At 70.5% G+C, this 56881-nt stretch carries 49 protein-coding genes and 1 pseudogene (1 of these 50 cut by a window edge); 20 read left to right on the top strand and 30 right to left on the bottom strand.

Features of this window, described 5'->3' with window-relative positions; all coding sequences use genetic code 11:
- Together JR064_RS17665 and bioC are read left to right on the top strand one after the other, a co-directional pair.
- On the top strand, positions 1-734 hold the 3' portion of the coding sequence (locus JR064_RS17665; protein ID WP_206230606.1) for an SDR family oxidoreductase. It extends 49 nt beyond the left edge of the window; the window shows 734 of its 783 coding nt (coding positions 50-783); its start codon lies beyond the left edge, outside the window; the stop codon is at positions 732-734.
- A 392-nt stretch (positions 735-1126) separates the two neighbouring features.
- Positions 1127-2017, top strand: coding sequence for a malonyl-ACP O-methyltransferase BioC (gene bioC, locus JR064_RS17660; RefSeq protein ID WP_179570925.1), 891 nt, complete (start codon positions 1127-1129; stop codon positions 2015-2017).
- A gap of 199 nt (positions 2018-2216) precedes the next feature.
- Here bioC and JR064_RS17655 read toward each other — a convergent pair whose 3' ends face one another.
- The 3 genes from JR064_RS17655 to JR064_RS17645 are packed head-to-tail and all read right to left on the bottom strand — an operon-like array spanning position 2217 to position 4259.
- Positions 2217-2645, bottom strand: a complete 429-nt coding sequence (locus JR064_RS17655; RefSeq protein WP_179570926.1) for a ketosteroid isomerase-related protein — start codon at positions 2643-2645, stop codon at positions 2217-2219.
- A 52-nt stretch (positions 2646-2697) separates the two neighbouring features.
- The gene (locus JR064_RS17650) at positions 2698-3315 is read right to left on the bottom strand and encodes a YdcF family protein (protein ID WP_179570927.1); all 618 of its coding nucleotides are present in this window, start codon (positions 3313-3315) and stop codon (positions 2698-2700) included.
- Complete coding sequence (locus JR064_RS17645; protein ID WP_206230605.1) at positions 3300-4259, bottom strand: pyridoxal-phosphate dependent enzyme; 960 nt, start codon at positions 4257-4259, stop codon at positions 3300-3302. The genes JR064_RS17650 and JR064_RS17645 overlap by 16 nt, the downstream gene beginning before the upstream one ends.
- Before the next feature lie 165 nt (positions 4260-4424).
- On the opposite strand from JR064_RS17645, the gene JR064_RS17640 reads away from it, so the two are divergent.
- From JR064_RS17640 to JR064_RS17625, 4 genes are all read left to right on the top strand, one after another.
- Positions 4425-4979, top strand: a complete 555-nt coding sequence (locus JR064_RS17640) for a hypothetical protein (RefSeq protein WP_179570929.1) — start codon at positions 4425-4427, stop codon at positions 4977-4979.
- Between the two features lie 500 nt (positions 4980-5479).
- Positions 5480-7369, top strand: coding sequence for a tRNA uridine-5-carboxymethylaminomethyl(34) synthesis enzyme MnmG (gene mnmG, locus JR064_RS17635; protein WP_206230604.1), 1890 nt, complete (start codon positions 5480-5482; stop codon positions 7367-7369).
- Between the two features lie 49 nt (positions 7370-7418).
- Positions 7419-8231: a nucleotidyltransferase domain-containing protein gene (locus JR064_RS17630; RefSeq protein WP_206230603.1), complete on the top strand. Its 813-nt coding sequence runs from the start codon at positions 7419-7421 to the stop codon at positions 8229-8231.
- A gap of 364 nt (positions 8232-8595) precedes the next feature.
- The gene (locus JR064_RS17625) at positions 8596-10008 is read left to right on the top strand and encodes a putative bifunctional diguanylate cyclase/phosphodiesterase (RefSeq protein ID WP_241093148.1); all 1413 of its coding nucleotides are present in this window, start codon (positions 8596-8598) and stop codon (positions 10006-10008) included.
- A 153-nt stretch (positions 10009-10161) separates the two neighbouring features.
- On the opposite strand, the gene JR064_RS17620 is transcribed toward JR064_RS17625, so the two are convergent.
- The 4 genes from JR064_RS17620 to JR064_RS17605 form a co-directional block, all read right to left on the bottom strand.
- Positions 10162-11604 carry an efflux transporter outer membrane subunit gene (locus JR064_RS17620; RefSeq protein ID WP_206230602.1) on the bottom strand — a complete coding sequence of 481 codons (1443 nt, stop codon included), beginning with the start codon at positions 11602-11604 and terminating at the stop codon, positions 10162-10164.
- Positions 11601-14729 (bottom strand): efflux RND transporter permease subunit, encoded by a 3129-nt coding sequence (locus JR064_RS17615; RefSeq protein WP_206230601.1) that lies wholly within the window; start codon positions 14727-14729, stop codon positions 11601-11603. Before JR064_RS17615 ends, JR064_RS17620 begins: the two co-directional genes overlap by 4 nt.
- Positions 14730-14738: 9 nt before the next feature.
- The gene (locus JR064_RS17610) at positions 14739-15923 is read right to left on the bottom strand and encodes an efflux RND transporter periplasmic adaptor subunit (RefSeq protein WP_179570935.1); all 1185 of its coding nucleotides are present in this window, start codon (positions 15921-15923) and stop codon (positions 14739-14741) included.
- Between the two features lie 586 nt (positions 15924-16509).
- Positions 16510-17367: a PA4780 family RIO1-like protein kinase gene (locus JR064_RS17605; RefSeq protein ID WP_179570936.1), complete on the bottom strand. Its 858-nt coding sequence runs from the start codon at positions 17365-17367 to the stop codon at positions 16510-16512.
- A gap of 52 nt (positions 17368-17419) precedes the next feature.
- Between JR064_RS17605 and JR064_RS17600 the strand changes: the two genes are divergently transcribed.
- The 3 genes from JR064_RS17600 to JR064_RS17590 all read left to right on the top strand — a co-directional run bounded on the left by JR064_RS17600 (position 17420) and on the right by JR064_RS17590 (position 21633).
- Complete coding sequence (locus JR064_RS17600) at positions 17420-17629, top strand: hypothetical protein (protein WP_179570893.1); 210 nt, start codon at positions 17420-17422, stop codon at positions 17627-17629.
- Between the two features lie 593 nt (positions 17630-18222).
- Positions 18223-20652 (top strand): membrane-bound PQQ-dependent dehydrogenase, glucose/quinate/shikimate family, encoded by a 2430-nt coding sequence (locus tag JR064_RS17595; protein ID WP_206230600.1) that lies wholly within the window; start codon positions 18223-18225, stop codon positions 20650-20652.
- Positions 20653-20772: 120 nt separating this feature from the next.
- Positions 20773-21633 (top strand): IclR family transcriptional regulator domain-containing protein, encoded by an 861-nt coding sequence (locus JR064_RS17590; RefSeq protein WP_179570938.1) that lies wholly within the window; start codon positions 20773-20775, stop codon positions 21631-21633.
- A gap of 94 nt (positions 21634-21727) precedes the next feature.
- Here JR064_RS17590 and JR064_RS17585 read toward each other — a convergent pair.
- The 9 genes and pseudogenes from JR064_RS17585 to JR064_RS17545 form a co-directional block, all read right to left on the bottom strand.
- Positions 21728-21859, bottom strand: a pseudogene (locus JR064_RS17585) (alpha/beta hydrolase); the annotation flags it as partial.
- Positions 21860-21953: 94 nt separating this feature from the next.
- Positions 21954-22340 (bottom strand): 4-carboxymuconolactone decarboxylase, encoded by a 387-nt coding sequence (gene pcaC, locus JR064_RS17580; protein WP_191825831.1) that lies wholly within the window; start codon positions 22338-22340, stop codon positions 21954-21956.
- Between the two features lie 81 nt (positions 22341-22421).
- On the bottom strand, positions 22422-23204 hold the full coding sequence (gene pcaD / locus JR064_RS17575) for a 3-oxoadipate enol-lactonase (protein ID WP_206230599.1): 783 nt from the start codon (positions 23202-23204) through the stop codon (positions 22422-22424).
- A 30-nt stretch (positions 23205-23234) separates the two neighbouring features.
- The gene (locus JR064_RS17570) at positions 23235-24578 is read right to left on the bottom strand and encodes a 3-carboxy-cis,cis-muconate cycloisomerase (protein ID WP_206230598.1); all 1344 of its coding nucleotides are present in this window, start codon (positions 24576-24578) and stop codon (positions 23235-23237) included.
- 187 nt (positions 24579-24765) lie between these two features.
- Positions 24766-25329 carry a protocatechuate 3,4-dioxygenase subunit alpha gene (gene pcaG / locus JR064_RS17565; RefSeq protein ID WP_206230597.1) on the bottom strand — a complete coding sequence of 188 codons (564 nt, stop codon included), beginning with the start codon at positions 25327-25329 and terminating at the stop codon, positions 24766-24768.
- A 4-nt stretch (positions 25330-25333) separates the two neighbouring features.
- A complete protein-coding gene (gene pcaH / locus JR064_RS17560) occupies positions 25334-26050 on the bottom strand; it encodes a protocatechuate 3,4-dioxygenase subunit beta (protein WP_191825834.1) in 717 nt (238 codons plus the stop codon).
- Between the two features lie 99 nt (positions 26051-26149).
- Complete coding sequence (gene pcaF / locus JR064_RS17555) at positions 26150-27358, bottom strand: 3-oxoadipyl-CoA thiolase (RefSeq protein ID WP_206230596.1); 1209 nt, start codon at positions 27356-27358, stop codon at positions 26150-26152.
- On the bottom strand, positions 27355-28002 hold the full coding sequence (locus tag JR064_RS17550) for a 3-oxoacid CoA-transferase subunit B (RefSeq protein ID WP_206230595.1): 648 nt from the start codon (positions 28000-28002) through the stop codon (positions 27355-27357). Before JR064_RS17550 ends, pcaF begins: the two co-directional genes overlap by 4 nt.
- Positions 27999-28670 (bottom strand): 3-oxoacid CoA-transferase subunit A, encoded by a 672-nt coding sequence (locus JR064_RS17545; protein ID WP_191825837.1) that lies wholly within the window; start codon positions 28668-28670, stop codon positions 27999-28001. Before JR064_RS17545 ends, JR064_RS17550 begins: the two co-directional genes overlap by 4 nt.
- A 409-nt stretch (positions 28671-29079) precedes the next feature.
- On the opposite strand from JR064_RS17545, the gene JR064_RS17540 reads away from it, so the two are divergent.
- The 3 genes from JR064_RS17540 to JR064_RS17530 all read left to right on the top strand — a co-directional run bounded on the left by JR064_RS17540 (position 29080) and on the right by JR064_RS17530 (position 32030).
- Positions 29080-30156, top strand: coding sequence for an aromatic ring-hydroxylating dioxygenase subunit alpha (locus tag JR064_RS17540; RefSeq protein WP_206230594.1), 1077 nt, complete (start codon positions 29080-29082; stop codon positions 30154-30156).
- A gap of 25 nt (positions 30157-30181) precedes the next feature.
- Positions 30182-30964, top strand: a complete 783-nt coding sequence (locus tag JR064_RS17535) for a GntR family transcriptional regulator (RefSeq protein WP_206230593.1) — start codon at positions 30182-30184, stop codon at positions 30962-30964.
- A gap of 82 nt (positions 30965-31046) precedes the next feature.
- Entirely contained in the window at positions 31047-32030 is a 984-nt protein-coding gene (locus JR064_RS17530) for a PDR/VanB family oxidoreductase (protein WP_206230592.1), read from the top strand.
- A gap of 114 nt (positions 32031-32144) precedes the next feature.
- On the opposite strand, the gene JR064_RS17525 is transcribed toward JR064_RS17530, so the two are convergent.
- Positions 32145-32516, bottom strand: coding sequence for a hypothetical protein (locus JR064_RS17525; protein ID WP_206230591.1), 372 nt, complete (start codon positions 32514-32516; stop codon positions 32145-32147).
- A gap of 392 nt (positions 32517-32908) precedes the next feature.
- Positions 32909-34102: a 4-hydroxybenzoate 3-monooxygenase gene (pobA, locus tag JR064_RS17520; protein WP_206230590.1), complete on the bottom strand. Its 1194-nt coding sequence runs from the start codon at positions 34100-34102 to the stop codon at positions 32909-32911.
- A 100-nt stretch (positions 34103-34202) separates the two neighbouring features.
- On the opposite strand from pobA, the gene JR064_RS17515 reads away from it, so the two are divergent.
- Positions 34203-35126 carry a helix-turn-helix domain-containing protein gene (locus JR064_RS17515; RefSeq protein ID WP_206230589.1) on the top strand — a complete coding sequence of 308 codons (924 nt, stop codon included), beginning with the start codon at positions 34203-34205 and terminating at the stop codon, positions 35124-35126.
- A gap of 60 nt (positions 35127-35186) precedes the next feature.
- On the opposite strand, the gene JR064_RS17510 is transcribed toward JR064_RS17515, so the two are convergent.
- The 11 genes from JR064_RS17510 to JR064_RS17460 all read right to left on the bottom strand — a co-directional run bounded on the left by JR064_RS17510 (position 35187) and on the right by JR064_RS17460 (position 48918).
- The gene (locus JR064_RS17510) at positions 35187-36158 is read right to left on the bottom strand and encodes an alpha/beta hydrolase (RefSeq protein ID WP_206230588.1); all 972 of its coding nucleotides are present in this window, start codon (positions 36156-36158) and stop codon (positions 35187-35189) included.
- A gap of 50 nt (positions 36159-36208) precedes the next feature.
- Positions 36209-38356 carry an acetate--CoA ligase family protein gene (locus JR064_RS17505; RefSeq protein ID WP_206230587.1) on the bottom strand — a complete coding sequence of 716 codons (2148 nt, stop codon included), beginning with the start codon at positions 38354-38356 and terminating at the stop codon, positions 36209-36211.
- A 22-nt stretch (positions 38357-38378) separates the two neighbouring features.
- Positions 38379-39218, bottom strand: a complete 840-nt coding sequence (locus tag JR064_RS17500; RefSeq protein ID WP_206230586.1) for a p-hydroxycinnamoyl CoA hydratase/lyase — start codon at positions 39216-39218, stop codon at positions 38379-38381.
- A gap of 275 nt (positions 39219-39493) precedes the next feature.
- Positions 39494-40963: a benzaldehyde dehydrogenase gene (locus JR064_RS17495; protein ID WP_191825844.1), complete on the bottom strand. Its 1470-nt coding sequence runs from the start codon at positions 40961-40963 to the stop codon at positions 39494-39496.
- 38 nt (positions 40964-41001) lie between these two features.
- Entirely contained in the window at positions 41002-41769 is a 768-nt protein-coding gene (locus JR064_RS17490) for a coniferyl-alcohol dehydrogenase (RefSeq protein WP_191825845.1), read from the bottom strand.
- A gap of 16 nt (positions 41770-41785) precedes the next feature.
- A complete protein-coding gene (locus tag JR064_RS17485; protein WP_206230629.1) occupies positions 41786-42784 on the bottom strand; it encodes a SphA family protein in 999 nt (332 codons plus the stop codon).
- Positions 42785-42930: 146 nt separating this feature from the next.
- On the bottom strand, positions 42931-43449 hold the full coding sequence (locus tag JR064_RS17480) for a MarR family winged helix-turn-helix transcriptional regulator (protein ID WP_179570957.1): 519 nt from the start codon (positions 43447-43449) through the stop codon (positions 42931-42933).
- A gap of 349 nt (positions 43450-43798) precedes the next feature.
- Positions 43799-45109 (bottom strand): MFS transporter, encoded by a 1311-nt coding sequence (locus JR064_RS17475; RefSeq protein ID WP_206230585.1) that lies wholly within the window; start codon positions 45107-45109, stop codon positions 43799-43801.
- A 28-nt stretch (positions 45110-45137) separates the two neighbouring features.
- Entirely contained in the window at positions 45138-46022 is an 885-nt protein-coding gene (gene aroD / locus JR064_RS17470) for a type I 3-dehydroquinate dehydratase (RefSeq protein WP_241093147.1), read from the bottom strand.
- A 62-nt stretch (positions 46023-46084) separates the two neighbouring features.
- On the bottom strand, positions 46085-47380 hold the full coding sequence (locus JR064_RS17465) for a carbohydrate porin (protein ID WP_206230584.1): 1296 nt from the start codon (positions 47378-47380) through the stop codon (positions 46085-46087).
- Positions 47381-47418: 38 nt separating this feature from the next.
- Entirely contained in the window at positions 47419-48918 is a 1500-nt protein-coding gene (locus JR064_RS17460; RefSeq protein ID WP_206230583.1) for a right-handed parallel beta-helix repeat-containing protein, read from the bottom strand.
- Positions 48919-49300: 382 nt separating this feature from the next.
- On the opposite strand from JR064_RS17460, the gene JR064_RS17455 reads away from it, so the two are divergent.
- The gene (locus tag JR064_RS17455) at positions 49301-49852 is read left to right on the top strand and encodes a gamma carbonic anhydrase family protein (RefSeq protein ID WP_191825849.1); all 552 of its coding nucleotides are present in this window, start codon (positions 49301-49303) and stop codon (positions 49850-49852) included.
- A gap of 27 nt (positions 49853-49879) precedes the next feature.
- Here JR064_RS17455 and JR064_RS17450 read toward each other — a convergent pair whose 3' ends face one another.
- Positions 49880-50353: an Lrp/AsnC family transcriptional regulator gene (locus JR064_RS17450; RefSeq protein WP_179570962.1), complete on the bottom strand. Its 474-nt coding sequence runs from the start codon at positions 50351-50353 to the stop codon at positions 49880-49882.
- A gap of 125 nt (positions 50354-50478) precedes the next feature.
- Between JR064_RS17450 and JR064_RS17445 the strand changes: the two genes are divergently transcribed.
- The 6 genes from JR064_RS17445 to JR064_RS17420 all read left to right on the top strand — a co-directional run bounded on the left by JR064_RS17445 (position 50479) and on the right by JR064_RS17420 (position 56846).
- Positions 50479-51039, top strand: coding sequence for an RBBP9/YdeN family alpha/beta hydrolase (locus JR064_RS17445; protein WP_206230582.1), 561 nt, complete (start codon positions 50479-50481; stop codon positions 51037-51039).
- Between the two features lie 83 nt (positions 51040-51122).
- Complete coding sequence (locus JR064_RS17440) at positions 51123-52043, top strand: DUF2167 domain-containing protein (protein ID WP_206230581.1); 921 nt, start codon at positions 51123-51125, stop codon at positions 52041-52043.
- A 232-nt stretch (positions 52044-52275) separates the two neighbouring features.
- A complete protein-coding gene (locus JR064_RS17435) occupies positions 52276-52953 on the top strand; it encodes an RDD family protein (RefSeq protein WP_206230580.1) in 678 nt (225 codons plus the stop codon).
- Entirely contained in the window at positions 52950-53975 is a 1026-nt protein-coding gene (locus JR064_RS17430) for a stage II sporulation protein M (RefSeq protein WP_179570966.1), read from the top strand. The genes JR064_RS17435 and JR064_RS17430 overlap by 4 nt, the downstream gene beginning before the upstream one ends.
- Entirely contained in the window at positions 53965-55662 is a 1698-nt protein-coding gene (locus JR064_RS17425; protein WP_206230579.1) for a DUF4129 domain-containing protein, read from the top strand. The genes JR064_RS17430 and JR064_RS17425 overlap by 11 nt, the downstream gene beginning before the upstream one ends.
- On the top strand, positions 55659-56846 hold the full coding sequence (locus tag JR064_RS17420) for a DUF4350 domain-containing protein (RefSeq protein ID WP_206230578.1): 1188 nt from the start codon (positions 55659-55661) through the stop codon (positions 56844-56846). Before JR064_RS17425 ends, JR064_RS17420 begins: the two co-directional genes overlap by 4 nt.
- Positions 56847-56881: the final 35 nt, after the last annotated feature.

The raw sequence follows: 56881 nt of genomic DNA, 5'->3' as shown, positions 1-56881 counted from the left end.
AGGGCCTGGGCCTGGGGTGCGCGCGGGCGCTGGCCGGCGAAGGCGTCAACGTGGTGATCGTGGCGCGCGGCCAGGACGCGCTGGATGCGGCGGCGGACGGCCTGCGCGCGCTGCCCGGCGCCGGCGCGGTGATCGCGGTGGCCGCCGACATCGCCACCGAGGCCGGACGCGCCGCCGCACTGGCGGCATGCCCGCAGGTCGACATCTTGGTCAACAACGCCGGCGGCCCGCCGCCGGGCGACTTCCGCGACTGGGAGCGCGAAGACTGGCTGCGCGCACTGGACGCCAACATGCTGGCGCCGATCGCGCTGATCCGCGCCACCGTCGATGCGATGCAGGCGCGCGGCTTCGGCCGCATCGTCAACATCACCTCGGCAGCGGTGAAGGCGCCGATCGACAGCCTGGGCCTGTCCAACGGCGCGCGCGCCGGCCTGACCGGCTTCGTCGCCGGGCTGGCGCGGCGCACCGTCGCGCACAACGTCACCATCAACAATCTGCTGCCCGGCCAGTTCGACACCGACCGGCTGCGCGGCAACTTCGCCCATGCCGCGCAGCGCAGCGGCACCGACGTGGAGACAGTGGCGGCGCAGAAGCGCGGGCAGATCCCGGCCGGGCGTTTCGGCACGGCGGAGGAATTCGGCGCGGCCTGCGCATTCCTGTGCAGCGCGCAGGCCGGCTACCTCAGCGGGCAGAACCTGTTGCTCGATGGCGGGGCCTATCCAGGGACGTTCTGAAGAGCCGGGAGTGGGGATTCGGGAGTGGGGATGGGGGACTGCGCGCCGTGGCTTCCGATGTTTGACGTTTGTAGTGCGGATGCGTTCGGTGCGGCCTGCGCGCCTGCGTGCAATGCACAGGCCATTGCGTCAGTGGGCAGATCCTGTTGCTCGGTGCGCGGCCCATCCTGGAAAGGGACAGGGTTCGAGACGGAGTGAATGGCTGCGTGCGGTCCGCGCGGTGTCCGCTGATGCGCTCGGACTGATGCGATGGGAATTGAGGAATGGAGAGACGGGAATGGGTAAGCCAGGCGACCGCCTCGCCGCCGCAGCCGTTTCGATTCCCCACTCCCGATTCCCCATTCCCGGCTTTTCGCTGGCCGCTGCGCGCCGCGGCCGGCGATAATGCGCCGATGGATCCTTCTTCGTTCGATGCCAACCACATCCGCCGCGCGTTCTCGCGCGCGGCCGCCAGCTACGATGCCGCCGCCGCCCTGCAGCACGAGGTCGAGAAGCGCCTGCTGGAATCGCTGGACTATCTCGGCGACCGCGTGCCGCAGGTGGTGCTGGACGTGGGCAGCGGCCCCGCGCACGCCGCGGCGACGATGAAGAAGCGCTGGCCGCGCGCGCAGGTGATCGCGCTCGACCAGGCGCTGCCGATGCTGCAGCAGGCCAAGCGCCAGGCCGGCTGGTGGAAGCCGTTCGGCCGCGTCTGCGCCGACGCGCGCGCGCTGCCGCTGGCCGAGCACAGCGTCGATGTGATCTTCAGCAACCTGTGCCTGCAGTGGGTCGAGGACCTGCCGGCGGTGTTCGCCGGTTTCCGCCGCGTGCTCAAGCCCGGCGGCCTGCTGCTGTGCTCCAGCTTCGGCCCGGACACGCTGGTGGAACTGCGCGAGGCATTCGCGCACGCCGACCGCGAGGCGCCGCACGTGAGCCGCTTCGCGCCGATCGCGCAGTTCGGCGATGCGCTGATGCTGTCCGGCTTCCGCGACCCGGTGCTGGACCGCGACCTGTTCACCCTCACCTATCCCGACCTGGCCGCGCTGATGCGCGAATTGCGCGCGATCGGCGCGACCAACGCGCTGCACGCGCGCCGCCATACGCTGACCGGACGCGGCCGTTTCGCCGCCGCCAGCGCCGCCTACGAGCCGCTGCGCAACGCCGACGGCACGCTGCCGAGCAGTTGGGAAGTGATCTATGCGCACGCCTGGGCACCGCCGCCGGGCGCGCCGATCCGCGAAGGCGGCAGCGAGATCGCCGCGGTGCCGGTGTCGGCGATCCCGATCCGCCGCCGCGGCGATTGAGGCGACGCGCTTCGCTCCGGGAATCGGGAATCGGGAATCGGGAATCGTAAGAGCCCAGAACCGGATGCACTACCTGTAGGAGCGGCTTCAGCCGCGACAGGCGTTACCGGTAACGCCTGTCGCGGCTGAAGCCGCTCCTACACGGCAGCCCAGGCCGCCGCAGTTCCAGCGCGGCACACCCGACTGCGCTGGACAGCGCTCAGGCTGACACCTGGTCGATCCAGTCCTGCAGGTTGTAGTAGTTGCTGACCCGGGCGATCTTGCCGTCGCGGATGTCGAAGAACGCCCCGCCCGGCAGCACGTAGGTCTGCCCGCGCGCCGGCGGCAGGCCTTCGTCGGTGTGATGGTATTCGCCGTGCACCACGTACTCGGCGGCGGCGCGGCGGCCGTCCTGCCCGCCCAGCACCACGATGTCGCGCAGCTGTTCGCGGTAGCTGGCGTTCATCCGCTGCAGGAACGCGGCGAAGGTGTCCTTGCCGGTCTCGCGCGCGCCCTGGTTGAGGTCGTGCGCCACGTCGTCGGTCAGCTTGTCGAGCATCGCCGCCCAGTCGCCGCGGTTGAACGCGTCGTAATAGGACAGCACCAGTTCGATGGCGCGGTCCTGCTCGCGGGTTCCGTCGATCTTCATCGCCACCACCTCATGCCATGCCGGGCGCCCATGATACGGCGGCCGGGCCCGCTCAGGCGCCCGGCACCAGCAGGTCGCGGTGAAAGAAGTAGACCTCCTGCAGCAGGAAGCGCCAGCGGGTCTGGAAGCTGCGGAAGCGGGTGCTCGGGGTCGAGGACGCCAGCGCGTCGATCTGCAGCTCGCGGCACAGCCGCAGCGCCCGCGCCATGTGCAGCGGATCGCTGACGACGATCGCCCGGTGCAGGCCGTGGCTGCGCATCAACCCGCGCGCCTCGAGCAGGTTCTGGCGGGTGGTACGCGAGACGGTCTCGATCAGGATCGCGTCGGCCGGCACGTCGTGGCGCAGCGCGTAGCGGCGCGCCACCTGCGATTCGGCGAAACGCGCGCCGTTGCCGCCGAAGCCGCCGGTGAAGATCAGGGTCGGCGCATAGCCGCGCTGGTACAGGTCCAGGCCGTGGCGGATGCGTTCCTCGAACACCGGCGAGGGCTTGGCGTCGTAGGCGGCCGCGCCGAGCACGATGATCGCGTCGGCCGGCGCCGCCTGGTCGCGGTCGCCGACCCAGACGATGTAGATCGCCACGCCCAGCAGCCACAGGCCCAGCACCGCGGCCAGCCGACCGAGCCAGCCCAGCCAGCCGCGCCGCCGCCGCGGCTTCAAGCCGCGCCCCACGGCAGGGTGTCGAGGTCGACGTTGCCGCCGGACAGGATCAGCCCGACCCGGCGCCCGGCGAAGCGCTCGGGCTGCGCCAGCACCGCCGCCAGCGCGATCGCCGACGAGGGTTCCACCACCTGCTTGAGCACCTGCCACAGCAACCGCATCGCCGCCACGGTGGCGGCGTCCTCGACCACGATCGTCTCCGCCTGGCCATGCAGCAGCGCGAAGTTGGGCGCGCCGAGAGTGCCGCGCAGGCCGTCGCAGACCGTGTCCGGAACGAAGTCCACGCGCAGCGCGCCGGCCGCCAGCGAGCGCGCGGTGTCGGCGGCGCCGGCCGGCTCGGCCAGCAGCAGGCGTGCCTGCGGCGCCAGCGCCGACAGCGCCAGGCGGCTGCCGGCGGCCAGGCCGCCGCCGCCGACCGGCACCACCAGCAGGTCGAGCGGGCCGCTGGCGCCGAGCAATTCCAGGGTCGCGGTGCCCTGGCCGGCGATCACCGCCGGATCGGTATACGGATGCACCAGGGTCGCGCCGGTCTGCTGCTGCACCTGCGCGCACATCGCCTCGCGCGCTGCGATGCCGGCTTCGCAGCGCCACAGGGTGGCGCCGTCGCGGGCGATGTTGGCCAGCTTGGCCGCCACCGCGCCCTCCGGCACCACCACGTGGCAGCCGATGCCGCGGCTACGCGCGGCCTGCGCCAGGGCCGCACCGTGGTTGCCCGAGGAATGGGTGACCACGCCGCGCGCGGCCTGCGCCTCGCTCAGCGCCCACACCGCATTGCAGGCGCCGCGGAACTTGAACGCGCCGCTGCGCTGCAGGTGCTCGGCCTTGAAGAACAGTGTCGCGCCGGTCGACGCGTCCAGCGCCCGCGAGCGCAGGACCGGCGTCACCTGGGCATGCGGCGCGATCCGCGCGGCGGCGGCGGTCACATCCGCGAAAACGGGCAGTGAAGATGAGAACATGCGTGAAAGGTTAGCGTATCGTCCCAAGTTCGCGGTGTCGCGGGCTGCCAAGGCAACACAGCCGTTGCACGCGACTTAAGCGTTCAATCAACGACGAAGCGGGTTAAGGGGGCATTCAATGCAACACGCCGAACCTGTCTGTCAGCCTCAGGGAGAGGATTCGCCATGAACATGCGCCTGATCTTGGCCGCTGGATTGCTGGCCACGCTGAGCGGCTGCGCCACCTACGACTACGCCGACAGCGGTGGCGGCTATTACCGCGGTGCCCCCTCGGTCGAATACCGCTATCCGGACGGCTATTCCGACGGCTACTACGCGCCTTATGGTGCCGTGCCCTATGGCTATGGCGCCGGTTATTACGGCTATGGCTACTACGGCTACGGCGGCCCTTACTACTACCGCGACTACTACGGTCCGCCGCGGCACCGTCCGCCGCCGCGCCCGCGGCCCGACGACAACGGCCGCCCGCCGGACCGACCGCCGCCGGTCATCGGCGGTGGCGGCGGCCGGGTCAAGTCGCCGTGGCGCGACCTGGACCGGCTGCGCCGTCCCGATGCCGCCAACGCCGGCCCACGCCCTCAGGCGATGCAGCCGCGTCCGCAGTCGATGCAGCCACGTCCGGCCAGCGCGCCGCGGCCGGCCGCCCAGCCGCGTCCGGCCGCGCCCCGGCCTGGCAATCTGGGTCGTAGCAATGGGACGAAGCGCACACTAGAGCCCTAAGAAAAGGCTTGATTTCACGCAGGCACAAGACGCACTCTACGTCGTACGGGGTGACCGCCTGCGTCGCTTTATGACCCGAAGCGATCGCCCCACCGTCTATGTCGATGTCCGACAGGGAAATCTGGATCCCCCCTGTTCCGGCCCTGTCGGGCGTCGGCGCCTAAAACGAAAAGCCCCGGTTCGCCGGGGCTTTTCGCGTTCGGGCCTTGCGGTTGCTGGCATCGGACCCGAATCGCAGACATAAAAAAGGGCCGGCAGTCCCCCGACTACCGGCCCCCAGCTCCCCCAACGTGCGCGTGACTGGCCCCTGTTCCAATTCCAGTCGTACGCCCCTGACGCAATGCCACGTTGGGTGCAGTAGGGATATCTGCAGACTACGTGCCAACTTTAGGGCCGAATCCGTAAACTGTGATGCGAACTCCAAAAATTCCGTTTTTCGGCGCGCGCCGTCCCGCGCACGCCCCCATCCCGGTCCGCGCGACCGGGCGGACGAATACCCGATGAGCGATTCCTTCTACCGCTACGACGTCATCGTGATCGGCGGCGGCCATGCCGGCACCGAAGCGGCGCTGGCCTCCGCGCGCGCTGGCGCGCGCACCCTGCTGCTGACCCACAACGTGGAGACGGTGGGCGCGATGAGCTGCAACCCGGCCATCGGCGGCATCGGCAAGGGCCATCTGGTCAAGGAGATCGATGCGCTGGGCGGGGCGATGGCGCATGCCGCCGACCTGGCCGGCATCCAGTGGCGCACGCTCAATGCCTCCAAGGGCCCGGCGGTGCGCGCCACCCGCTGCCAGGCCGACCGCAACCTGTATCGCGGCGCGGTCCGGCGCCTGGTCGAGGCGCAGCCCGACCTGACCCTGTTCCAGGCCGCGGTGGACGCGCTGATCGTGGAGGGCGAGCGCGTGCGCGGCGCCGTCACCCAGACCGGCCTGCGCTTCGAGGCGGCGGCGGTGGTGCTGACCGCCGGTACCTTCCTGGCCGGCAAGATCCACATCGGCCAGACCCAGTACGCCGGCGGCCGCGCCGGCGACCCGCCGGCCACCGCGCTGGCGCAGACGCTGCGCGACGGCCGCTTCGGCGTGGACCGGCTCAAGACCGGTACCCCGCCGCGCATCGACGGGCGCAGCCTGGACTACGCGGCGATGGAGGAGCAGCCCGGCGACGATCCGCTGCCGGTGATGTCGTTCATGGGCGAGCTCGCCCAGCATCCGCGGCAGGTCTCGTGCTGGATCACCCATACCACCGAGCGCACCCATGACATCATCCGCGGCGCGCTGGACCGCTCGCCGCTGTACACCGGCCAGATCGAGGGCATCGGCCCGCGCTACTGCCCGTCGATCGAGGACAAGGTGGTGCGCTTCGCCGAGAAGGCCAGCCACCAGATCTTCGTCGAGCCGGAAGGCCTGGACGTGGCCGAGATCTATCCCAACGGCATCTCCACCTCGCTGCCGTTCGACGTGCAGCTGGAGCTGGCGCGCTCGATCCGCGGCTTCGAGCGCGCGCACATCACCCGTCCCGGCTACGCGATCGAATACGACTTCTTCGACCCGCGCGGGCTGAAGGCCTCGCTGGAGACCAAGGCGATGCCCGGGCTGTTCTTCGCCGGCCAGATCAACGGCACCACTGGCTACGAGGAAGCGGCCGCGCAGGGTCTGATCGCCGGGCTCAATGCCGCGCGCCAGGTGCGCGGGCTGGAGCCGTGGACGCCGCGCCGCGACCAGGCCTACATCGGCGTGCTGATCGACGACCTGATCACCCACGGCACCACCGAGCCGTACCGCATGTTCACCAGCCGCGCCGAATACCGGCTGCAGCTGCGCGAGGACAACGCGGATGCACGCCTGACCGGCATCGGCCACGACCTGGGCCTGGTCGGCGAGGCGCGCTGGGCGCGCTTCCAGGCCAAGCAGGAGGCGGTGGCGCGGGAGAACGAGCGGCTGCGCGCGCTGTGGGCCACGCCCGGCAATGCGCTGGGCCGCGAGGTCGCCGCGACGCTGGGCGTGGCGGTGAGCCGCGAGACCACCGTGCTCGACCTGATCAAGCGCCCGGAGCTGGACTACGCCGCGCTGATGCGGGTGCCGTCGCTGGGCCCGGGCGTGGACGACGCGCAGGTCGCCGAGCAGGTCGAGATCGGCATCAAGTACGCCGGCTACCTGGACCGCCAGCGCGACGAGATCGCGCGCCAGCAGCGCCACGAGGACACGCCGATCGCCGAGGCGTTCGACTACGCGCAGGTGCGCGGGCTGTCGGCCGAGGTACAGCAGAAGCTGCAGCGCGTGCGCCCGCAGACCGTGGGCCAGGCGCAGCGCATTCCCGGCATGACCCCGGCGGCGATCTCGCTGCTGCTGGTGCACCTGGAGCGCGCGCGGCGCAGCCGGGTGGCGTAAGCGGCGCCGCTGCGGCACTCTGCCCTGCCCCGCAGCAGGACGACAGGCCATGGACATCCACCCGATCGCGCCGGACAAGCGCGCCGCCGTACTGGCCGCGCTCGGCGACATCGAGCGCAGCCACGACGTGCGCATCCTGCTGGCCTGCGAGTCCGGCAGCCGCGGCTGGGGATTTTCCTCGCCCGACAGCGACTACGACGCGCGCTTCGTCTATGTCCATCGGCCGGATTGGTATCTGACCGTCAACGAACGCACCGGACCGGGCGAGGCGCAGCGCGACGTGATCGAACTGCCGATCGCCGACGACCTGGACGTCAGCGGCTGGGACCTGCGCAAGGCGCTGCGCCTCGTGTCCAAGTCCAATCCGACGCTGCTGGAATGGCTGCAGTCGCCACTGGTCTATCGCCAGGATCCCGCCGCCGTCGCCGGGCTGCTGCAGATGGCGGACGCGTTCTACTCGCCGCTGGGCACCTGGTGGCACTACTTCAACATGGCCAAGAGCAACTACCGCGGCTATCTTCGCGGCGAACGCATCCGCACCAAGAAGTACCTGTACGTGCTGCGCCCGGTGCTGGCCTGCCAGTGGATCGAACGCGAGCAGGGAATGCCGCCGATGGCGTTCGAGCTGCTGCTGGAGGCGCTGCTGCCGTCGGGACCGCTGCGCGACGCGATCGATGCCTTGCTGGAGAAGAAACGCGCCGCCGCGGAAATCGAGGACGGTCCGCGGGTCCCGGCGATCAGCGACTTCCTGGACGCCGAACTGGGGCGCATGGGCGCCGCCGCGCCGCGCCTGGCTACCGGCAGCGGCCATCCGCGGGCGCTGGATGCGTTGTTCCGGCAGTTGATCCGCGCCGAAGCCTAGGCGTCGGCGACGCGTCTGCGCGCGTCGTGGGAGCGGGTTCGCTCGCGACAGATCCAGCGACGCAGCCGGTCGCGACCGAAGTCGCGTTTGCGCATGGCACCGGCAACATTCGACCAACGCGGCAGGCGGCGCGCTGTCTTGCATCAGGCGCTTGCAGGTCGTCGTCCACGCCGGCTTCGATGCTGTGCCCCACTCCCCGGCCGCAGCGCGCAGCCCGGATCGCGTGGAGCCGCTGCCGCGTTCCTGCCTTGCAACCGGCCCGCTTCTTCGTCACCTTGTCCACGCGGGACTTTCGCTATTGAAGGGCGTGTGCAGGTGCCGACCGAGCCGACGCAGATCACATGACGATGCGCAGAAGAACGGGATGCATGTGAAAAAAACCGGCTTGGGGGCTGGCGGCGACGACTGGGTGGCGCGAAACCTCCCCGACCAGGCGCAGTGGCCGCGGGTCCAACGCCTGCTGCGGTTCGGCGGGCTCGCCTGCATGGCGCACGGCCTGGCATGGACGGCGTACTACATCACGCATGGCATGAGCGCACTGGCGCTCGTTCTCTTTTCGGTCATGCTGATGGGCACGGCCTGCCTGTACATGTCGCGCAGGCTCGATCGCGGTTCCCTCGTCGCCATCGCGCATCTGCTGCTGATCATGACGGTATTCGCCAGCCTGGCCGATACGCCGACCGCGGCGGCGGCGCGATCGACGCATCTGTTCCTTCTGCCGATCGGTGCAGCCGCCTTTTTCCTGTTCCGCAGCGAAGGGGTCTACCTGCGCTGGGCATTCCCGGCGTTGTGCTTTGCGTTGCTGATCGCGCTGGCCATCATCCCTGGCAGCCTCGGCGTTGCGCTGAGGCTGATGCCGGAGGAGATCCGCCGGATCGGCCATGCCCTGAACACCGCGACCGCGATGATCCTGACCGCCGGGGTGTTGGCCATCTTCAGCGAGGACATCAAGGTGCGGCTGGACCAGCATGCGGCGCTGGTCCGCGCGCTCGCGCACGATGAGTTGTGCGCCCACCTGCAGCCACAGGTGTCGGCGCGCGGACGGCTGGTCGGCGCGGAAGTGCTGCTGCGCTGGAATCGACCGGGCTATGGATTGCAGCCGCCGGCAGAGTTCATTCCGCTGGCCGAAAGTACCGGGCTGATCCATCAGATCGGCATGTGGGTGCTGGAACAGGCCTGCCTGCAGCTGAAAGCCTGGTCGCGGCATCCCGGCACCGCGGATCTGGTGCTGTCGGTCAACGTCAGCCCCTTGCAACTGGTGTCGGCGAGCTTCGTCGAAGACGTGCGCGACGTGGTCGGCCGGATCGGCGCTCCGGCGAACAGACTCCGCTTCGAGATCACCGAGTCGGCGCTGGCGAGCGACCTGCCCTTGGTCACCGCGAGGATGAACGCGCTGCGCGAGGACGGGATATCGTGGTCGCTGGACGACTTCGGCACGGGTTTCTCTTCGCTGTCGCTGCTGCAGGCGCTGCCGCTGGACGAACTGAAGATCGACCGGTCGTTCGTCCGTGGAATGACCGCAGACGGCAACCAACGCGAGCTGGTGCGCAAGATCATCGAGATCGCGGGCATCCTGGGTATCTCCACGGTCGCCGAAGGCGTGGAGACGGAGCAGCAGCATGCATGGCTGGGCGAGATGGGATGCACGGCGTACCAGGGCTATCTGTTCGGCCGCCCGGTCGCCGCGGATACGTTTGCGCAGGCCCATCTGGGCACGCTGGTTTCGCCACCGGGCGTTTCGCACGGGGACGCCGACCGCGGTCCATTCCGCGAGTAGCAAGCTGCGCAAGCCTGCGCTCCCGTCAGCGCGTTACGCGTCTGTGGGAGCGACTTCAGTCGCGACGGCCTTCCCGGTAACGCCCGTCGCGACTGAAGTCGCTCCCACATCGCGCATCCGCGTGAACTGACTCGAACTTGCGCGGCCCCGCGCTCAGCGGCTCGCCGCGGCAGGGGCTGTCGCGCTCGCATCCGCGCCGCCGCCCAGCACGGTGTACAGCGCGACCCGGTTGCTGTCGTCCTGCAGGCGCAGGGCGATCAGATCCTGCTGTGCGGCGTACAGCGAACGCTGCGCGTCCAGCACCTGCAGGTAGTCGTCCACGCCGGCGCGGTAGCGCGCCTCGGCCAGCGTGTGGCTGCGGCGCACCGCGTCCACCAGCGCCTGTTGCGCGCTCAGCTGCGCCGCGAGGTGGTCGCGCTGCGCCAGCGCATCGGCGACGTCGCTGAAGGCGCTCTGGATGGCCTTCTCGTATTGCGCCACGGCGATGTTCTTGCCGATCTTCGATACGTCCAAGGAAGCCTTCAGCGCGCCGGCGTGGAAGATCGGCAGGGCGATGCTGGGCACGAACGACCAGGTCCGCGAGCCCGCCGCGAACAGCGTGGACAGCGCGTCGCTGCTGCGGCCGGTGGAGGCGGTCAGCGAGACGGTCGGGAAGAACGCCGCGCGGGCGGCGCCGATGTCGGCGTTGGCCGCCTTCAGCGCATGCTCGGCAGCGAGCACGTCGGGACGCTGCAGCAGCACCGTGGCATCCAGTCCCGCCGGCAGCGGAGCCAGGGCCACGCTGCCGTCGAACGCATCGGGCCCGGCGAGCAACGCGGCGTCCACCGGCGCGCCGACCACCAGTTGCAAGGCATCGCGGGCCTGGGCGAGCTGGGTGGCATCGCGCGCCACATCGACGCGGGCCGCTTCCACGCTGCTCTGGATCTGCGCCAGGTCCAGCCCGGAGCCGATGCCGTTGTCGTGCTGGGCGCGGCTGCGCCTGAGCGTCTGCTCCTGGCTGTCCAGGGTCTGCTGCGCCAGGGCCAGCAGTTGCCGGTCGGCACCGACCGCGAGCCAGTCGTCGGCGATCTGGCCGATCAGGCTCAGGCGCACGCTGCGTTGCGTTTCGGCACTGGCCAGCCAGGTTTCCAGGGCCTCGTCCTTCAGGCTGCGCACGCGGCCGAACAGGTCCAGTTCCCAGCTGCTGATGCCGACCTGCAGCGTGTCGCTGCTGTCGATCTGCGCCTGCCCGGTGTCGCTGGCGCTGGCGCTGGTCCGCTGGCGGCTGTTGCTGGCATTGGCATCCAGCGAAGGCGCCAGCGCGGCGCGCTGGATCCGGTACTGCGCGCGCGCCTTGTCGATGTCGAGCATGGCCACACGCAGGTCGCGGTTGTTGTCCAGGCCCAGGGCGATGACCTGGCGCAGGCGCGGATCGAGGAACACCGCGCGCCAGTCCGGCATCGCCAGCGCGGCGCCGGCACCGGGCGTGGCGCTGTCCGCGGTGTCGAACTGCAGCGGCACCGGCGGCGCCGGGCGCGTGTAGTGCGGGGCCATGCTGCACGCGGCCAGCGCCGCGCAGCAGGCCACGGCCAGCAAGCGGAACGACCGGGTGCTCATGGCGCGGCCTCCAGCGGCGGATGCTTGCTGCCGGGGAACACGCTGCGCACGATGACGTAGAACAAGGGCACGAAGAACAGGCCCAGGGTGATCGAGGCCAGCGTGCCGCCGGTCACGCCGGTGCCCAGCGAATGGCGCGCGGCCGAGCCGGCGCCGTGACTGAACACCAGCGGCAGCACGCCGAGCAGGAACGCCAGCGAGGTCATCAGGATCGGCCGCAGGCGCATCTGCACCGCGTGCAGGGTGGCCGCCAGCAGGCTTTCGCCGCGCTGTTCCAGCTCGCGCGCGAACTCGACGATCAGGATGCCGTTCTTGGCCGCCAGGCCGACCGTGGTCAGCAGGCCGACCTGGAAGTACACGTCGTTCTGCAGGCCGCGCACGGTCATCAACAGCGCCGCGCCGAACACGCCCACCGGCACCGCCAGCATCACCGCGAACGGGATCGTCCAGCTTTCGTACAGCGCCACCAGGCACAGGAACACGAACAGCAGCGAGATCGCGTACAGCGCCGGCGCCTGGTTGGCCGACAGCTTCTCCTGGTAGGCCATGTCCGACCACGCATAGCCGAAGCCGTGCGGCAGCTGCTTGCTCAGTGCGGCCATCGCGTCCATCGCCGCGCCGGAGCTGACGCCCGCCACCGCCTGGCCGGTGAGTTCCATCGCCGACACGCCGTTGTAGCGCTCCAGCGCGGCCGGCGCGCTGGTCCAGTGCGAGGTGGTGAAGGCGGACATCGGCACCATGTCGCCGCTGGCGTTGCGCACCGTCCAGCGCTGCAGATCCTGCGGTGCCATGCGCGCCTCGGCGTCGCCCTGCACGAACACCTTCTTGATGCGGCCCTTGTAGATGAAGTTGTTGACGAAGTCGCCGCCGAGCGCGCTGTTGAGCGTGGCGTTGATGTCGCCCGGGTCCACGCCCTGCGCCTGCGCCTTATCGTCGTCGATCTTGACCGCATAGACCGGCGCGTCCTCCAGGCTGGCGTAGCGCACGTCGCGCAGCTTGGGATCCTGCCCGGCCAGGCGCAGCAGCTTGTCGCGCGCGTTCACCAGGGCGGCGTGGCCGGCGCCTTCGTAGTCCATCAGTTCGAAGGTGAAGCCGGAGGCGTCGCCGAGCCCGCTGATGGCCGGCGGCGAGGTCACGAACAGCTCCGCGTCGGGCACGTCGGCCAGGGCCTTGTTGAGATGCGCGGCGATGGTGTCGGCGTCGTCCTCGCGGTCGTCCCAGTCCTTGAGGCGGACGAAGGCCATGCCGACGTTCTGGCCGGCGCCGGTCACGCTGAAGCCGGCCGAGGACAGCACCGAGCGCACGCCCGGCTCGTGCAGCGCGGCCTTGGTCAGGCGGTCGGTCACCGCCAGGGTCTGCTCCAGGGTGGAGCCGGCCGGCAGCTTGACCAGCACGTTGAGCATGCCCTCGTCCTCGTCGGGCAGGAACGCGCCGGGCAGGCGCCACAGCAGCACGCCGGTGACGCCCAGCAGCAGCGCGTAGGCGAGCAGGCCCAGCGCGCGCCGGCCCAGCACCCGCTCGACCAGCGCACGGTAGCGCTCGGACAGCGCACGGAAGCGCGTGTTGAACCAGGCGAAGAACCGGCCGAGGCGGCCGTGCGAACCGATCGGTTCCTCGCCCTGGTGCAGCGGTTTGAGAATGGTCACGCACAGCGCCGGGGTCAGGGTCATCGCCACCAGCACCGACAGGATCATCGAGGCGGCGATGGTGATCGAGAACTGCCGGTAGATGACCCCGGTGACGCCGTTGAAGAAGGCCATCGGCACGAACACCGCGGTCAGCACCAGCACGATGCCGACCAGCGCGCCGCCGATCTGCTGCATCGAGCGCAGCGTCGCCTCCTTCGGCGGCAGCCCTTCCTGGCTCATGACCCGCTCCACGTTCTCCACCACCACGATGGCGTCGTCCACCAGCAGGCCGATCGCCAGCACCATCGCGAACATGGTCAGGGTGTTGATCGAGTAGCCGAACGCGGCCAGCACGCCGAAGGTGCCCATCAGCACCACCGGCACCGCGATGGTCGGGACCAGCGTGGCGCGCCAGTTCTGCAGGAACAGGTACATCACCGCCACCACCAGCAGCACCGCCTCGATCAGGGTGATGACCACTTCCTTGATCGAGGTGGTCACGAACGGCGTGGTGCTGAAGGCGATGTGGTAGGTGTAGCCGTGCGGCCAGTACTGCTTGAGCTCCTGCAGGCGCGCGTCGATCGCCTTGGACGTTTCCACCGCGTTGGCGTCGGCGTTCAATTCGATGCCGAGCGAGGCCGACGGCTTGCCGTTGAAGCGGGTGATGCTGTCGTAGGTTTCCGGACCCAGGCCGATCCTGGCCACGTCGGACAGGTGCACTGCCGCGCCGCCGGGGCCGCTCTTGAGCACGATCGCGCCGAACTGCGCCGGCGTGTGCAGGCGGCTGCGCGTGGTCACGGTCGCATCCAGGCGCTGCCCGCGCGGCGCCGGCTGGCCGCCGATCTCGCCGGCCGACACGTCGGTGTTCTGCGCCTGCAGCGCGTTCTCCACGTCCGAGGGCATCAGCGCGTACTTGCGCAGCTTCTCCGGATCCAGCCAGATGCGCATGGCGTACTCCGAGCCCATCGGCTGGATGTTGCCCACGCCGCTGACGCGGCTGATCTGGTCGTCGATGTTCGATTCCATGTAGTTGGCGACATCGAAGTTGTCCATGCTGCCGTCGTCGGAGGTGAACGCCACCACCTCGAACAGCGAACCGCTGGACTTGGTGATGACGATGCCGTTCTGCTGCACGTCCTGCGGCAGCACCGACATCACCGACTGCAGCTGGTTCTGCACCTGCACCTGCGCGGTGTCGGCATTGGTGCCGGTCTCGAACACCAGGTTGACCTGCGCGGTCCCGTCCGAGGCGCTGGTCGAGGTCATGTACAGCAGATGGTCCAGGCTCTGCTGCGACTGCTCGATCAGCTGGGTGACCGTGTTCTCCACGGTCTGCGCCGAGGCGCCGGTGTAGGTGGCGCGCACGGTGATGGTCGGCGGCGCCATCTGCGGATAGCGCTCGATCGGCAGCGCGTGGATGGCCAGCATGCCGACCAGGACGACGACGATGGCCATGACCCAGGCCACCACCGGGTGGTTGACGAAGAAACGCGACATGGCAGCTCCTCAGTCGGCCTGGGCGTCGCCCGGCACCGCGGGCGCGGCCTCGAGCTGCGCGGCGCTGACCGCATACGGCACGACCGGTTTGCCGATCTCGGCGCGGCTGCCGTTGACGACGATCAGCCGTTCGCCCGGCTTGAGTCCGGCCTGCACCACCCAGTCGTGGCCGACCGCGTCGCCGGTGCGGATGCGGCGCTCCTCGACCCGGTTGTGCGCGCCGAGCAGCTTCACCAGCGGATCGCCCTTGGCATCGCGGGTCACCGCCTGCTGCGGCACCAGGATCGCGTTCGGGTCGCTGGCCAACGGCAGCAGCGCGCGCAGGTACATGCCGGGCAGCAGCAGATGCTGCGGATTGGGCACGACCACGCGCAGGGTGACCCCGCCGGTGCCGGGATCGACCGAGGTGCCGACGAACTCCAGCGTGCCCGGATGCGGATAGAAGCTGCCGTCCTCCAGGCGTACCCGCACCGAGATCTTGCCGTCGGCCGCCTTGATCTGGCCGGCATCGAGCCGCTCGCGCAAGGCCAGCATCTGCGTGCTGGACTGGCTCACGTCCAGGTAGATCGGGTCCAGCCGCTGGATCTTGGCCAGCGCCGCATCCTGCTGCGCGGTCACCAGCGCGCCGGCGGTATAGGCCGAACTGCCGATGGTGCCGGAGATCGGCGCCGTCACCCGGGTGTAGTCGAGATTGATGCGCGCCGCCTGCAACGACGCCTGCGCCGCCACCACGTTGGCTTCGGCTTCCTGCAAGGCGGCCTGCGCGTCGTCGGCGTCCTGTTTGCTGGCCGCGTCCTGTTCGACCAGGGTGCGGTAGCGCGCGGCCTTGGGACGCGCCGCGACCACGGCGGCCTGGGCCTGCGCGAGCTGCCCGCGCGCCGTGTCGTAGGCGGCCTGGTACGGCGCAGGATCGATTTGGTACAGCACCTGCCCGGCCTGGACTTCCTGGCCTTCGGTGAACAGCCGTTGCCGCAGCAGACCGTTGACCTGCGGTCGCACGTCGGAGACTTCGTAGGCCACGGTGCGCCCGGGCAGCGACTGCTCCACCGGCAAGCTGTGCGGGGTCAGCGCGAGCGTGCCGACCTTGATCGGCGGTGGCGGTTGCGGCGCGGACGAACACCCCGCCGCCATCGCGAGCGCGACGACGGAACCACAGAGAATGAAACAACGAGGCGCGGCGAAAGCGTCGAGCATGGGGGTCAAATCGTGGGGGTGGGAAGATCGAAGCGCGCAACGCTACACGAAATGTATTCCCGCGATATATCCGCACGAAAACCGCAGTCAGCTGCCACTACAACTTGCGCGTGCGCGCAGAAAGATTGACGAAAGATTCGTATTGCGGGCGATACGTTGGTATCGCATCGGGATACGGATATTCCGGTCGCCGTGTCGCGTTTGCGGCACGTTTCCAACCCGTTGCCGGGCGCGCTGTTGCGCTCGCCGATGGCAGCGCCATTCGCTGCCGATACAAAGACGCACCCTCGATCCCGAGCAACACGCGCCACCTTGCGCGTGCACGGAAAAGAAAGATGGAAGAGGTGAGCTGGGGCGACACGCCAGCGCGCGCAAGAGCAGGCGTGCGGCTTGTATCTGTCAGCGCCAACGCAACCTGCCGGAGAATCGATGACACGCCCTGGCGAACACGCATGGCGATGCGGAAATGACAGGGACGCGACAGTGAAGGAGCCACCGATGCGATCGGCGGCGCGCTGCGGCGATCGGCGCAGCGGCGAGGGATGTTTTTCGGCAGCGCGTCGTGCGGGACGCGCTGCCGCGCGACTCAGTCCTCGTCCGCCGCGGCCTCGCGGCCCTGCTGGCGGATGATCGCTTCCTGCCGCGCGTCCTCGATCGAGTCGCGCACCGCGCGCACGTCGGCGCGGCGGGTGTCGAAGACGAAGCGGCCGCTGAGCGCGCTATCCGGGCGCAGTTCGCCCTTCTCGTACAGCGCCCACATCTCTTCGCCGTAATGGGTTTCGTTGAGCTCCGGGGCGAAGCGGCCGAGGCAGTCGCGCAGGTTGTGCACGTCGCGCAGCAGCATGTCGCGCGCGGCGTTGTTGCCGGCGGCGCTGACCACCTGCGGGAAGTCGATCACCACCGGGCCCTCGGCGGCGACCAGCACGTTGTATTCGGACAGGTCGCCGTGCACCAGGCCCAGGCACAGCATCTTCACCACGTCGCCGATCAATTGCATGTGGAACGCGCGCGCCTGCTCCGGCTCCAGCTCCACTTCGCCCAGCCGCGGCGCGCTCTGCCCGTCGGCGTCGGTGACCAGGTCCATCAGCAGCACGCCGTGGAAGTAGCCGCGCGGCTGCGGCACGTGCACGCCGGCGTCCACCAGCTGGTACAGGGTGTTGGCCTCGGTGTCCTTCCACGCGGCTTCCTGCTCGCGGCGGCCGAACTTGGTCGCCTTGCCCATCGCCCGCGCCTGGCGGCTGCCGCGCACCTTGCGGCCCTCCTGGTACTGCACGCGCGCCTGGAAGCTGCGCTGCGCCATGTCCTTGTAGACCTTGGCGCACAGCACCTCGGCGCCGGCCTGGACCACGTACACGGCGGCCTCCTTGCCACTCTTGAGCGGGCGCAGCACGCTGTCGATGACGCCATCCTCGATCAGCGGCTGCAGGCCCTGGGGGGTTTTCATCGGACGCGGGGCACCTTGGGGGAAAACACGATTATGGCCCAACCTTGCGTGCATGCCGGTCGACAACTGCGGCATGGCCGGCCGCCAGCGGAGTAAAGTGGCACCCGCGATCGCCGCCACGGCGGCCGCAGTCGGCAATCCACAGTGCAATCGTCCAGAGGGTGTCATGAGCAAGGGCATGGATCAGAAGAAGAGCGACAAGAAGCAGCCGACCAAGACGCTGAAGGAAAAGCGCGCGGCCAAGAAAGAAAAGAAGAAGTAGCAAGCGCCTCCGGCGAGCTCGCGCGACGGGCTCGCCGGAACGTGGCCGCAGACGCGGCACGCCGCAGCAGGGCCGGCTCTTCACAGATCCGGACGCGGCGGCCCGATGCGGATCCCGGTGGCGCGTGAACGACCGTGCCGCGCCCGCGCGCACTGCGATCGCCCCATCCCTGCATCGGCCCGGCCACCGCGCAGACGCCGCGGTCCGCGCATGCGTTGCCGCCCGCATGGGTCCACCGGCCGTCCACGCCGCTGCGTTCCACCGCGATCTGCGCCTCGCCGCCCTCGCACTCGCCCCAGCCGTCGGTCGATCTGCCGCACGCCGATCGGCGCCTCGCCGCGACCGATGCCAAATTCGCACATCGGTGCGATAATCGACCAGACCTCTCGGAATGCGCCGTCGTCGGTGCCGCCCGCCAGGACGGCGGCGCGCTGGTGTCGCCGTCGCGTTTCCCGGCGCAGCGGCAGGCCACGGAAGACGCCTTCCGCTGTGGTCAGGACCCGTCCGTTTCCCTAGCCGTCTGACGGAACGCCCGGGAACACCGCCGTCGCGCAACCGCGCGCGGTCACGGAGTCTGCAGAGGAATACGCAACGTGAATACGCAATCGGATGTCTCGGTCCTGGGCCGCGGACTGCTTTGGGTGGTCGGCCTGTTGCTGGTGCTGATCGGCGGCGTGCTGCTGGTCGGCGGCCTGCGCCTGGCGACGGAGGGCGGCAGCTGGTACTTCCTGCTGATGGGGCTGGCCACGCTGGCCGCCGGCATCCTGGTGATCGCGCGCCGGCCCGCCGGCGCCGCGCTGTACGCCGCGGCCTTCGTCGGCACGCTGGTGTGGGCGCTGTGGGAAGTGGGACTGGCGTTCTGGCCGCTGGTCTCGCGCCTGGTCGCGCCGGCGGTGTTGGCGCTGTTGGTGGCCCTGCTGTGGCCGACCCTGCGCCGCAGCCGCCGGCAGCCGGCCGGGCGCGGCGCCTATGCGCTGTCCGCGCTGCTGGTGGTCGGCCTGGCCGCTACCGCGGGCTATGCCTTCGTGCCGCGCCCGGTCGTGCAGGCCAGCGCCGATGCGCCGGTCACGCCGGTGGCGCCGGGCACCGCGCAGAAGGACTGGATGCACTGGGGCAACACCGTGGCCGGCACCCGCTTCGCCGCACTGGACCAGATCAACCGCGACAACATCGGCCAGTTGCAGGTGGCGTGGACGACCCGCACCGGCGACGTGCCGACCAGCAACGGCTTCGGCGCCGAGGACCAGGCCACGCCGCTGCAGATCGGCGACACCGTGTATGTCTGCACCCCGCACAACCAGGTGTTCGCGCTGGATGCCGACAGCGGACAGAAGCGCTGGTCGTTCGACCCCAAGGCCACCGCGCCGAACTGGCAACGCTGCCGCGGCCTGGGCTACTACGACGCAGACAGCGCAGCGACCGCAACCGCGCCGGCGGCCGCCGGCGACAACCTGATGCCGGCGCCCGCTGCTGCAGCGCCAGCGGCGACACCGGCGCTGTGCCGCCGCCGTATCCTGATGAACACGGTCGATGCGCGCCTGTTCGCGCTCGACGCGCAGACCGGCACGCCCTGCGCCGACTTCGGCCAGGACGGCGTGGTCGACCTCAAGGCCGGCATGGGCGAGGTCAAGCCCGGCTTCTACACCCTGACCGCGGCGCCGCTGATCGCCGGCAACCTGATCGTGGTCGGCGGCCGCGTGGCCGACAACATCGAGGTCGGCGAGCCCTCGGGCGTGGTCCGCGCCTTCGACGTGCGCAGCGGCAAGCTGGTGTGGGCCTGGGACCTGGCCAAGGAAACCCCGGACACCCCGCTGGACCCGAACATCCACTACACCCGCGCTACCCCGAACGTGTGGACCTCGATGGCCTACGATCCGGCGCTGGGCCTGATCTACCTGCCCACCGGCAACACCACCCCGGATGCCTGGGGCGGCGAGCGCACGCCGCAGGACGACAAGTACAGTTCCTCGATCGTGGCGTTGGAGGTCGCGACCGGGCGCGTGCGCTGGCACTACCAGACCGTGCGCCACGACCTGTGGGACTACGACCTGCCGGCGCAGCCGACCCTGGCCGACGTGCCCGACGGCAAGGGCGGCACCGTGCCCGCGCTGCTGCAGGTGACCAAGGCCGGGCAGATCTTCATGCTCGATCGCGCTACCGGCCAGCCGCTGGCGCAGGTCCAGGAGGTGGCCGCACCGCAGGGCAAGGCCGACGGCGAGCGCTACGCGGCGACCCAGCCGCTGTCCACCGGCATGCCGCAGATCGGCACCGAGACACTGACCGAAGCCGACATGTGGGGCGCCACCCCGATCGATCAGATGCTGTGCCGCATCCAGTTCAGGCAGATGCGCTACGACGGCATGTACACCCCGCCGGGCGAGGACCTGGCGCTGCAATGGCCGGGCTCGCTGGGCGGCATGAACTGGGGCAGCGCCGCGCTGGACCCGACCACCGGCTACCTGTTCGTCAACGACATGCGCATCGGCCTGTGGACGAAGCTGATCCCGCGCCGGCAGATGGAGAGCCAGAAGGCCGGCGGCGTGGAGATGGGCGCGGCCTCGCAGACCGGCACCCCGTACGGCTCGCTGCGCGACCGCTTCGTCTCCAAGCTCGGCATCCCGTGCCAGAAGCCGCCGTACGGCACCCTGTCGGCGATCGACCTGGCCACCCGCAAGCTGGTCTGGCAGGTACCGGTCGGCACGGTGCAGGACACCGGCCCGCTCGGCATCAAGATGCGCCTGCCGATCCCGATCGGCATGCCGACCCTGGGCGGCGCGCTGGCCACCCAGTCCGGCCTGCTGTTCTTCGCCGGCACCCAGGACTACTACCTGCGCGGCCTCGACAGCCACACCGGCAAGGAACTGTGGAAGGCGCGGCTGCCGGTCGGCAGCCAGGGCACGCCGATGACCTACGTTTCGCCCAGGAGCGGCCGCCAGTACATCGTGGTCACCGCCGGCGGCGCGCGGCAGTCGCCGGACCGCGGCGACTACGTGATCGCCTACGCCTTGCCCGGCAAGCACTGAGACCCGCCCGGAACCGGCCGGCGCGCGCCGGTTCCGCGGCTACCGGGAACACGGCCGCCACGCAGGCGGCCGTGCAGCGCTTACCATGACGGGGTATCCGATGGATTGCACGCTCACCTGATGGCCGATTCCCCCGCTTCCGCAGGCCGGCGCAAGGCCGGCGCCGGTTCGCCGCCCGCCGAGCGCGGGCTCACCCACGAGCTGATGCAGCAGATCGACGGGCTGCAAGGCGACCCGGACTTCATGACCTCGCTGGCGCGCGGCCTGGCCGTGCTCAGCGTGTTCGCGCTGCATGCGCGCGAGGTCACCATGTCGCAGATCAGCACCGAGACCGGCATTTCGCGCGCGGCGGTACGGCGCGTGCTCTACACCCTGGGCAAGCTCGGCTACGTCGGCGAACAGGGCCGCGGCTACGTGCTGCTGCCGCGCGTGCTCGGCATCGGCGGCGCCTACGTGGCGTCCTCGTCGATGACCGCGGCCGCGCAGCCGGTGCTGGACGCGCTGCGCGACGCGGTGCACGAATCCTGCTCGCTGGGCGTGCTCGACGGCGACGACCTGCTGTACATCGCCCGCGCCGAGACCGTGCGCATCATGTCGATCGGCCTGCGCGCCGGCAGCCGGCTGCCGGCCTACTGCACCTCGATGGGCCGGGTCCTGCTGGCGGCGCTGCCGCACGACACCCTGGAAAGCTACCTGGAACGCAATCCGCTGCGCCCGCGCACCGAACGTACCGTCACCGGCCAGCGCGAGTTCCTGGAGACGCTGGCGCGCGTGCGCCGCGAGGATGTCTCGCTGATCGACCAGGAACTGGAGATCGGCCTGCGCTCGATCGCGGTGCCGGTGCGCAACCGCCGCGGCGAGGTCATCGCCGCGCTCAACATCGGCACCCAGGCCGGCCGCGTGACCCTGCAGGCGATGCAGACGCAGCTGCTGCCCCCGCTGAGGGACGCCGCGCAGCGGCTGGGCGGCTTGCTCAGCTGAGTCCCTAGAGCCGGCTGGCACGCCGGCCGCCGCCGCTACATGCTCCCCATCGCGGCGCCGTTCGATTCACCGGGCCACAGCGCCCGCGTCGCGCTCAGCGCGGCCGGCGCAGGAAGCCGACCACCGCCTCCACCCACGCCGCATGCGCGTTCTCGACGTGCGCCACATGGTCGGCGTGCGGCAGCGTGACCCAGCTGCGGTCCCCGCTGCGCAGGCGCAGGTACAGTCGCCACGGGCGTGACCGGAAAGGCCTGTCGCGACTGAAGTCGCTCCTACAAGATCGGCCACGCGATGCGAGCAGCGCGACGCCAGCGCCGGCCTCAGCCCTCGGCCGCCTGCTCTTCCAGGATCGGCTTGGCCAGCGCGAAGGCGTGGTTGGCCGCGGGCACGCCGCAGTAGATCGCCGCCTGCAGCAGCACTTCCTTGATCTCGTCCGCGCTCACGCCATTGTTGCGCGCGGCGCGCACGTGCAGCTTGAATTCCTCGTCGTGGCCGAGCGCGACCATCATCGCCAGGGTCAGCAGCGAACGCGTGTGGCGCGGCAGGCCGTCGCGGGTCCAGACGGTGCCCCAGGCGGTGCGGGTGATGAACTCCTGGAACTCGCTGGTGAAGTCGGTGCGCGCGGCCAGCGAGCGTTCCACGTGGTCTTCGCCGAGTACGGCTTTGCGGACCTGCAGTCCGGCGTCGTAGCGTTGTTTTTCGTCCATGGGGTTTCCGTTGTGATGTGGGGGGATGCAGCGTCGGGATCAGCGTCGCCGGCCGCCTGCGCAGCGGAGCGGGCTTTCGTTCTAGGAAGCCTGGAGAAACTCGAGCAGGAGGCGGTTGAACGCCTGCGCGGACTCCACATTGCAGATGTGGCGGCCGGGCACCTGCGCAGCGCGGCCGTCCTGCACCGCAGCGGCGATCTCGCGCAGGTCCTGCGGCGGGCACACCGGATCGTCGTCGCCGGCGATCGCCAGCAGCGGCACCGCCAGCGCGCCGAGCCGGCCACGGAAGTCGGCGCTGGCCACGGCGTGGCAGCATGCCGCATAGCCTTCGGGCGAGGTGGCGAGGAAGGTGGCGATGATCTCGTCCAGCCGCTGCGGACACCGCGCGGCGAAGGCCGGGGTGAACCAGCGCTCGCGCGTCGCCGCCGCCAGTGCAGTCAGGCCCTCGGCCTGCACCTGCGCGATGCGTGCGCGCCAACTGTCCTCGCTGCCGATCTTCTGCGCCGTGGCGCTCACCACCAGGCGCTCCAGGCGTGCGCCGGCGTGCAGGCCCAGCCACTGCCCGGTCAGGCCGCCGATCGACAGCCCGCAGAAATGGCTGCGTTCGATCCGCAGCGCATCCCACAGCGCCAGCACGTCGCCGCCGAGATCGTCCACGCGATAGGGGCCGGCCGGCACGCCGGAGCCGCCATGTCCGCGACGGTCGTAGCGCAGCAGGCGGTAGTGCGGCGCCAGTGCGTCGATCTGCGCGTCCCACATGTGCAGGTCGGTGCCGAGCGAATTGCAGAAGGTCAGCCACGGCTTGCCGGCGCTGCCGTCGAGGCGGTAGTGCAGGCGATGGCTGGGCAGATCGAGAAACGGCATGGCGGCTCCGCGGAATCCAGTTGCACAGGCTCAGCCGTTGGCGAGCACGCGGTCGATCCAGACATCGGCCATGCCGCGCCAGCTGTCGGCGGCGAACAGCGCCTGCAATCGGTTTTCATCCAACACCGCGGTCACCCGCGTGTCGGCCGCCAGCACCTCGCGCAGGTGACGGCCGTGCTGCAGTGCGTGGCGCGCGGACTCTTCCACCAACGCGTGCGCGGCAGCCTTGCCCAAGGTGGCGGCGAGCGCGACCGACACCGCCTCGGCGTAGAGCAAGCCGCCATGGCTGTCCAGGTGCGTGCGCATGCGCGCGCGGTCCAGTTCCAGGCCCTCGATGACGCTGCGCATCTGCGCCAGGCTGCCAGCGCTCAGGCGCACGATCTCCGGCACGGTATCCCACTCGGCATGCCACTGCCCGGCGGCGCGTTCGTGCGGCTGCGGCAACGCCGCGTACAGCGTGGACACCAGGCCGGGCACGCGCGTGGCCGCGGCGATGGCGGCCACGCAGCCCACCGGGTTGCGCTTGTGCGGCATCGCCGAGGAACCGCCCTTGCCGGACGCGGCCGGCTCGAAGGCCTCGGCCACTTCCGACTGCATCAGCAGCACGATGTCGGTGGCGATCTTGCCCAGGGTTCCGGCCAGCAGCGCGAACGCGCTGCCGATCTCGACGATGCGGTCGCGCGCGGCATGCCAGGGCAGCGCCGGCAGCGGCAGCCGCAGCGCCTGCGCCAGGGCCTGCGCCACCGCCAGCCCTTGCGTCTGCAACGAGGCCAGGGTGCCGGCGGCGCCGCCGAACTGCAGCACCAGCGCGTCCTCGCGCAGCGCCTGCAAGCGGCGCTGTGCGCGCTGCAATGCATCCAGCCAGCCGGCGGCCTTGAGTCCGAACGTCACCGGCACCGCCTGCTGCAGCAGCGTGCGGCCAGGCAGGCCGGTGTCGCGCTCGCGCTGGGCGAGCGCATGCACGGCATCGCACAGCGCCGCCAGCTTCGGCTGCAGCGCATCCAGCGCGGCGCGCAGCTGCAGCACGCTGCCTGTGTCGATCGCGTCCTGGCTGGTGGCGGCCCAATGCACCCAGCGCGCGGCGGACGCATCGATCGCCTCGACCTGCGTGGTCAGCGCCTTGACCAGCGGGATGGCCGGATTGCCGGCCAGCGCGGTGGCCTGGCCGAGCGCGGCCAGGTCGTACCGCTGCGCCTGGCAGGCCGCCTGGATCGGCGCGACCGCCGCATCCGGAATCACCCCGCAGCGCGCCTCGGCCAGCGCCAGCGCGGCCTCGAAATCGAGCATGCCCTGCAACCGCGCGCTATCGTCGAACAGCGCATCGATGTCGGGGTCGCCGAACAAGGGGCTGAGCAGGGAAAGGCTGGAACTCATGGATGACGTCTCTGCGGGTCGTGCCGGCGCATCGGGCCGGCCAAGGGTAGCGCCAACGCGATGACGGGATGCGCGGACTGCACCCACCGCCGCTGTCGCCTGTCTGCAGGAGCGGCTTCAGCCGCGACCGGGCGTTACCAGGAAAGCCCCGGTCGCGGCTGAAGCCGCTCCTACACAAAGCGGGCGCTCAGTAGCTGAAAAACACGGTCTCCTGCTCGCCCTGCATGCGCACGTCCCAGGCGTAGTGCCCCGGCGCGGTGCGCTGGGCCAGCAGCGTGTCGCGCCGTTGCGGCGGCACCAGCGCCAGGATCGGGTCCTCGCCGTTGCCGGCGGCATCGGCGAAGTACAGCCGCGTGGACGCGCCGCGCAGCAGGCCGCGCATGAACACCAGCACCATCAGGTGCGGCGCCTGCGGCGCACCCTTGGGCCCGGCCACCGTCCCTGGCTTGATCGTACTGAAGGAGAAACGGCCATGCGCGTCGGTCGGCACGCGGCCCCAGCCGTGGAACGCCGGATCGTGATCGTCGTGGCGCGGGTCGTCGCGATGCGCGTAGATGCCGGCGGCGTCGGCCTGCCAGATCTCCAGCACCGCATCGGCGACCGGCACGCCGGCGCCATCGAACACCGTGCCGCTCACCTGCACGCGCTCGCCGCGCGCCGCGGCCGGCGCGATCTCGGTACGGTACAGCGGCTCCAGGCCCAGGCGGTAGTACGGGCCGACGGTTTGCGAAGGGGTTGCCTGAAAACTCATGGTGTCACTCCCAGACGGTCTGCTTGCGGCCACGCAGCACGATGTCGAACCGGTAGGCCAGCGCGTATTCGCTGATCGCGTTCTCCCAGTCGAACGCCGACACCATCCGCGCCTTGGCCTTGTCGTCGTCCACGCAATTGAAGATCGGGTCGTAGGCCAGCAGCGGGTCGCCGGGGAAGTACATCTGCGTGACCAGGCGCTGGCCGATGCCCTCGCCGTGCAGCGAAAAGTGGATGTGCGCCGGACGCCAGGCGTTGTAGTGGTTGCGCCACGGATAGGCGCCGGGCTTGATGGTCTTGAAGCGGTAGCGGCCGTGTTCGTCGGTCAGCACCTGGCCGGTGCCGGTGAAGTTGGGGTCCAGCGGCGCATCGTGCTGGTCGCCGGCGTGCAGATAGCGCCCAGCGGCATTGCACTGCCAGACCTCGACCACGCTGTTGCGCACCGGCTGGCCGTTCTCGTCGAGCACGCGGCCGGAGACGACGATGCGCTCGCCCAGCGGCTCGCCGGGAAAGCCGGCGGTGAGATCGGCGGCATGCGCGCCCAGGGTGATCCGGTCCAGCGTGGGCCCGGTGATTTCCGACAGCGTCGCCGGGATCGCGATCGGGTCGCGGCTGGGGCCGCGGCGCACGGTCGAGGCATAGGCAGGATGGATGTACGCCGGCTGCGTGCCCGGATACGGCTTGCGATAGCCGAGCAGCGCGTCGTTGGTGGAATCGCTCATCTTGCTCCTTCCGGTGGCTCCGCATGGAGCCTGTTGCGTGTTCGTTGCTCGCGCAGGAGCCGCTTCATGCCTGCAACGCTGCGGCTACAAGATAGTCGCTCAGACCCGCTCGATCGCCAGCGCCACGCCCTGGCCGACACCGATGCACATCGTCGCCAGGCCGCGGCGGCCGCCGCTGGCCTCGAGCTGGCGCAGCAGGGTCAGCGCCAGGCGCGCGCCGCTCATGCCCAGCGGATGGCCGAGCGCGATCGCGCCGCCGTTGGCATTGACGTGCGCGGCATCGTCGGCGACGCCCAGTTCGCGCAGGCACGCCAGCCCCTGCGCGGCGAAGGCTTCGTTCAATTCGATCGCATCGAAGTCCTCGATCGTCGCGCCGAGCCGCGCCAGCAACTTGCGCGTGGCCGGCACCGGGCCGATGCCCATGTAGGCCGGCTCCACGCCAGCCGAAGCAAAGCCGAGCACGCGCGCCCGCGGGGTCAGGCCCAGCGCCTGCACCTGCGCGGCCGAGGCCAGCAGCAGCGCCGCCGCGCCATCGTTGATGCCCGAGGCGTTGCCGGCGGTGACCGTGCCCGGCTGGCGGAAGATCGGCTTCAGCCGCGCCAACGCCTCGGCGCTGGTGTCCGCGCGCGGATGCTCGTCGCGCGCGACCTCGACGGTCTCGCCGCGCTTGCCGCCCGGCACCATCACCGGCACGAGTTCGCCGTCGAAGAAACCGGCCGCCTGCGCGGCGGCGGTGCGTTGCTGGCTGCGCAGCGCGAACGCGTCCTGATCCTCGCGCGAGATGGCGTAGCGCGCGGCGACGTTCTCCGCGGTTTCGCCCATCAGCTCCACGCCGTACAGCCGCTGCATTTGCGGATTGACGAAACGCCAGCCCATCGTGGTGTCCTCGATGCGCTGCTCGCGTGCGAACGGCGTGGCGGCCTTGCCCATCACGTAGGGCGCGCGCGACATCGACTCCACGCCGCCGGCGATCGCCAGCCCCAACTCGCCGGCACGGATGCCGCGCGCGACCGTGCCGACCGCGTCCAGCCCCGAGCCGCACAGGCGGTTGACGGTGCTGCCGGGCACGCTGGACGGCAGCCCGGCCAGCAACAGGCTCATCCGCGCGACGTTGCGATTGTCCTCGCCGGCCTGGTTGGCGCAACCGAGATAGACGTCCTCGACCAGCGCCGGGTCCAGCTGCGGATGCCGCGCCAGCAGCGCCTTGATCGGCATCGCGCCGAGGTCGTCGGCGCGTACGCCGGCCAGCGCGCCGCCGTAGCGGCCGATCGGGGTGCGGATGCCATCGATGATGAACACGTCGCTCATTGCGCCTTCTCCATCGTCAGCGACAGGCCGGTGAGGCGTTGCAGTTCGTCCAGCGACAAGCCGTCGACGAGCTCGATGACAGCGGCGCCGTGCTTGCCGACCGCGAACACGCCCAGGTCGGTGTAGACGCGCGAGACGCAGCGCAGGCCGGTCAGCGGATAGGTGCATTCGGCGACCAGCTTGCTGTCGCCGTTCTTGGTCAGCAGGTCCATCATCACGAACACGTCCTTGGCGCCGATCGCCAGGTCCATCGCGCCGCCGACCGCGGGGATCGCGTCCGGCGCGCCGGTGCTCCAGTTGGCCAGGTCGCCATGCACCGAGACCTGGAATGCGCCGAGCACGCACACGTCCAGGCGTCCGCTGCGCATCATCGCGAACGAATCGGCATGATGGAAATAGCAGCCGCCGGTCAGCAGCGTCACCGGCTGCTTGCCGGCGTTGATCAGGTCCGGATCCTCCTCGCCGGGCGCTGGCGCCGGGCCCATGCCGAGCACGCCGTTCTCCGAATGCAGGAAGATCTCCTTGTCGGCAGGCAGGAAGTTGGCCACCAGGGTCGGCAGGCCGATGCCGAGATTGACGTAGGCGCCTTCGCCGATATCGCGCGCCACGCGCGCGGCGATCTGGTCTCGGCTCAGACGGTTCATGCGGCATCTCCGGCGGCGACCACGCGTTGCACGAAGATGCCCGGGGTGACCACCGCTTCCGGATCCAGCGCGCCGAGCGCCACCACTTCGCCGACCTGCACGATGGTGCAGTCGGCGGCCATCGCCATCAACGGACCGAAATTGCGCGCGGTCTTGCGGTATACCAGGTTGCCCCAGCGGTCGCCCCGATACGCCTTGATCAGGGCGAAGTCGGCGCGGATCGGATATTCGAGCACGTAGTGCCGGCCATCGATCTCGCGCGTCTCCTTGCCCGTGGCCAGTTCGGTGCCGTAGCCGGTCGGGGTGAAGATCGCGCCCAGGCCGTTGCCGGCAGCATGGATGCGCGCGGCCAGGTTGCCCTGCGGCACCAGTTCCAGCTCGATCTCGCCGGCGCGGTAGGCCGCATCGAAATGCTGCGAGTCGCTCTGCCGCGGGAACGAGCAAACGATCTTGCGGACACGCTTGTGCCGAATCAGCGCGGCCAGCCCGGTGTCGCCGTTGCCGGCGTTGTTGTTGACGATGGTCAGCGCGCGCGCGCCTTGCGCGATCAATGCATCGATCAGTTCGTCGGGCATGCCGGCGCTGCCGAAGCCGCCGATCATCACCGTGGCGCCGTCGTGGATGTCGGCCACGGCCGCTGCGAACGAGGCGACGGTCTTGTCGATCATGCCGCCGCTCCTGCGGGGCCGTGCCCGGCGACCGGCTGCGGGCCGGTCACGGGGCGATAGAGGATTGCCGACATCGGTGCTGTCTCCCGCGAGGTGCGCAACGGCGGCGTCCGCCGTGGTGCCTGATTGATCGAAGCCCCGGCGCATCGATGGAGGCTGCACGCAGCCCTCGTCGCGTCGCCGGACAGAGCCACACGTTAGGCCCAGCGCTTCACGCGGTCAATTCGATTACCGGCCATGTAAATCGATAATCGAACATTTTCGATGTTGCACCGCGGCGTGCACGGACACGGTTCGATGTATACAAAACGTCGGCATCCGCTTTTTTTAACCCGAAAAAAACGAGCAAGAGCGCAATTTACCCGCCGTGCCCAGATCGGCACGCCGCCGAATGTATACAGGACCCGCCATGTCCGACCCGACTCCCCGCTACCCGCTCAACGCCTGGTACGCCATCGCCTGGGACCACGAGGTCCGCCACGCCCTGCTGCCGCGCAAGGCCTGCAACCTCGACATCGTGCTCTACCGCACCGGCGCCGGCGCGCTGGTGGCGCTGGAGGATGCCTGCTGGCACCGGCTGGTGCCGCTGTCGATGGGCAAGCTGCGCGGCGACGACGTGGTCTGCGGCTACCACGGCCTGGTCTACGATGCGCTGGGCCGCTGCGTGCACATGCCCTCGCAGGAGACGATCAACCCCGCGGCCTGCGTGCGCAGCTTCCCGGTCGCCGAGAAGCACCGTTACGTGTGGATCTGGCCCGGCGACGCGGCGCTGGCCGATCCGGCGCTGATCCCCGACCTGCACTGGAACAGCGACCCGGCCTGGGCCGGCGATGGCCGCACCATCCAGGTCAAGTGCGATTACCGGCTGGTGCTGGACAACCTGATGGACCTGACCCACGAGACCTTCGTGCACGGCTCCAGCATCGGCCAGGACGCGGTGGCCGAGGCGCCGTTCGAGGTGGTGCACGGCGAGCGCAGCGTCACCGTCTCGCGCTGGATGCGCGACATCGACCCGCCGCCGTTCTGGGCGCGGCAGATCGAGCACGCGCTGGGCTACCGCGGCAAGGTCGACCGCTGGCAGATCATCCGCTTCGAGGCGCCGTGCACCATCGCCATCGACGTCGGCGTGGCGGTCGCCGGCAGCGGCGCGCCGGAAGGCGACCGCAGCCAGGGCGTGAACGGCTACGTGCTCAACACCATCACCCCCGAGACCGACGGCAGCTGCCACTACTTCTGGGCGTTCATGCGCAACCACTCGCTGCACGAGCAGTCGATGACCACGCTGCTGCGCGAGGGCGTGACCGGCGTGTTCGGCGAGGACGAGGCGATCCTGGAAGCGCAGCAGCGGGCGATCGACGCGCATCCGGACCACGCGTTCTACAACCTCAACGTCGATGCCGGCGGGATGTGGGCGCGGCGGCTGATCGAGCGCATGGTCGCGCGCGAGCAGGGCAGCCGCGACCTGGATCTGCGCATGGTCGGCTGACCGTCCCACCCACCACCGGAACGCCATGCACGCCACGCCTCCCTTCCGCTCCAGCGCCGCCCAGACCACCCGCGCGCTGCTGGAACTGCGCGACCTGATCCTCGGCGGCGCCCTGGCGCCGGGCGAACGCCTGTCCGAACTGGCGGTGGTCGAACGCCTGGGCGTCTCGCGCACGCCGGTGCGCGCGGCGCTGCAACGCCTGTGCGAAGAAGGCCTGGCCACCGCCCTGCCCGGCGGCGGCTACGCGGTCAAGGCGTTCAGCGAACGCGACGTGCACGACGCGATCGAACTGCGCGGCACCCTGGAAGGGCTGGCCGCGCGCCTGGCCGCCGAACGCGGCGCCAGCGTCGCCGAGCTGCAGCAGGCGCACGCGCTGCTGGAACGGCTCGATGCGGTCCTCGCCTCGGAGCTGGGCGAGGACGACTTCGCCAACTACGTGCAGTACAACGAACAGTTGCATGCCTTGCTGATCGCGATGGCGGGCAGCGACCTGCTGGCGCGCGAATTCGCGCGCACCGTGCAGCTGCCGTTCGCCTCGCCCAACGGCTTCGTGATGGCCCAGGTGGCGGTGCCGGAAGCGCGCCTGATCCTGACCCTGGCGCAGGACCAGCACCGGCAGGTGGTCGAAGCGATCGCGCAGCGCCAGGGCGCGCGCGCCGAAGCGCTGATGCGCGAGCACGCCCGCCTGGCCCAGCGCAATTTCGGCTATGCCCTGCGCGACCAGGCGATCGGACGGGTGCACGGCGGCGGGCTGATCCAGCCGAACCCGCCAGACGCGCGGGCGCGCAGCCGTGGTGGCGGCGCCTGAGTCGAACCACGCCGGCGCCGGCCGCCGTCGGCACCCGCAGCGCCAGCCCGGCGCTCTTCTTCCTCCCCACCTGGACCCCGCCATGCGCAAGGAAACCCAGTGGTACCCGGCCCGCGTGGTCGCCGTCGCCGATGCCTGCGACGGCGTGCGCGAACTCCTGCTCGATCCCGGCGCGCATGCGCGTCCGTTCGCGGTCGGCAGCCACCTCGACTTTCGCCTGCGCCTGCACGGGCGCGAGGACATTCGTTCCTACTCGCTGGTCGGCGAGCCCCGCACCGATGGCCGCTATCTGATCGCCGTCCGCGCGATGCCGGACAGCCGCGGCGGCTCGCGGCACATGTGGACGCTGGCGCCCGGCGACAGCATCGAGACCTCCGCGCCCAGCAACAACTTCGCGCTCGACGAGCGCGCCGCGGAGATCCTGCTGGTGGCCGGCGGCATCGGCATCACCCCGATCCTGGGCATGGCGCAACGGCTGGCGCAGCGGCATCCCGCGTTCCGCCTGCTCTACGTGGGCCGCTCGCGCAGCGCGATGGCCTACGTGGCGCAACTGCAGGACACGCTCGGCGAGCGCCTGCACGTGCATTGCGACGACGAGCGGGGCGCGCCCGACCTGGAGGCCGAGATCGCCAGGCTCTCCCCCACCGCCGAGATCTACGTGTGCGGCCCGCTGGGCATGCTCGACGCGGTCCGCCGCCACTGGCACGCCGCCGGCCGTTCGCGCGCGCGGCTGCACTTCGAGACCTTCGGCAACAGCGGCAACGCGCCAGCGCGCCCGTTCGTGGTGCGGCTGCCGGCCCTGGGCATGGAGGTCCCGGTGGCGGAGAACGAATCGATGCTCGACGCCCTGCAGGCGGCCGGCGTGGAAATGATGGCCGAATGCCGCCGCGGCGAATGCGGCCTGTGCCAGGTGGACGTGCTCGACGCCGACGCCGGCCTGGACCATCGCGACGTCTTCTTCAGCGACGAACAGCGCCGCGAGAACCGCAAACTCTGCGCCTGCGTCTCGCGCGCCCTGGGCGGCAGCATCAGCATCGACACCGGCTACCGCGCCGACGCGCTCTGAGCGCGCGTCGCGCGAGCGGCCAGGGTGGGATTTAACACGCGCCCCATCGAGGCGAATATGGGAACGCGCGGAACCTCCTGCAATTTGAAGCAGCGCCAGGCTACGCCCGTACCCTCACCCCAACCCCTCTCCCGATGGGAGAGGGGCTAAGAGCGCGCTAGCGCCGTTACTTCCACCGTCGCGCTTGTCCTTACCCGGCTGTTGCTCTTGCTCTTGCTCTTGCTCTTGCTCTTGCTCCTGCTCTTGCTCTTGCTCCTGCTCTTGCTCCTGCTCTTGCTCCTGCTCTTGCTCCTGCTCCTGCTCCTGCTCTTGCTCCTGCTCTTGCTCCTGCTCCTGCTCTTGCTCCTGCTCATGCTGTTGCTGTTGCTGTTGCTGCTGTGCTTTTGATCTTCCGGGCCCCCTCAGCGCGGCAGACCCGGCGGGCGAATACCCGAAGGGCGGCGCGCAGGATGCGCGACGTTTTTCGTTGGCACATGGATGTGCCATCGAAAAATGCCCGTCGGGGCTGCGGACCCGGAGCGCGCAGCGCGGAGGGCGCGCTGCGGGGTGTGCTTTCTTTTGGTTACTTTTCTTTGCACAAGCAAAGAAAAGTGACTCGCCGCAAGGCGAAAGCTTTTGCTCTCAATCTTTGCTCTAACTCTAGCTCTAGCTCTAACTCTAACTCTAACTCTAACTCTGGCTCTGGCTCTGGCTCTGGCTCTGGCGATCGCTTCAGCCGTGACTCCAGAATCCCAAACAACATCCGGATCAGAAATGATCCAGCGCCCGCAGTGAACGAGATCGGCCGCGGTGAGGCTTCGTTCGTCGCGGCTGAAGCCGCTCCTACAGGGAGCGCAGGAACCGATAGGCAAACCCCATCCAGCGCCACGCCGACCCAACTAACCCAACGCCGCCCCCGTCTCCAGCGGCAACCCCGCATAGTTCTCCGCAATCGTCGCCCGCCCCTCTGGACTACCCAGCAGATAGTCCAACTCCGCCTCATGCAAGCGCCGTTCGAACGCATCCTCGTCCGGGAAGTGGTGCAACATCGTCGTCATCCACCACGAAAAACGCACCGCCTTCCATACCCGCTTCAACGCCAATTCCGAATAGCGCAGCAACGGCGCAGCGTCGCCCTGCTCCCGCGCCTGCGCGAACAACGACGCCAACAGCCCCACATCGCCCGCTGCCAGATTCAAACCCTTGGCCCCGGTCGGCGGCACGATATGCGCCGCATCGCCAGCCAGGAACAGCCGGCCATACTGCATCGGCTCCACCACATAACTGCGCAACGGCGCGATGCTCTTCTCGATCGACGGCCCGGTGCGCAGGCGCGCCGCCACCGCGTCCGGCAGGCGCGCGCGCAACTCGTCCCAGAAGCGCGCATCCGACCAGTCCTCCACACGCTCGCCGGCCGGCACCTGCACGTAATAGCGGGTGCGCGTAGGCGAGCGCATCGAACACAGCGCGAACCCGCGCGCATGCCGCGCATAGATCAACTCCTCGTTGACCGGCGCGGTATCGGCCAGCACCCCGAGCCAGCCGAACGGATACACCCGCTCGTACTCGCGCAGCACCCCGGCCGGAATCGACGCGCGGCTGACGCCATGGAACCCGTCGCACCCTGCGATGTAGTCGCACTCCACCCGCACCCGCTCGCCGTCCTGCACGTACTCCACCCATGGATGCTCGCCGTCCACCCCATGCAAGGTCACGTCCTCGGCCTCGTAAACGCTGACCCCGCCGGCCTCGGCCCGTGCCTGCATCAGGTCGCGGGTGACCTCGGTCTGGCCGTAGATGGTGACCGCGCCCGCGCCGCCGGAGCCGCCCAGGTCGATGCGCTCGCGGTGGCCGTCCAGCACCAGCTCGAAGCCATGGTGGACCACCCCCTCGCGCTGCAGCCTGGCGTCGGCGCCGGCCGCGCGCAGCAGCTCGACCGTGCCCTGCTCCAGCACCCCGGCGCGGATGCGCGAGAGCACGTACTGCGGCGAACGCCGCTCGATGACGAGGGTGTCGATGCCCTGGCGCAGCAGCAACTGGCCCAGCAACAGCCCGGCGGGGCCTGCACCGATGATGGCGACTGACGTCTTCATACGTTCTCCGAAACCGGCATGGCGGTACTTTTCGCCAGTCTTCTCGCGCCGTTGCGCGATTCCAATGGACTAACCGAAGAATTTCCTGCACTTTTCGCCGATGGCTGCGATCACCGAACCGCCCGTTCAGGCCCACCCCGTCCCCGCGTTCCGCCTGTACGGCGAAACCGGCGACGCCACCGCGCCCGATGCGCTGCACTGGGAGTCGATCGCGGCGCGCAGCCGCCTGCACGGCTGGCGGATCCGGCCGCACCGGCACCACGATCTGTCGCAATTGCTGTACGTGCAGAGCGGCCCGGCCGGGATCCACATCGACGGGCGCAGCCAGCGGGTGGATCGGGCCGCGCTGGTGTGGATGCCGCCGCTGTACGTGCACGGCTTCGATTTCCATCGCCGCATCCGCGGCCACATCGTCACCCTGTCCGCCGCGCTGCTGCAGGCCTGGCACGCGCAGTGGCCGCAGATGGCGCAGGCGCTGGCGCGACCTGCCTGCCTGGACGTCGGGCGCGACCGCGCCATGCTCGACGCCTGCTTCGCCGGACTCGCCACCGAACACGCGCACCGCCGCGAAGGCCGGGTGCCGATGCTGCACGCGCTGGCCGGCCAGTTGCTGGTGTGGACCGCGCGGCGCGTGCTGCAGCAACCGGCGCCGGGTGCGGACAGCGGCCACGACCGCGGCAGCGAGCACGTTCGCGGCTTCCTCGCCCTGGTGGACCGGCACTATCGCGAACACTGGCCGCTGCAGCGCTATGCCGACCAGTTGGGACTCAGCGCCAGCCACCTCGGCGCGGTGTGCCGGCAGCATGCCAACGCCGCGCCGCTGCAGTTGCTGCAGCGGCGGGTGATGCTGGAGGCGCAGCGCAGCCTGGTCTACACCTCGCTGAGCGTGCAGCAGATCGCCACCTGGCTGGGGTTCGCCGACGCGGCCTATTTCAGCCGCTATTTCGCCCGCAATGCCGGCTGTTCGCCGAATGCGTTCCGCCGCGCGCAGCAGGGCGGCGTCGGCGCGCCGGCAACGCGCTAGGAACGCCCGCGCTGCCGGGTGCGCCTATCGGCGCGATCGGGATCGGCCTGCCCGCATCGCTCAAGCCAGGCGCTCGCGCAGGAACGCGCCGCTACGCTCGATCGCCTGCACCGCAGCCGGCAACACGCCCGCCATCTCGATGAAGCCGTGGACCATGCCGGGCAGTTCGACGTACTCCACCGGTACGCCCGCGGTGCGCAATGCATCGGCATACAGGCGGCCGTCGTCGAGCAGCGCATCGCATTCGGCGGTGAAGACCAGCGCCGGCGGCAATCCGGACACGTCCGCTGCCTGCAGCGGCGACAGGCGCGGGTCGCGCGGGTCCAGGCCCGAGGACAGGAACGGACCGGACATGGCCTGCATCAGCTCCAACGTCAACGGCGGTACCGCGCCGTTCCTGCGCCGCGAAGGAAACGCATCGCCGCCGGGCGACAGGTCGGTCCCCGGATAGAACAGCACCTGCGCGCGCAAGGCCACCGCGCTGCCGCGCAACGCCTGGCAGGCCATGGCGGCCAGGCCGCCGCCAGCGCTGTCGCCGGCCACCGCGAGGCGTGCCGGATCCAGCGCCAGTTCCGCGGCGTGCGCGTGCAGCCAACGGATCGCCGCCAGCACGTCCTCGGGACCGGCGGGCGCCGGATGCTCCGGGGCCAAGCGGTAGTCCACCGCGATCACCGCACAGCCGGCGGCATGCGCCAGGCGTCGGCAGACCTTGTCGTGACTGTCCAGGTCGCCCAGGATCCAGCCGCCGCCATGCAGGTACACGATGGCCGCAGACGGCGCCGCGGCCGCCGCGGGCAGATAGCGCCGCAACGGAATCGGCCCGAGCGGCCCGTCGGCCTGCAGGTCGCGCGCCTCCCGCATCGGCCACGCGTCGCCGCCGAGCACCGTGGTGATTTCGCGGTAGGCGCGGCGCATCGCCGGCATCGGCAAGGTATGCAACGGCGGCTTGCCGTCCGCAGCGGCGGCCATGGTCGCCAGCGCCGTGAGGACGTCGGGCGCCAGGCGCGAGGGGTCGAAAGGATCGGCTTGCATCGCTCGCTCCAGGTCTGGGGTCGTGGTGGAAAGGCGGCCAGGTGGCCGGATCAGTCGATCAGCATCAGCGCATCCAGCGCGAGCACGCCGCGCCCTTGCGGATAGACGATCACCGGATTGAGGTCGATCTCGCGGATCCGCGGTTCGGCGCGCAGCACGCTGCCCAGCCGCACCACCAGCTCCGCCAGTGCGGCCACGTCCAGCGCCGGCGCGCCGCGATGGCCGTGCAGCAGCGCCGCGCCCTTGAGCCGTTGCAGTTCGCCGATCACCGACGCCGCCGGCAGGTCCGGCGCGAGCAGGCGCACGTCGCGCAGCACCTCGGCGGCGACGCCACCGAAGCCGACCAGGATCACCGGCCCCCACTGCGGATCGTGGCGTGCGCCGACGATCATCTCCATGCCGCGCTCGCCCATCGCCTCGACCAGCACGCCCTCCAGCGGCGCATCCGGCGCATGCCGGGCGAGATTGGCGTGCAGCCGTTCCCAGCCTTCCGCCAGCGCCGCGGCGTCGCCGAGGCCGAGGATCACGCCGCCGACATCGCTCTTGTGGCCCAGCTCGACCGACTGCACCTTCAGCGCCACCGGATAGCCGATCCGCGCCGCAGCCGCCTGCGCCTGCTGCAGCGTGGCGGCCAGTTCGCCGCGCGCGAACGGCAGCCCGAGCGGGGCCAGCAGCGCCTTGGCACGATGCTCGGGAATCACCCCGCCCTGCGCCGGCAACGCGACCTGCACCGCCACCGCCGCGGCTTCGTCGAAATCGCGCTCGGCCAGCGCCGCCAGGCGTGCGATGGCGCGCAGCGCGCGTTCGCTGCTGGGGAAGTACGGCACGCCCACTTCGCGCAACTGCGCCAAATAGTCGGCCGGCAGCGCGGCGCCCTCGTCGAGGCCGGCGAAGATCACCGCCTTGTGCGGGCGCAGCTCGCGCACCGCGCGCAGCACCGGCGGCAGCTTGATCGCGCAGGTCACCGGATCGGTCTGGATCAGGCCGACCACGATCGTGGCGAAGCGCGGGTCGTCGAACAACGCCGCCAGGGTGCGCTGGTACAGGTCCGGATCGACCAGTCCCTGCGCGGTGAGATCGAGCGGATTGCTGACCGCGACGAATGCCGGCATGGCCGCGCGCAGCGCCGGGGAATCGCCGTCGTGCAGCGGCGGCAGGGCCAGCCCCAGGTCTTCGCACAGGTCCAGGCACAGCGCCTTGAACGCGCCGGACTCGCCCAGGATCGCGGTGCCCGCCGCCGGCAGGCGCGGGCAGCGCAGCGCGATCTCGGCGATGTCGCCCAGTTCTTCCAGGGTGTCGGCGAACACCACGCCGGCGCGTTCGACCAGCGTGCGCATCACCTGGTAGTCGCCGGCGAGCGCGCCGGTATGGGTGGCGGCGGAGTCGCGCGCGGCGCTGCTCTTGCCCGGATGCAGCAACACCAGCCGCGTACCGGCCGCGCGCGCGCGCCGCGCCAGCGCCAGCAGCCGGCGCGGCTGGCGGAACTGTTCGGCGATCATCGCGATCACCCGCGTGCCGGCGTGATCGAGCAGGAAGTCGAGGTAGTCCTCGATGTGGCTGGCGGCCTCGTTGCCGGTGGAGATCGCATAGGACAGCGGCAGGTCGCGGCTGGCCAGCGTGGTGTTGAGCACCGTCATCATCGCCCCGCTCTGCGAGAGGATGCCGATCGCCGGCGCGGCGCGGTTGCGCGCGGCCTGTTCGGCGCTGACGTCGGCTTCGATGAAGGTCAGCGGGATGCGCGCCAGGTAGTTGATGCAACCCAGGCAGTTGGGGCCTTCGACCAGCATGCCGGCCGCCGCGGCGATCCGCGCGATCTCGCGCTGCTGCGCCTGGCCCGCCTCGCCGGCCTCGGCGAAACCGGAGGAGAAGATCACCGCCGCGCCCACGCCGCGCGCGGCCAGCGCGCGCACCGCGTCTAGCACCGCCGGCTGCGGGATCGCCAGCACCGCCACGTCCACGCCATCGGGCAGAAGCGCGATCGACGCCAGACACGGCCGCCCGCCGATCTCTTCGCGCTTGGGGTTGATCAAATGGATCTGTCCGGCATAGCCGTTGCGTTCGAGATTGCCCAACACCGAGGCGCCGAGCGCGCCCGGCGTCGGCGAGGCGCCGACGATGGCGATCGAAGCCGGTTCCAGCAGCCGCTGCACCGGGGTCCGCACCGCGCCCAGCGGCGGCGCGGCGGCAGTCGTGCTCATGTCCATCGTGACCTCGCTGTGCTCAGGCGTCGCGGCGTTGCCGGGACAGATCGTAGGCGCCCAGGCCGGGCTTGTAGCTCTTCTCGTCCAGGAACTGCTTCAGCCCTTCCTTGCGGCCGTCGTCGTAGCTGTTGGCCGCTTCCTGCGCGCGCACCAGATAGTCCTCGGCGTTCTCGTAGGTCATTTCGCGCACGCGCCGCACCGCGTCCTTGGTCGCCTTCAGCGCCACCGGATTCTTCTTCGACAGCGCCTGCGCCACCTCCGCCACGCGCGCGCGCAGGCGCTCGCCCGGCAGCGCCTCGTTGACCAGGCCCCACTCGGCGGCGGTGCGGCCATCGATCGGTTCGCCGAGCATCGCGTGGTACATCGCGCGCCGGAACGACAGCAGTTCGGCCGCCACCTTGGAGGCGCCGCCGCCGGGCAGGATGCCCCAGTTGATCTCGGACAGGCCGAACTTTGCGTCCTCGTCGGCGAAGGCCAGGTCGCAGGCGAACAGGGGGCCGTAGCCGCCGCCGAAGCACCAGCCGTTGACCATCGCGATGGTCGGCTTCTGGTACCAGCGCAGGCGCCGCCACCAGCCGTAGCTCTCGCGCTGCGCCTTGCGCGTGCCGGCCAGGCCGTGCGCCTCGGTGTCGCGGAAGTATTCCTGCAGGTCCATGCCGGCGGTCCAGGCGCTGCCCTCGCCGGTCAGCACCAGCACGCGCACGTCGTCGCGGAATTCGAGTTCATCCAGGACCTCGAGCATCCTGCGGTTGAGCGCCGGGCTCATCGCGTTGCGCTTCTCCGGGCGGTTGAATTTCACCCAGGCCACGCCGTCCTCGACGGCATAGGCGACGGTGTCGTGTTCGGGTTTGATGCTCATGTGGATCGACCTCGGTGGGGGGGAGAATGGGAACTCCCTTCTCCCATCGGGAGAAGGTGCCCCGAAGGGGCGGATGAGGGGCGCCGCGAGAAATCCAACGCTGCAGTGACGACGAACGCGTCGCCACGCGCCAGTGAGGCAAACGATCCAGCAACAGCATCATCGTGGTTCACCTTGGCTGACGCGTGGCGACGCGTTCGTCATGGCGGCTTCTGTGGATTTCCTGCGGCGCCCCCAACCCCTCTCCCGGTGGGAGAGGGGCTTAAGCATGGCGCTCAGTACGGGTACTGCGGCACCGCATCCTGGATCGTGACCCACTGCCAGTGGGTGTACTGCTCCCAGTCGGCCGGGCCGCCGACGCTGGTGCCGTTGCCGGAGGCGCCGGTGCCGCCGAACGGGTTGACCACCTCGTCCGCCACAGTCTGGTCGTTGATGTGCAGCAAACCGGTGTGCAGGCGCTCGCCGATCGCCAGCGCGCGGCCGACCGAGGCCGAGATCACTCCGGCCGACAGGCCGTACTCGGTGCGGTTGGCCAATGCCACCGCCTCGTCGTCGCTGTCGAACACGATGATGTTGGCGACCGGTCCGAACACCTCCTCCTCGAACGCGCGCATGCCCGGCTGCACGTTGGACAGCACGGTCGGCGCGTAGAACAGGCCCTCGTGACTGCCGCCGGCCTCGACCACCGCGCCGGCCGCCACCGAGGCGGCGACGATGTCCACCACGTTCTGCAGCTGGCGCCGGTCGATGATCGGCCCGAGCGCGACCTGGCCGCTGGCCGGATCGCCGACCGGCAGGTGCCGCGCCTTCTCGGCCAGGCGCCGGGTCAACTCGGCGGCGATGCCGCGCTGGACCAGCACGCGGCCGGTGGCCATGCAGATCTGGCCCTGGTGGAAGTAGGCGCCGAACGCGATCGCCGAGACCGCGCGCTCCAGGTCGGCGTCCTCCAGCACGATCAGCGCGTTCTTGCCGCCCAGTTCCAGCGAGACCTTCTTCAGGTGCCTGCCGGCCAGCTCGCCGATCTTGCGGCCGGCCGCGGTGGAACCGGTGAACGCGATCATCGGCACGCCGGGCGCCTCGACCAGCGCCTGGCCGGCATCGGCGCCGCCGGGCAGCACGTGCAGCAGGCCCTTGGGCAGGCCGGCCGCGGCCAGCACCTCGGCGATGACGAAGCCGCCGGCATACGGCGTCCGCGGATCGGGCTTGAGCACCACCGCGTTGCCGACCGCCAGCGCCGGCGCCACCGAGCGCAACGACAGCACCAGCGGGAAATTGAACGGCGAGATCACCCCGATCACGCCCAGCGGCAGCTGCCGCGCCAGGCTCAAGCGGCCCGGCGCGCTCGGCAGCACCTGCCCGCTGGCGTGCAACGGCATCGCCGCGGCGCGCTGCAGCAGCACGATCGCCTCGCGCACTTCGTGCTCGCCCTTGGCCAGGATGCCGCCGGTCTCGCGCGCGATCAGCGCCGCGGCCGCGGCCGCCTGTTCCTGCAGGATCGCCGCGGCGCGATGGAACACCGCGGCACGCTCGCGCGGCGGCGTCGCGGCCCAGGCGCGCTGCGCCGCGCGCGCCTTCGCCACCGCGGCGCCGACCTCGGCCGGCCCGGCCTTGCCGACCGAATACAGCGGCTGGCCGGATCCCGGTTCGATCACCTCGAGGGTGTCGGCCGCGGCGATCCAGTCGCCGTCGAACAGCGCGCCCTGCCAGGTCGCGGCAAGGGCCAGGGGAGTGCTGGGGTTGTTCATGGTGCGTGGTCTCGGAAAAGGGACGGGAGAACGAAGGTTCAGATCGCGGTGGCGGCCAGGCCGCCATCCACCGGCAGGTTGACGCCGTTGATCCAGCGCGCGGCATCGGAGGCGAGGAACACGATCGCCTCGGCGACCTCGTCGGCATAGGCCGGGCGCTTCATCTTGCCCGCATCGGCCTGGACCCGCTCCGGCCCGAGCATCGCCACGAAATCGCCCAGGATCGGCGTGAACACCGGGCCGGGCGCGACGCTGTTGACGCGCACGTCGTGGCCGGCGAACCAGTCCTGCGAACGCAGCGCGCTCCACACGATCAGCGCTTCCTTGAAGTACTGGTAGCAGGTGGCCTGCGCCACCGGATGCGCCTGCAGCCAGCGCTCGCCGGCGGCGTAGTCGGGGGTCTGCGCCAATGCGCGATGCAGGTCAAGCCGCTGCGGCCATTCCGCGCCGAGGATCGAGGCGACGTTGACGATGCTGCCGCCGGCGGCGATGCGCGGCAGCAGCGCCTGGCTGAGATGGCGCAGGCCCAGGTAGTTCACCTTCGCCACCAGCTCCACCGGCGCGGTGCCTGGCACGCCGGCGATGTTGGCCAGCGCGTCGATGCGTTCGGGCAAGTGCGCGACCAGCGCATCGATCGCGGCCGGATCGCCGAGGTCGGCCTGGTGGAAACCGTCCAGCGTCATGTTGACCGGATTGCGGTCCACGCCGATCACGCGTGCGCCGTGGAAGCGTGCCAGCCGCGCCACTTCGCCGCCGATGCCCGAGGCCACGCCGGTCACTACGAGGGTCTTGTTGTGCAGGTTCATGAGAGCGAAATCCGGTTCAGAACACGTGGACGTACTGGAAGTTGACGTTGTTGCCGGAGGCGGCGTTCTTCACCTCCACCGGCAGGTACAGATTGGCGTTGAGCATGTTGTGCGCATCGATCCGCCACGACGCGCCGGGGCCGAGATAGAACTGGCTCTGCTTGGTGTCGGCCACGCGCTCGCCATTGGTGCGGTTGTCGCGCAGCTGCTTGAGGTAGTAGCCGTTCACGCCCAGCCGGAACGCGGGCGTCAGCGCGTAGGAACTGGCGAAGTTGACCCAGAACGCATCGCCGGCCTGGCCGTTGCGGAACGTGAAACCGTCCAGTTGCGGTGGGTTGGCGGCCTTGTCGGCGCGGAAGTTGTAGACGTAGTTCAGGCGCGCGCTGAGTTCCCACTGCGGCGTGGGCAACACGGTGAACGCCCAGCTCGGGATCAGCGACCAATAGCCCGAGCTCTGGTTGAGATCGCGGTCGCGATCGAATTTCCCGACCGGCGCGATCGCGTCGAACTCGAAGCGCTGGACGAACACCGGCCGCCCGTCGCGGATCGTCGGCAGCATCTGCAGATACGGACCGAAGGTGATGTCGCCGAGGCCGAAGCCGTTGTCGCGCAGCCGTGCCGGGCTGTCGGCCGCGAACGCGGCGTCGAGATTGACCAGCGGCACCAGCGCGTTGAGGCCGAACACGCCGCCGAACAGCTTGTACCGCGTCGCGTAGGCGAACTGGGTCAGCAGCAGCGTGGAGCCGATGTCGGTGCCGCGGAACGCCGGCACGTCGTCGCCGTGCGCGTCTTCGATCGCATCCAGATGCGTATAGCGTGCGTACTGCACGATCGCCCAGCCTGGCTCGGTGCGGGTGAAGCCATCCAGGAAACTGGTGCCGCCGGTGTTCAGCCCGTTGGTCAGCTGCACGGTCTGCGGCACGCTCTGCGCCCAGGCCGGGGTAGCGGCGAGCGAGAGCAGGAGGGCGAAGGCGAGGTGCCGCGGACGCGGCATTGCGGTGACAGCGACGGGCATGCGACTCACGGCGAGGGTTCTCCTGGACAGGATGGAACGGCCGAGCGCGGGGGGGAGACGAACGCCGCACGCGCTGCACGCGCCGGCCGGGGAATCCGGCGGCGTGGAGCGGGATGCGGCGGAGCGGCGCGCAGGCGCCGCGAGGATCAGGTCGTCGGTGCGATCCTGCCGAGCAGGTCGAGCGCACGCAGCAGCGAGCGCCCTGCGGACGCGCCCAGCGCGTCTAGCAGTTGCGCTTCCATCCGCTGCACCGCCGCCTCGGCCTCGTCCAGCAATGCCTTGCCGGTCGCGGTCAGATGCAGATGCTGCATGCGCCGGTCCTGGCGTCCGCGCACCTGGCGCAGCAGCCGGCGCTTGATCAGCCGCGCGATCACGATCGCCAGGTTGGGCGGGGAGACATCCAGCACTTCGGCGAGCTGGCGCTGGTTGGCGCCGCTGTTCGCATCCACCAGCACCAGCACCGAGAAGTCGACCGGCTTCAGGTCGTAGTCGCGCACGCACTCCAGGAACATCCGCCGGATCTGCAATTCGGTCCGGGTCAGCCGGAAGCCGAGCAGCCGGGTCAGCCGGGCCTGGTCGATCGATTCGGCCGGTGCGCTGCTGTCGGGAAGTTGCGTGTTGCTCAAGGGCGGTGCGCCGTGCAGGGGAAGCGGTGCGCACAGCATAGCGCAGGCGTTCGCCGGGCTCGGCCGGCGCCGGCGCACCGCCGCACGGCGCAGCGGCACCGTGCGCGGCCCGCGCTGCGGGCGCCGGCACGGCCGGCAAGAACGACGCACTGCCTCGCTGCTGCATACGACGCATCCTCCCGGATCCGACCACACGCCATGGATATCGCGGCTTCGCAACGGCGCCGAGCGCCCTGTTCCGATCCGTCCCGCGCCGGCACCCGGATTGGGGGCCGCACGCTTCTGTTACTTTCAATAATAGTTATTGATCATAAGTATTATCGCAAGCTGCATTGCAGCATTCGGCGGCCGCGTCCTCGTGCCTTCTCGCTGCGCGCCGGCGCCCGGCTCAGCGCGCGCTGCGTTGCAGCATCGCGCAGACCATGGCCGCCAGCAGCAGCGGCGCCGCGCAGACCACGTACAGCGTCGACGGCGACCAACCGCGATCGACCAGCAGGCCCACCGTCAGCGGCGACAGGATCGCGCCGAGCCGGCCGATGCCGATCGCCCAACCCAGCCCGGTGCTGCGCACCTGCGGCGCGAACACCGCCGGCGCGGTGGCGTACAGACCGGCCATCGCCGCGAACAGCGCCGCGCCGATCACGAACGCCACCGGGAAGGCGATACCGAGCCGGGTGTTGAAGCCGGCGAACAGCACCATGCCCAATCCGGCCAGCAACAGGCTGACGCTGGTCAGGCGCGACAGCGGCAGGCGCGACGCCAACCAGCCGAACAGGCTGCCGCCGACGATGCCGCCCAGGTTCAGCAGCACCCCGCCGGTGATGCCCTGCTGCGCCGAAACGCCAGCGGCCACCAGCAATTTCGGCGTCCAGCTCAGCACGAAATAGAACGCGAACATATGCAGGAAGAACGCCAGCGCGATCAGCAGCGCCGGCCGCCGCAGCGGGCCGACGAACAGCGCCGCGTAGCCCTGCTTGTCGCCGCTGGCGCGCACCGCCAGCGGCGGCAGTGCGGCCAGCGGCGCCATCCGCATCCGCGCCAACAGCGCATTGAGCCGGGCCAGCGCGCCGGGCGGGCGCCGCGTCACCAGGAAGTCCAGCGATTCCGGCAGCCAGCGCAGCACCAGCGGCACGCACAGCAGCGAGGCCGCCGCGCCGAGCAGGAACACCGCATGCCAGCTCCAGCGCTCGAGCACGAATGCGGCGATCAGCCCGCCCAGGGTGGCGCCGATCGGATAGCCGGTCGCCTGCAGCGCCACCGCGGTGCTGCGCCACTTGGCGTCGGCGTACTCGGCGGTGATCACGCCGACGCTGGCCAGCATGCCGCCGATGCCGACGCCGGTGAACACGCGCAGCAGCCCGAGTTGCCACGGCCCCTGCGCCAGCACCGACAGGCCCATGCCGGCGGTCAGGATGCCCAGGCACCACAGGATCACCGCGCGCCGGCCGATGCGGTCGGCCAGCGGCGCCAGGAACAGCGACCCCACCGCCATCCCGACCAGGCCGGCGCTGAGCAGCAGCCCCAGCGCCTTGCCCGACAGCTGCCAGTCGCCGGAGATGTGCGGCGCGGTGAATGCCATCACCATCACGTCGAAGCCGTCGAGCATGTTGAGCAGCACGCAGATCGCGATGGCGACCCACTGGAAGCCGCTCATGCGTTCGAGCACGACGGAGGAAGGCGCGGCGGCGGCATGGCTCATGGCGGGATTCCTGGGTGGCGGCGCCGGCTCAGCGCGCGGCGCTGGCGGCCTGGTGGATCGTGTCGAGCACTTCGCGCAGGCGGCCGACCTCGACCTGCCCCGGCGCGGACGCCTTGCCGAGCATGCCGAAGGTCATCGCCTGGCCGAAGGTCTCGCCGGACAGGCGCGAGACCACGCCGGTGCCGCCCATCGCCATGGTCAGCAGCGGACGGTCGCTGCTGCGGCGCAGCTGCCAGGTCGCGTCGAGCAGCTTGAGCACGTCGCCGGCGTCGTGCGGCATCACCGCGATCTTCAGCACGTCCGCGCCCAGCGCCTGCTGGCGCTGCAGGCGCGCGACGATCTCGGCGGTGTCGGGCGTGCGCTGGAAGTCGTGGCTGGACATGACCACGGACACGCCGGCCGCGTGCGCCTGCGCGACCAGCGCCTGCACCACCGCCGCATCGCGGAACATCTCCACGTCCAGCAGGTCGGCGAAGCGGGCCTGCAGCAGCGTCGCATAGAGCGTGCCGTAGTCGGCATCGGCGATCGGCCTGGCGCCACCCTCGGCCTTGGTGCGGAAGGTCAGCAGCAGCGGCTTGCCGTGCAGGGCCCTGGCGACCTGCGGCCCCAGCCGCGCCAGCGCCTTGCCGTCGAGCGCGTTGTCCAGGTAATCGATGCGCCACTCTGCGATATCGGTATCGGCGTTGGCGGCGATGCGCGCGGCCTGCGCCAGCGCCTCGTCGGCCGTGGTGGCGGTGATCGGCACGATGGTCTTGGGCGCGCCCTCGCCGATGCGCACACCGCGCACGTCCAGCACCTTGGTCGCCGGCAACGGCGTTGCCGCCGCAGCGGACTGCGCCGACACCGGCAGTGCGGCCAGCAGCAACACGCCGGCCAGGGCGGCAACGAAAACGCGCGACAGGGACATGGTCATCGGAACACCTCGTGGAAACGACGGAGCGCGCAGCGCGGCGCGCCGGAAAGCGCCGGCACGCATCAGAACGTGACCTTGGCCTGCAGGCCGACCACCCAGGCGTTGTCGGTCTGGCGGTAGGAGAAGGTGCCGGGATTGACCACGTACTGCACATCCGGGCGCAGCATCAGCCACGGCGTGATCTGGGCGCTGTAGGACAGCTCGTACAGTTCCTCCGCCCCGCTCAACGCGTACAGCGGCGAATCCGCCGGCACCCCGGCGTCCGCCAGCGACGCGCGGCGCGCATCCACCAGCGTGCGGTTGATGTCGCCGCCGACATAGCCCAGCGCGATGCGGTCCTGGCTGCGCGCGCCGATGCCCTGGTAGATGCCGCCCAGCGCGTACCAGCGGCGGATCTGCGCGGTGGCGCGGTCGGACTGCATGTATTCGCCGAACACGCTGAAGCCGCGCGCCGGATCGGCCGCCTCGCTGTACAGCTTCTGCTCGGCCAGCAGGTAGGCGCCATGGCGGCCGGTGGTGTCGCTGCTGTCCAGGCCCTTGCGCGCCACGCGCGAGGAATCGTAATAGCCGCCGAGCTTGTACACGCCGGCATGGCGCGTGCCCTTGCCCGGGGTCCAGGTCAGCTCGACCGGAAACAGCGTGCCGGTGGTGCCGCCGACGAACGGGCGGAACGCGTTGTGCACGTTGTCGCCGGCCAGGTTCGGATTGACCTGGAAGCCGCCCACGCGCAGGTTCAGCGCCGGGCTCATTTGCTGCGCCACTTCGCCGCCCCAGCGCGCGACCGGATAGTTGTACCAGCCGCTGTTGCCGGACATCGCCAGCGGATGCGCGCAGAACGCGGCATTGACGAAACTGGTGCCGGCGCCGAGCAGGCCGAACTGGTTGCCCATCGCGTAGTAGCCGAGCTTGAGGTAGGTGCCGCTGGCGAACTTCTGGTCGTAGCTGAATTCGGACAGGCGCGTGTACTGGCCGCCATAGGCCTCCTGCACCGGGAAGCGGTTGCCGATCAGGTCCACCGACGTGCTGCGGCCGCGGCGGTCGTTGAGGGTGAAGCGGAAGGTGCCGCCCTCCCAGCCGGCCAGCTTGCCCATGTCCAGGTCCAGCCCCAGCCGCACCTGCTGCGCATAGCGCGCGCCAGTGCGGCCGTAGCCGCCGTCGGTCACGCCCAGCGCTTCGCCGACGTAGTCGCCGCGGACGCTGACCCCGTTCGCAGCCCAGGCGCTGCGCGTGCCGCCCCAATCGCCGGTGAGGGTGTTGCCGGCGTAGGCGTTGGCTGCGGACTGCGCGGCGGCCGCGGCGGGCAGCGCCAGCAGCACGGCGACGAGCAGCAGGCGGGATGGAGGCGGCGATGCGGACATGCGGACACTCTTGCTGGGCGGAAGCAGGGTCATGGCGCTCAACGCGGCAACGCCAGCGGCGCGCTCAGCGGCGAGGTCGCGCCGTCGGCGCTGGTGACAGTGGCGGTGAGATTGGCCAGCTCGGCGCTGTCCGGCGGCAGGCGATAGCGGAAGCGTGCATGGCCGTCGCCATCCACCACCGCGTCGAGCCGGCCGAGGTAGCGTTCGGCCTCGTCGCTGCCGGCGTCGCGGTTGCCGAACAGCTCCACCGTGTAGCGGCTGCGCGGGGTGCCGGCGAACTCGCCCTGCAGTTCGCGCTGGCCGCTCACTGCCAGCAGCCGCGGCGGCGCCTGGCCATGGTTGGGCGCCGGCTGGCAGTCCGCGCTCTCGCCCGCGGCGCAGATCCTGGCGCGCTTGGACGCGTCGGTGTCCACGCCGATCCCGCGCGAGCCGACGAAGCTGGCGTGTTCCAGGCCGGGCACGCCGAACACGATCGCGCCGCGCGGCTGCCCCGGCACGCAGGCGCCGCCGGCCTGGCAGCGCTCGATCTTCAGGCCGTTGCCGGACAGCAGGTTGGCGGTGAAGCGGTTGGCCTCGCTGCGCGGCTGCGGGCGGACCGCGATGCCGATGCCGTTGCCGCTGAGGGTGTTGCCGTCGACGACGTTGCCGCGGCCGCTGATGCTGACCCCGATCGAATTGCCGGTGAAGGTATTGGCGGCGATGGTGTTGCGATTGCCCCAGTTGATCTGCAGCCCGTCGGAGTAGTTCTCGAAGCGGTTGCGCAGCACGCTGTTGTCGTTGCCCCACAGGATCTCGATGCCCTGCGACGGCTCCGGGTTGGCGTCGGTGGAGCGGAACAGGTTGTCGGCCACCAGGTTCCATGCGGCGCCGCGGGTCAGCTCCAGCCCGTCGCCGTTGTCGAGGAACTCGTTGCGCACGATGCGGTTGTGCACGGTGCTGGTGGCGGTGGACTGGCCGCTGCCGTCGTCGCCGGTCAGCATCACCCCGGCGCCGCCCTTGTTGGCGACGATGCGGTTGTCGTGGAGTTCGTTGCCGCTGGCGCGGTTGATCAGCACGCCGATGCAGAAGTTGCGGATCTCCAGGCCGCTCAGTTCCACGCCCTGGGTATCGCGCAGCACCAGCCCGGGCAGCGTGGTGGTGCGCACGTTGGCGCCGAACTGGCCCTTCTCCGCGCCGGGGCACGCCTCGGTGCCCTTGCCGCGCACATAGGCCGAACCGTCGATGGCGATGTACTGCCCGTCCACGTCGCGCGCAGTGCCGACGATCTGCACCGGCCCCCTGATCTCCGGCAGCGGCGACGCCGGCCGGATCACGTACGGCGGCCGGCCCACCGCGGCGATCTCGATGCGATGGCGGCCCGGCGCCAGGTTGGCGGTGGCGATCGCCCAGCGCAGCGAGCCCGGCGCGGTGTCGTCGGCATAGCGGTCCACGGTGAGCACGCTCAGTGCCGCAGGCAGCGGCTCGGCCTGGTAGGCGGACACGCACGGCGGCACCACCGCTGCGGCCAGCAGCGCACACCCGGACAAGCTACGACGCATGGGACACATCTCCGCACAAGGACGTTGATCGGCGCCGCCACGCGGCGCGCACTCCCGGCGGTCATCCCCTGCACCCGACCTCGGCACGCAAGTGCCGCCCTCGCCGCGTCAGGGATGGAACGCTGGAACAGGAGGCAACGCTAGTTTTATCGCACTGCACCATTCAAGTGCGAATATCGATGTAATGTGCGTTTATCGAACAAAACCCGGATTTGCTTCGATGGTCGGCCGCTGGCGCCTGGCGTCCGGGCGCTGCTCCGCCATGCCTTGTTCCGGCCAGAGCGGGCCTGCGTCGCGGCAGGCGCGGCGTGGCCAGGCGCTATCATCGACGACCGCGCCGCAGCCAGGCGCATGCCCCCCGCCGCCGCCGCCGGAGAATGCCGTGAACCCGATCCGCCCGTTTCTGGACAAGACGCCGCAGCTCGGCGCACGCGTCTACGTGGACCCGGCCTGCACCCTCATCGGCGACGTGGTGCTGGACGAGGACGTGTCGGTCTGGCCGGGCACGGTGATCCGCGGCGACGTCAACCACGTGCGCATCGGCGCGCGCAGCAACATCCAGGACGGCACCATCATCCACGTCAGCCACCACAGCCCGTTCAACACCGCCGGCTATCCGACCCTGATCGGGACCGACGTGACCGTGGGCCATGGCTGCATCATCCACGCCTGCACCATCGAGGACCTGTGCCTGATCGGCATGGGCGCGTGCATCCTCGACGGCGCCACGGTGAAGAAATACGGCTTCGTCGGCGCCGGCGCGGTGGTCGGGCCGGGCAAGACGGTCGGCGAGCGCGAACTGTGGCTGGGCAATCCGGCGCGGCTGGCGCGCACGCTCAGCGACAAGGAGGTCGAGAGCCTGCACTACTCCGCGCAGCACTACGTGCGCCTGAAAGACCGTTACCTGGACGCGGCCGCGCAGGCGCCGCAGTAGGCGCAGACGTCGCGCGTGGCGCCGTAGCTACTCTGCCGCCAACGCCAGCAAGGCGCGGCCGATCGGGCGCGGCGCCTCGCTGCGCAACACCACGCTGGTGGTCACCGCGCCGAACCGCGCCAACGCATCGATGATCGGCTCCAGCTGCGCCGGCGCGGGCACCAGCACCCGCAGCACGAAGCAGTCCTCGCCGGTGACCCGATGCACTTCCAGCACCTGCGGCATCTGCGCGAACTGCTCCAGGCACGCGCCGATCTGCGCATGCGTGGTGCGCAGGCGGACGATGGCCGCGGTCGCCAGGCCCACCACCCGCGGATCGACCCGGGCCGCGTAACCGGTGATCACGCCCTGCTCCTCGAGCCGGCGCACGCGCTCGGACATCGCCGGCTGCGACAGGCCGATGCGCCGGCCCAGCTCCGCCAACGCGATGCGCCCGTCGCACTGCAAGGCCTCCAGAATCGCGTGATCCAGGGCATCGCCCTGCCAGGGTTTCGCTGCCACGCCGCTCGTCCTCTCTTCGTGCACCTTGGATTCATCGGCAAAACGCCGCGTATGGCGATGAATCGCCATGGCGCGGCGACGCACGCATCGCGACACTGGCCGCTCTCTCGAACGGAGCGTAGCGCATGCGAGCGGTGGTGATCGTGCCGGGCATCGGCGACTCGGGACCGGGGCACTGGCAGACGCATTGGCAACGGCGCAACGCGCACATGCGGCGGCTGCAGCCCAGTTCATTCGCGCAACCGCAGCTGCGCGATTGGCTGCACGCGCTCGACCGTTGCGTGCAGGACTGCGCCACGCCGCCGCTACTGGTCGCGCACAGCCTGGGCTGCCTGCTGGTCGCGCACTGGGCGGCGCGCGCGCAACGGTTGCCGCGCGGCGCCTTGCTGGTCGCAGTCCCCGATCCGGACAGCGCGGCGTTTCCGCATGCGCAGGCCGCCAGCTTCGTCCCGGTGCCGACGGCGCCGCTGCCGTTCCGCAGCCTGATCGTGGCCAGCAGCGACGATCCGTATGCGACACCGCCCTACAGCCGCCGCCGCGCACGCGACTGGGGCAGCGGACTGGTCGAACTCGACGGCCTGGGACATCTCAATGCGGCCAGCGGCCTGGGCGAGTGGCCAGCCGGCGCGCAGCTGCTGGCCGCCTTCGACGCCGGCATCGGCCACGCGCCCGCAGCGCGCGCCTGATCGGCGCGGACGACTGGCGCGGCGTGGCGCTTTGCGCGACACTGCGCGCCTCTGGCGTGGGGACGCCACCGAATGGATTCGCGATGACCAAGACACTTCCGCTGCGCGGCCTGCTGGCCGCTTTCCTGCTTGCGCTGGGCGCCAGCGCCGGATCGGCCATGGCCGAGGAAGCGCACGGCGAGGACGGCATGACCGCCGAGCAGTTCGTCGCCTCGCTGCATTTCCAGGATGGGCACATCGAGGTGCCGCAGGCCAAGGTGCATTTCGACCTGAACCACGATTTCCGCTACCTGGGCAAGGACGATGCGCGGCAGGTGCTGGAGGCGTACTGGGGCAACCCGCCGGACGACACCGTGCTGGGCCTGATCGTGCCGCGCCAGCCTGCGCTGGACGAGAAGGGCAGCTGGGCGGTGGTAGTCACCTATGCCGACGACGGCTACGTGTCCGACGAGGACGCCAGCAAGATCGACTACCAGGACATGCTCGCGGACATGCAGAAGGAAACCCGCGAGGAGAACACGCAGCGCAAGGAAGCCGGCTACGAGAGCGTGGACCTGGTGGGCTGGGCGGTGCCGCCGCGCTACGACGCCGCGACCAAGAAGCTGTACTGGGCCCGCGAACTGGCGTTCCAGGGCAACGAAGGCCACACCCTCAACTACGACATCCGCGTGCTCGGCCGCCACGGCTACCTGAGCCTCAACGCGATCGCCGGCATGGACGAACTGCCGCAGGTCCGTGCAGGCATGCAGCAACTGCTGCCGATGGCCGAGTTCGACAGCGGCGCGCGCTACGCCGACCACAACCCGTCCACCGACAAGATCGCCAGCTACGGCCTGGCCACGCTGATCGGCGGCGGCCTGGCGGCCAAGGCCGGCCTGTTCGCCAAGCTCGGCCTGATCCTGGCCAAGGCGTGGAAGCTGGTGGCGCTGGGGCTGATGGCGCTGGTCGGCGGGATCGGCAAGCTGTTCTCCGGGCGCAAGCGCGACGGCGGCACGGTGCGTTGAGCGGCCTGCGCGGCACGCTTGCCGCGCCGCCGTCGTCATCGCGTGAGGACTTTCCGGCGCCGACCACGGCGCCCGGCTGGGCAATTGGCGCCGCGCCGGCTAAAGTCGCGGTTCGGAGCAGGACGCAGTCGAGATCACGCATGCCGCCACAGGCAGCCGGCCGGACGGAAGGACGGCCTCCCTACATCGCAGGCACGCATGCGCGCCACGCCGCACCCCGGCAGTGAGCGGCATGCTCGATACCTACCGTGAAGTGATCACGCCCGAAGGCGTGCCGTTGCATCTGCCGGCCGCCGGCGCGGTGCCGCGCGCGCTGGCGTGGCTGATCGACCTGGCGGTGCGCTTCGGCGTGCTGACCCTGATGGGCCTGCTGCTCGGTGCGCTCGGCGGTTTCGGCCAGGGCCTGTACCTGGTGGCGATGTTCCTGGTGTTCTGGGCCTATCCGATCGTGCTCGAAGGCTGGTTCGGGCAGACCCTGGGCAAGAAGGCGCTGGGCCTGCGCGTGGTCTCGCGCGACGGCGCGCCGGCCGGATGGATGGCCGCGATCACCCGCAACCTGCTGCGCACCGTGGACATGCTGCCGTTCGGCTACGCCGTCGGCCTGATCGCCTGCCTGTTCGATGTGCACGCGCGGCGCCTGGGAGACATGGTCGCCGGCACCCTGGTGATCCACCAGCCGCCGCGCCACGAGACCGGACTGCCACCGATCGCCAGCGCCGTGGCGCCGCCGCTGGTGTTGCTGCCGGCCGAGCAGGCGGCGTTGATCGCCTTCGCCGAGCGCGCGCCGCGGCTGGCGCCGGCGCGGCAGCTGGAACTGGCCACGCTGGCGCTGCCGTTGACGCACACGCCCGGCCAGGCCGGCGTGCTGCGGCTGTATGCGATGGCCAACTGGCTGCTGGGGCGGCGATGAGGCAGGAGCAGTTCATCGCCCGTCACCAGCACGAGTGGGAGGCCTTCGAGACCTGGCTGCACACGCGCGGACGCAAGCGCCCCGCGAACGCGGACGCGAGCGCGCCCGACAGCGCCGCGGACGCATGGCGCCTGGCCGACGAAGACATGCCGGCCCGCTACCGGCGCCTCTGCCAGCAGCTGGCGCTGGCGCGCAAGCGCGGCTACAGCCCGCTGGTCACCGCGCGCCTGCAGCAGCTGATGCAGCAGGGCCACACCGAGCTGTACCGGCCGCCGCGGCCGCGCTGGCGGCGCGCGGCCGAGTTCCTGTTCGCCGATTTCCCGCAGCTGGTGCGCAGCCAGGCCGGCTGCATGGCCGCGGCCACCGCGCTGTTCGTGGTGCCGCTGGTCACCATCTTCGTGCTGCTGCAGTACCGGCCGGAACTGATCCACGGCTTGATGGATCCCATGCAGATCGCGCAGATGGAGGCGATGTACGACCCGGCCACCGCCGTGCACAAGCTCGGCCGCGACAGCGGCGACGACTGGCAGATGTTCGGCACCTACATCATGAACAACATCAGCATCGGCCTGCGCACCTTCGCCAGCGGCCTGCTGGCCGGGCTCGGCACGGTGCTGGTGCTGCTGTTCAACGGCGTCACCATCGGCGCGGTGGCCGGGCATCTGCACCAGATCGGGTACGGCGTGACGTTCTGGCGCTTCGTCGCCGGGCATGCGCCATTCGAGCTGACCGCGATCGTGATCGCCGGCGGCGCGGGCCTGCAACTGGGCCTGAAGCTGCTGGCGCCGGGCCGGCGCCGGCGCATCGACGCGTTGGTCGAAGGCGGCACCATCGGCGCCAAGCTGTGCCTGGGCGTGGCGTTCATGCTGCTGGTCGCCGCCTTCATCGAGGCGTTCTGGTCCTCGATCGGCTCGCTGCCGGCGGCGGTGAAGTACGGCGTGTCCGGCCTGCTGTGGACGCTGGTGCTGCTGTGGCTGTGGCGCGGCGGACGCGGCGTGGCGGAGGCCGGCGATGCGGATTGAACGCCTGGACGTGGTGCTGCGCGCGCGCTCGGCCTGGGAGGCGATGGAGCTGGGCAGCGCGCTGGTGCGCCGCCATGCCGGCGCGATCTGGAAACCGTGGCTGCTGTTCACCCTGCCGCTGTTCGCGCTGCTCAATCTCGGTGCCTGGGCGATCGACCAACTCTGGCTCGCCGGATTGCTGCTGTGGTGGCTGAAACCGGTACTGGACCGGATCCCGCTGTTCGTGATCTCGCGCGGCGTGTTCGGCGACGTGCCGCGCGTGCGCGACACCTTGCGCGCGCAACTGCGTTGGGGCTGGGGCCCGATGTTCGGCTACCTGACCTGGCGCCGGCTGAGCCCGGCGCGCACCGTGTTCATGCCGCTGGAGCTGCTCGAAGGCGCCAGCGCCGAGCAGCAGCGGCAGCGCCGCCGCACGCTGGGCGGCGCGGTGTACGGACACGCGCTGCTGCTGGCCAGCGTGTGCTGGCACTTCGAGCTGATGCTGTGCCTGGCCTGCATCGCCGCGATTCTGATGTTCGTGCCGGTGGACCTGCTGCCGGAAACGGTGCGCGCGGCGTGGGCGCTGGTCGGCGAGGAGAACCCGGCCTGGGCCGACATCGGCCTGAATGCCTTCGGCTGGCTGGGGATGACGCTGATCGAACCGTTCTTCGTCGGCGCCGGCTTCGGCCTGTACCTCAACCGCCGCACCGAGATCGAAGCCTGGGACGTGGAAATGGCGCTGCGCCGGCTGCGCGATCGGCTGGGCGGCGCCGCGCCGCTGCTGCTGGCGCTGGTCCTGCTCGGCGCACCCGGCGCCGCGCTGCGCGCGCAAAGCGCAGCGCCGGGCAGCGAAGGCCCGGCCGCGACCGACCCGCACGCGCTGCCCCCCGCTCCGGCGACCGCCCCGTCGCAAGCCGATGCCGATGCCGCCAGCGATCCGTACGACATCAAAGATCCGGAGAAGGACAACGACACCGACACCGACACCGACACCGACGATGACGCGGCCGAGCCGGCCGCGCTCGACGACATCTTCAACACCGTTCCCGCCGCCGACGCGCGCTTCGATCGCGCGGCAGACCGCGCCTATGAAGATCCACTGCTGTCGGGCAAGCGCAGCATCGGCTACTGGAAGAAGCGCGACCGCAGCGACGACGACGAGAAGAAAGCCGATCCCGCCAAGCTCGATCCGCGCTTCGGCAAGGGCTTGCTGGCGAGCGTGGCGGCCGTGTTCGCGTTCGTCGGCGAATGGGGCATGTGGTTGCTGGCCGGCATGCTGGTGCTGGTGCTGCTGCTGACCGCCAAGCACTGGCTGCCGTGGATGCGCGGCAGCGTGCGCAGGCGTGCCCCGGTCGAGACGCCGTTGGCGCATGCGCCGGTGCTGACCGCCGAGCCGCTGCCGGACGACGTCGCCACCCTCGCGCGCCGGCTGTGGCGCGAGGGCAGGCAGCGCGACGCGCTGGCGCTGCTGTACCGCGCCAGCGTGGCGACCGTGTGCGAACGCGCCAACCTGGTGCTGCCGCCGGGCGCCACCGAGGCGCAATGCCTGCGCGCCTCCAGGCGCCTGCCGGACGAAGCCGACCGCAGCCTGTTCGCGCGCATGGTGCGCACCTGGCAATACGCCGCCTACGCCGGGCGCCTGCCCGACGACGACGCCTTCGCCGGCTTGCTCGACGACCTGCAGCAACAGTACCGGTGGCGCGCATGAACAGCGGCACCCGCAATGCGCTGATCTTCCTGCTCGGGCTGCTGGTGACCAGCGTGCTGGTGGCCTGGTTCCTGGGCCGCTACGAACGCGCCGAACGCGAGCTGGCGTTGCCGCCGCGCGGCGAGGCCGCGTACAACCCGCTGTATGCGTTGCGCCAGACCCTGCGCGCCGACGGCGCGCGCGCCGAATCGCGGCAGCGCCTGGACCTGGCGGCGATGCGCCTGCAGCCGCACGACAGCGTGCTGCTGTTCGGCGACCCGCGCGCGCTGAGCAAGCCCGACAGCGATGCGCTGCTGGCCTGGGTCGAGCGCGGCGGCCACCTGATCTTGCGCACGCCGGCGGCCGACGAGGACGACGCCACCGCCAAGCTGCCGATCTTCGATGCGCTCGATGTCGCGCTGGAGAAAGGCAAGCCGGCCCACTGCCTGAAACTGGCCATTCCCGGGCAACCCGAACACAGCGAGTTCTGCAACGGCCGCCGTTTCCAGGTCGACTACGACGCGGCGAGCAACCTGTGGGGCAGCGACGAGGACTACGCCTACGCGCGCCTGCCGTACGGCGACGGCCACGTGGACCTGCTGGCGGAAATGGATTTCCTGCAGAACGGCAGCAACGGCGGCAGCCGCCTGGGCGACGACGCGCTCGAGGCGCCGCCCGCCCCGCCCAACGGCGGCCTGCGCGACGTGCCGCATCGCCTGCTGGCGCGGCAGATCCTGGCGCCCAACTACGGCCACGGCACCATCTACCTGATCTACTCCGCCGAACTGCCGTCGCTGTGGCGCACGCTGTTCACCCGCGGCTGGCCGGCCTGGCTGCCGGCGCTGCTGATGCTGCTGGCCTGGCTGTGGTCGCGCATGCAGCGCTTGGGCCCGCTGCGCGCCTCGCCGGCCGGCGACCGCCGCTCGCTGCTGGAGCACGTGCGCGCCAGCGGCGAGCACCTGTTCCGTTACGGCAAGTCCGCGCTGCTGTACGCGGCGATGCGCCAGGCGTTCCTGACCCGGCTGCGGCGCCGCGCGCCGCTCGCCGCGGCGCTGCAGGGTCCCGCCCAGGCCGCGGCCATCGCCGAACGCCTGAACCTGTCGCCGGCGCAGGTCGAACAGGCGCTGCAGGCGCCAGCGCCCAAGCAACACGCCGCCTTCCGCGATCGCATTCGCCTCCTCGTCCAGATGAGAAACCAGTTATGACCACCGCCCCCGCCGAATCCGTCGCCCCCCTCACC

It is taken from the genome of Xanthomonas bonasiae (assembly GCF_017163705.1).
Taxonomy (GTDB): domain Bacteria; phylum Pseudomonadota; class Gammaproteobacteria; order Xanthomonadales; family Xanthomonadaceae; genus Xanthomonas_A; species Xanthomonas_A bonasiae.
Note: the sequence above shows the minus strand (reverse complement) of the source record. Positions and strands in the feature narration are given on the sequence as shown.

Coding starts and splice junctions, on each gene's coding strand:
- JR064_RS17420 (WP_206230578.1), top strand. CDS start 55,659: ATGAACAGCGGCACCCGCAATGCGCTGATCTTCCTGCTCGGGCTGCTG.
- mnmG (WP_206230604.1), top strand. CDS start 5,480: ATGAGCGATTCCTTCTACCGCTACGACGTCATCGTGATCGGCGGCGGC.
- JR064_RS17510 (WP_206230588.1), bottom strand. CDS start 36,158: ATGCAAGCCGATCCTTTCGACCCCTCGCGCCTGGCGCCCGACGTCCTC.
- JR064_RS17600 (WP_179570893.1), top strand. CDS start 17,420: ATGCCGGTCGACAACTGCGGCATGGCCGGCCGCCAGCGGAGTAAAGTG.
- JR064_RS17530 (WP_206230592.1), top strand. CDS start 31,047: ATGCGCAAGGAAACCCAGTGGTACCCGGCCCGCGTGGTCGCCGTCGCC.
- JR064_RS17435 (WP_206230580.1), top strand. CDS start 52,276: ATGCTCGATACCTACCGTGAAGTGATCACGCCCGAAGGCGTGCCGTTG.
- JR064_RS17500 (WP_206230586.1), bottom strand. CDS start 39,218: ATGAGCATCAAACCCGAACACGACACCGTCGCCTATGCCGTCGAGGAC.
- JR064_RS17610 (WP_179570935.1), bottom strand. CDS start 15,923: ATGCTCGACGCTTTCGCCGCGCCTCGTTGTTTCATTCTCTGTGGTTCC.
- JR064_RS17465 (WP_206230584.1), bottom strand. CDS start 47,380: ATGTCCGCATCGCCGCCTCCATCCCGCCTGCTGCTCGTCGCCGTGCTG.
- pcaG (WP_206230597.1), bottom strand. CDS start 25,329: ATGAGTTTTCAGGCAACCCCTTCGCAAACCGTCGGCCCGTACTACCGC.
- bioC (WP_179570925.1), top strand. CDS start 1,127: ATGGATCCTTCTTCGTTCGATGCCAACCACATCCGCCGCGCGTTCTCG.
- JR064_RS17495 (WP_191825844.1), bottom strand. CDS start 40,963: ATGAACAACCCCAGCACTCCCCTGGCCCTTGCCGCGACCTGGCAGGGC.
- JR064_RS17485 (WP_206230629.1), bottom strand. CDS start 42,784: ATGCCCGTCGCTGTCACCGCAATGCCGCGTCCGCGGCACCTCGCCTTC.
- JR064_RS17540 (WP_206230594.1), top strand. CDS start 29,080: ATGTCCGACCCGACTCCCCGCTACCCGCTCAACGCCTGGTACGCCATC.
- JR064_RS17460 (WP_206230583.1), bottom strand. CDS start 48,918: ATGCGTCGTAGCTTGTCCGGGTGTGCGCTGCTGGCCGCAGCGGTGGTG.
- JR064_RS17625 (WP_241093148.1), top strand. CDS start 8,596: ATGCATGTGAAAAAAACCGGCTTGGGGGCTGGCGGCGACGACTGGGTG.
- pcaH (WP_191825834.1), bottom strand. CDS start 26,050: ATGAGCGATTCCACCAACGACGCGCTGCTCGGCTATCGCAAGCCGTAT.
- JR064_RS17445 (WP_206230582.1), top strand. CDS start 50,479: ATGCGAGCGGTGGTGATCGTGCCGGGCATCGGCGACTCGGGACCGGGG.
- JR064_RS17615 (WP_206230601.1), bottom strand. CDS start 14,729: ATGTCGCGTTTCTTCGTCAACCACCCGGTGGTGGCCTGGGTCATGGCC.
- JR064_RS17620 (WP_206230602.1), bottom strand. CDS start 11,604: ATGAGCACCCGGTCGTTCCGCTTGCTGGCCGTGGCCTGCTGCGCGGCG.
- JR064_RS17605 (WP_179570936.1), bottom strand. CDS start 17,367: ATGAAAACCCCCCAGGGCCTGCAGCCGCTGATCGAGGATGGCGTCATC.
- JR064_RS17440 (WP_206230581.1), top strand. CDS start 51,123: ATGACCAAGACACTTCCGCTGCGCGGCCTGCTGGCCGCTTTCCTGCTT.
- JR064_RS17550 (WP_206230595.1), bottom strand. CDS start 28,002: ATGAACCGTCTGAGCCGAGACCAGATCGCCGCGCGCGTGGCGCGCGAT.
- JR064_RS17425 (WP_206230579.1), top strand. CDS start 53,965: ATGCGGATTGAACGCCTGGACGTGGTGCTGCGCGCGCGCTCGGCCTGG.
- JR064_RS17640 (WP_179570929.1), top strand. CDS start 4,425: ATGAACATGCGCCTGATCTTGGCCGCTGGATTGCTGGCCACGCTGAGC.
- JR064_RS17570 (WP_206230598.1), bottom strand. CDS start 24,578: ATGAGTTCCAGCCTTTCCCTGCTCAGCCCCTTGTTCGGCGACCCCGAC.
- JR064_RS17645 (WP_206230605.1), bottom strand. CDS start 4,259: ATGTTCTCATCTTCACTGCCCGTTTTCGCGGATGTGACCGCCGCCGCC.
- JR064_RS17475 (WP_206230585.1), bottom strand. CDS start 45,109: ATGAGCCATGCCGCCGCCGCGCCTTCCTCCGTCGTGCTCGAACGCATG.
- JR064_RS17430 (WP_179570966.1), top strand. CDS start 52,950: ATGAGGCAGGAGCAGTTCATCGCCCGTCACCAGCACGAGTGGGAGGCC.
- JR064_RS17525 (WP_206230591.1), bottom strand. CDS start 32,516: ATGGCACATCCATGTGCCAACGAAAAACGTCGCGCATCCTGCGCGCCG.
- JR064_RS17545 (WP_191825837.1), bottom strand. CDS start 28,670: ATGATCGACAAGACCGTCGCCTCGTTCGCAGCGGCCGTGGCCGACATC.
- aroD (WP_241093147.1), bottom strand. CDS start 46,022: ATGACCATGTCCCTGTCGCGCGTTTTCGTTGCCGCCCTGGCCGGCGTG.
- JR064_RS17655 (WP_179570926.1), bottom strand. CDS start 2,645: ATGAAGATCGACGGAACCCGCGAGCAGGACCGCGCCATCGAACTGGTG.
- JR064_RS17590 (WP_179570938.1), top strand. CDS start 20,773: ATGGCCGATTCCCCCGCTTCCGCAGGCCGGCGCAAGGCCGGCGCCGGT.
- JR064_RS17505 (WP_206230587.1), bottom strand. CDS start 38,356: ATGAGCACGACTGCCGCCGCGCCGCCGCTGGGCGCGGTGCGGACCCCG.
- JR064_RS17630 (WP_206230603.1), top strand. CDS start 7,419: ATGGACATCCACCCGATCGCGCCGGACAAGCGCGCCGCCGTACTGGCC.
- pcaD (WP_206230599.1), bottom strand. CDS start 23,204: ATGCCGTTTCTCGATCTGCCCAGCCATCGCCTGCACTACCGCCTCGAC.
- JR064_RS17490 (WP_191825845.1), bottom strand. CDS start 41,769: ATGAACCTGCACAACAAGACCCTCGTAGTGACCGGCGTGGCCTCGGGC.
- pobA (WP_206230590.1), bottom strand. CDS start 34,102: ATGAAGACGTCAGTCGCCATCATCGGTGCAGGCCCCGCCGGGCTGTTG.
- JR064_RS17515 (WP_206230589.1), top strand. CDS start 34,203: ATGGCTGCGATCACCGAACCGCCCGTTCAGGCCCACCCCGTCCCCGCG.
- JR064_RS17535 (WP_206230593.1), top strand. CDS start 30,182: ATGCACGCCACGCCTCCCTTCCGCTCCAGCGCCGCCCAGACCACCCGC.
- pcaF (WP_206230596.1), bottom strand. CDS start 27,358: ATGAGCGACGTGTTCATCATCGATGGCATCCGCACCCCGATCGGCCGC.
- pcaC (WP_191825831.1), bottom strand. CDS start 22,340: ATGGACGAAAAACAACGCTACGACGCCGGACTGCAGGTCCGCAAAGCC.
- JR064_RS17480 (WP_179570957.1), bottom strand. CDS start 43,449: ATGCTGTGCGCACCGCTTCCCCTGCACGGCGCACCGCCCTTGAGCAAC.